55 protein-coding genes and 3 rRNA genes (1 of these 58 cut by a window edge) are annotated in these 57,671 nt (G+C 67.8%); 53 read left to right on the forward strand and 5 right to left on the reverse strand.

Going from position 1 to position 57,671, the window contains the following annotated elements; translation table 11 throughout:
- The 4 genes in view from mshC to H5398_RS17740 are tightly spaced (at most 17 nt apart) and all read left to right on the forward strand, a layout consistent with a single transcriptional unit that may run on beyond the window.
- A protein-coding gene (gene mshC / locus H5398_RS06655; RefSeq protein WP_182799564.1) for a cysteine--1-D-myo-inosityl 2-amino-2-deoxy-alpha-D-glucopyranoside ligase crosses the window boundary here: on the forward strand, positions 1–696 show its 3' portion. Its footprint begins 555 nt before the window's first position; 696 of the gene's 1,251 nt are visible here — the last part of the coding sequence; the start codon falls outside the window, past its left edge; its stop codon occupies positions 694–696.
- A 17-nt stretch (positions 697–713) separates the two neighbouring features.
- Positions 714–977: a phosphoribosyl-ATP diphosphatase gene (locus H5398_RS06660; protein ID WP_182799461.1), complete on the forward strand. Its 264-nt coding sequence runs from the start codon at positions 714–716 to the stop codon at positions 975–977.
- Between the two features lie 13 nt (positions 978–990).
- Positions 991–1,851, forward strand: coding sequence for an ATP phosphoribosyltransferase (hisG, locus tag H5398_RS06665; protein WP_182799462.1), 861 nt, complete (start codon positions 991–993; stop codon positions 1,849–1,851).
- Entirely contained in the window at positions 1,848–2,363 is a 516-nt protein-coding gene (locus H5398_RS17740) for a PH domain-containing protein (protein ID WP_182783864.1), read from the forward strand. The genes hisG and H5398_RS17740 overlap by 4 nt, the downstream gene beginning before the upstream one ends.
- 1 nt (position 2,364) lies before the next feature.
- Here the strand turns inward: H5398_RS17740 and H5398_RS06675 are convergent, their stop codons facing one another.
- Positions 2,365–2,838: a hypothetical protein gene (locus H5398_RS06675; RefSeq protein WP_182783866.1), complete on the reverse strand. Its 474-nt coding sequence runs from the start codon at positions 2,836–2,838 to the stop codon at positions 2,365–2,367.
- Between the two features lie 54 nt (positions 2,839–2,892).
- Between H5398_RS06675 and H5398_RS06680 the strand changes: the two genes are divergently transcribed.
- The 10 genes from H5398_RS06680 (at position 2,893) to H5398_RS06725 (ending at position 12,438) form a co-directional block, all read left to right on the forward strand.
- Positions 2,893–3,384 carry an SseB family protein gene (locus H5398_RS06680; RefSeq protein WP_182799463.1) on the forward strand — a complete coding sequence of 164 codons (492 nt, stop codon included), beginning with the start codon at positions 2,893–2,895 and terminating at the stop codon, positions 3,382–3,384.
- A 192-nt stretch (positions 3,385–3,576) separates the two neighbouring features.
- Positions 3,577–4,290, forward strand: a complete 714-nt coding sequence (infC, locus tag H5398_RS06685; protein ID WP_370586077.1) for a translation initiation factor IF-3 — start codon at positions 3,577–3,579, stop codon at positions 4,288–4,290.
- A gap of 33 nt (positions 4,291–4,323) precedes the next feature.
- Positions 4,324–4,530: a 50S ribosomal protein L35 gene (gene rpmI, locus H5398_RS06690; RefSeq protein ID WP_182799465.1), complete on the forward strand. Its 207-nt coding sequence runs from the start codon at positions 4,324–4,326 to the stop codon at positions 4,528–4,530.
- A 77-nt stretch (positions 4,531–4,607) separates the two neighbouring features.
- A complete protein-coding gene (gene rplT, locus H5398_RS06695) occupies positions 4,608–4,973 on the forward strand; it encodes a 50S ribosomal protein L20 (protein WP_182799466.1) in 366 nt (121 codons plus the stop codon).
- Positions 4,974–4,989: 16 nt separating this feature from the next.
- Positions 4,990–5,817 (forward strand): RNA methyltransferase, encoded by an 828-nt coding sequence (locus H5398_RS06700; RefSeq protein WP_182799565.1) that lies wholly within the window; start codon positions 4,990–4,992, stop codon positions 5,815–5,817.
- Positions 5,801–6,910, forward strand: coding sequence for a phenylalanine--tRNA ligase subunit alpha (gene pheS / locus H5398_RS06705; RefSeq protein WP_182799467.1), 1,110 nt, complete (start codon positions 5,801–5,803; stop codon positions 6,908–6,910). The genes H5398_RS06700 and pheS overlap by 17 nt, the downstream gene beginning before the upstream one ends.
- A complete protein-coding gene (gene pheT / locus H5398_RS06710) occupies positions 6,907–9,396 on the forward strand; it encodes a phenylalanine--tRNA ligase subunit beta (protein ID WP_182799468.1) in 2,490 nt (829 codons plus the stop codon). Before pheS ends, pheT begins: the two co-directional genes overlap by 4 nt.
- Before the next feature lie 41 nt (positions 9,397–9,437).
- On the forward strand, positions 9,438–10,508 hold the full coding sequence (locus H5398_RS06715; RefSeq protein WP_182799469.1) for a GNAT family N-acetyltransferase: 1,071 nt from the start codon (positions 9,438–9,440) through the stop codon (positions 10,506–10,508).
- A gap of 5 nt (positions 10,509–10,513) precedes the next feature.
- Complete coding sequence (locus H5398_RS06720; RefSeq protein ID WP_182799470.1) at positions 10,514–11,101, forward strand: TetR family transcriptional regulator; 588 nt, start codon at positions 10,514–10,516, stop codon at positions 11,099–11,101.
- On the forward strand, positions 11,098–12,438 hold the full coding sequence (locus H5398_RS06725) for an MFS transporter (RefSeq protein ID WP_182799471.1): 1,341 nt from the start codon (positions 11,098–11,100) through the stop codon (positions 12,436–12,438). Before H5398_RS06720 ends, H5398_RS06725 begins: the two co-directional genes overlap by 4 nt.
- Here the strand turns inward: H5398_RS06725 and putP are convergent.
- Both putP and H5398_RS06735 read right to left on the reverse strand, forming a co-directional pair.
- Complete coding sequence (putP, locus tag H5398_RS06730; protein ID WP_182799472.1) at positions 12,353–13,834, reverse strand: sodium/proline symporter PutP; 1,482 nt, start codon at positions 13,832–13,834, stop codon at positions 12,353–12,355. The genes H5398_RS06725 and putP overlap by 86 nt on opposite strands.
- A 67-nt stretch (positions 13,835–13,901) precedes the next feature.
- Positions 13,902–14,804 (reverse strand): hypothetical protein, encoded by a 903-nt coding sequence (locus H5398_RS06735; RefSeq protein WP_182799473.1) that lies wholly within the window; start codon positions 14,802–14,804, stop codon positions 13,902–13,904.
- An 81-nt stretch (positions 14,805–14,885) separates the two neighbouring features.
- Here H5398_RS06735 and argC point away from each other — a divergent pair, with 81 nt between their 5' ends.
- From argC to tyrS, 7 genes are read left to right on the forward strand one after another with little or no spacing between them, the layout of a single operon-like run.
- The gene (gene argC / locus H5398_RS06740) at positions 14,886–15,917 is read left to right on the forward strand and encodes an N-acetyl-gamma-glutamyl-phosphate reductase (protein WP_182799474.1); all 1,032 of its coding nucleotides are present in this window, start codon (positions 14,886–14,888) and stop codon (positions 15,915–15,917) included.
- 40 nt (positions 15,918–15,957) lie between these two features.
- Complete coding sequence (gene argJ, locus H5398_RS06745; protein ID WP_182799475.1) at positions 15,958–17,121, forward strand: bifunctional glutamate N-acetyltransferase/amino-acid acetyltransferase ArgJ; 1,164 nt, start codon at positions 15,958–15,960, stop codon at positions 17,119–17,121.
- Positions 17,122–17,179: 58 nt separating this feature from the next.
- Positions 17,180–18,085, forward strand: a complete 906-nt coding sequence (argB, locus tag H5398_RS06750; RefSeq protein ID WP_182799566.1) for an acetylglutamate kinase — start codon at positions 17,180–17,182, stop codon at positions 18,083–18,085.
- Positions 18,082–19,254, forward strand: a complete 1,173-nt coding sequence (locus H5398_RS06755) for an acetylornithine transaminase (protein WP_182799476.1) — start codon at positions 18,082–18,084, stop codon at positions 19,252–19,254. Before argB ends, H5398_RS06755 begins: the two co-directional genes overlap by 4 nt.
- Positions 19,247–19,747, forward strand: coding sequence for an arginine repressor (locus H5398_RS06760; RefSeq protein WP_182799477.1), 501 nt, complete (start codon positions 19,247–19,249; stop codon positions 19,745–19,747). The genes H5398_RS06755 and H5398_RS06760 overlap by 8 nt, the downstream gene beginning before the upstream one ends.
- The gene (argH, locus tag H5398_RS06765; protein WP_182799478.1) at positions 19,737–21,149 is read left to right on the forward strand and encodes an argininosuccinate lyase; all 1,413 of its coding nucleotides are present in this window, start codon (positions 19,737–19,739) and stop codon (positions 21,147–21,149) included. The genes H5398_RS06760 and argH overlap by 11 nt, the downstream gene beginning before the upstream one ends.
- Before the next feature lie 33 nt (positions 21,150–21,182).
- Complete coding sequence (tyrS, locus tag H5398_RS06770; RefSeq protein ID WP_182799479.1) at positions 21,183–22,436, forward strand: tyrosine--tRNA ligase; 1,254 nt, start codon at positions 21,183–21,185, stop codon at positions 22,434–22,436.
- A 1-nt stretch (position 22,437) separates the two neighbouring features.
- On the opposite strand, the gene H5398_RS06775 is transcribed toward tyrS, so the two are convergent.
- Complete coding sequence (locus tag H5398_RS06775; protein ID WP_182799480.1) at positions 22,438–23,457, reverse strand: CapA family protein; 1,020 nt, start codon at positions 23,455–23,457, stop codon at positions 22,438–22,440.
- A gap of 1,002 nt (positions 23,458–24,459) precedes the next feature.
- Between H5398_RS06775 and H5398_RS06780 the strand changes: the two genes are divergently transcribed.
- The 19 genes from H5398_RS06780 to H5398_RS06865 all read left to right on the forward strand — a co-directional run bounded on the left by H5398_RS06780 (position 24,460) and on the right by H5398_RS06865 (position 44,267).
- A 16S ribosomal RNA gene (locus H5398_RS06780) occupies positions 24,460–25,977 on the forward strand.
- A 324-nt stretch (positions 25,978–26,301) separates the two neighbouring features.
- A 23S ribosomal RNA gene (locus H5398_RS06785) occupies positions 26,302–29,392 on the forward strand.
- Positions 29,393–29,490: 98 nt separating this feature from the next.
- Positions 29,491–29,607: ribosomal RNA gene (gene rrf, locus H5398_RS06790) — 5S ribosomal RNA — on the forward strand.
- Together the 16S, 23S and 5S rRNA genes form the textbook arrangement of a ribosomal RNA operon.
- A gap of 163 nt (positions 29,608–29,770) precedes the next feature.
- Complete coding sequence (locus H5398_RS06795; protein ID WP_182799481.1) at positions 29,771–30,991, forward strand: hypothetical protein; 1,221 nt, start codon at positions 29,771–29,773, stop codon at positions 30,989–30,991.
- Positions 30,976–32,007, forward strand: a complete 1,032-nt coding sequence (locus tag H5398_RS06800; protein ID WP_182799482.1) for a tetratricopeptide repeat protein — start codon at positions 30,976–30,978, stop codon at positions 32,005–32,007. The genes H5398_RS06795 and H5398_RS06800 overlap by 16 nt, the downstream gene beginning before the upstream one ends.
- Positions 32,007–32,996 carry an HAD-IIA family hydrolase gene (locus tag H5398_RS06805; RefSeq protein ID WP_182783908.1) on the forward strand — a complete coding sequence of 330 codons (990 nt, stop codon included), beginning with the start codon at positions 32,007–32,009 and terminating at the stop codon, positions 32,994–32,996. Before H5398_RS06800 ends, H5398_RS06805 begins: the two co-directional genes overlap by 1 nt.
- On the forward strand, positions 32,993–33,208 hold the full coding sequence (locus tag H5398_RS06810; protein ID WP_182783910.1) for a hypothetical protein: 216 nt from the start codon (positions 32,993–32,995) through the stop codon (positions 33,206–33,208). The genes H5398_RS06805 and H5398_RS06810 overlap by 4 nt, the downstream gene beginning before the upstream one ends.
- Positions 33,198–33,914: a TlyA family RNA methyltransferase gene (locus H5398_RS06815; protein ID WP_182799483.1), complete on the forward strand. Its 717-nt coding sequence runs from the start codon at positions 33,198–33,200 to the stop codon at positions 33,912–33,914. The genes H5398_RS06810 and H5398_RS06815 overlap by 11 nt, the downstream gene beginning before the upstream one ends.
- A gap of 12 nt (positions 33,915–33,926) precedes the next feature.
- Complete coding sequence (locus H5398_RS06820) at positions 33,927–34,820, forward strand: NAD kinase (protein WP_182799567.1); 894 nt, start codon at positions 33,927–33,929, stop codon at positions 34,818–34,820.
- Positions 34,796–36,493: a DNA repair protein RecN gene (gene recN, locus H5398_RS06825; protein WP_255443583.1), complete on the forward strand. Its 1,698-nt coding sequence runs from the start codon at positions 34,796–34,798 to the stop codon at positions 36,491–36,493. Before H5398_RS06820 ends, recN begins: the two co-directional genes overlap by 25 nt.
- A 79-nt stretch (positions 36,494–36,572) precedes the next feature.
- Positions 36,573–38,225 carry a CTP synthase gene (locus H5398_RS06830; RefSeq protein ID WP_370586078.1) on the forward strand — a complete coding sequence of 551 codons (1,653 nt, stop codon included), beginning with the start codon at positions 36,573–36,575 and terminating at the stop codon, positions 38,223–38,225.
- Positions 38,215–38,835: an NUDIX domain-containing protein gene (locus H5398_RS17270; protein ID WP_255443584.1), complete on the forward strand. Its 621-nt coding sequence runs from the start codon at positions 38,215–38,217 to the stop codon at positions 38,833–38,835. Before H5398_RS06830 ends, H5398_RS17270 begins: the two co-directional genes overlap by 11 nt.
- Positions 38,832–39,746 (forward strand): site-specific tyrosine recombinase XerD, encoded by a 915-nt coding sequence (gene xerD / locus H5398_RS06835; RefSeq protein WP_370585787.1) that lies wholly within the window; start codon positions 38,832–38,834, stop codon positions 39,744–39,746. Before H5398_RS17270 ends, xerD begins: the two co-directional genes overlap by 4 nt.
- A 75-nt stretch (positions 39,747–39,821) precedes the next feature.
- The gene (locus tag H5398_RS06840; protein ID WP_370585788.1) at positions 39,822–40,745 is read left to right on the forward strand and encodes a ParA family protein; all 924 of its coding nucleotides are present in this window, start codon (positions 39,822–39,824) and stop codon (positions 40,743–40,745) included.
- Positions 40,742–41,089 (forward strand): hypothetical protein, encoded by a 348-nt coding sequence (locus tag H5398_RS06845; protein ID WP_182784042.1) that lies wholly within the window; start codon positions 40,742–40,744, stop codon positions 41,087–41,089. Before H5398_RS06840 ends, H5398_RS06845 begins: the two co-directional genes overlap by 4 nt.
- Complete coding sequence (locus H5398_RS06850; protein WP_370586079.1) at positions 41,086–41,913, forward strand: ScpA family protein; 828 nt, start codon at positions 41,086–41,088, stop codon at positions 41,911–41,913. The genes H5398_RS06845 and H5398_RS06850 overlap by 4 nt, the downstream gene beginning before the upstream one ends.
- Positions 41,910–42,503: an SMC-Scp complex subunit ScpB gene (gene scpB, locus H5398_RS06855; protein ID WP_182799484.1), complete on the forward strand. Its 594-nt coding sequence runs from the start codon at positions 41,910–41,912 to the stop codon at positions 42,501–42,503. Before H5398_RS06850 ends, scpB begins: the two co-directional genes overlap by 4 nt.
- Positions 42,496–43,233 (forward strand): pseudouridine synthase, encoded by a 738-nt coding sequence (locus tag H5398_RS06860; protein ID WP_182799485.1) that lies wholly within the window; start codon positions 42,496–42,498, stop codon positions 43,231–43,233. Before scpB ends, H5398_RS06860 begins: the two co-directional genes overlap by 8 nt.
- Before the next feature lie 32 nt (positions 43,234–43,265).
- Complete coding sequence (locus H5398_RS06865) at positions 43,266–44,267, forward strand: FKBP-type peptidyl-prolyl cis-trans isomerase (protein ID WP_182783920.1); 1,002 nt, start codon at positions 43,266–43,268, stop codon at positions 44,265–44,267.
- Here H5398_RS06865 and gluQRS read toward each other — a convergent pair.
- Positions 44,251–45,165: a tRNA glutamyl-Q(34) synthetase GluQRS gene (gene gluQRS, locus H5398_RS06870; RefSeq protein ID WP_182799486.1), complete on the reverse strand. Its 915-nt coding sequence runs from the start codon at positions 45,163–45,165 to the stop codon at positions 44,251–44,253. The genes H5398_RS06865 and gluQRS overlap by 17 nt on opposite strands.
- A gap of 68 nt (positions 45,166–45,233) precedes the next feature.
- Between gluQRS and H5398_RS06875 the strand changes: the two genes are divergently transcribed.
- From H5398_RS06875 to ilvC, 13 genes are all read left to right on the forward strand, one after another.
- Entirely contained in the window at positions 45,234–46,166 is a 933-nt protein-coding gene (locus H5398_RS06875; RefSeq protein WP_182783925.1) for a YafY family protein, read from the forward strand.
- The gene (locus H5398_RS17745) at positions 46,163–47,095 is read left to right on the forward strand and encodes a WYL domain-containing protein (protein ID WP_182799487.1); all 933 of its coding nucleotides are present in this window, start codon (positions 46,163–46,165) and stop codon (positions 47,093–47,095) included. The genes H5398_RS06875 and H5398_RS17745 overlap by 4 nt, the downstream gene beginning before the upstream one ends.
- Positions 47,096–47,105: 10 nt before the next feature.
- Entirely contained in the window at positions 47,106–47,291 is a 186-nt protein-coding gene (locus H5398_RS06885; RefSeq protein ID WP_182799488.1) for a hypothetical protein, read from the forward strand.
- A gap of 64 nt (positions 47,292–47,355) precedes the next feature.
- Positions 47,356–47,562 carry a twin-arginine translocase TatA/TatE family subunit gene (gene tatA / locus H5398_RS06890; RefSeq protein ID WP_255422341.1) on the forward strand — a complete coding sequence of 69 codons (207 nt, stop codon included), beginning with the start codon at positions 47,356–47,358 and terminating at the stop codon, positions 47,560–47,562.
- A gap of 2 nt (positions 47,563–47,564) precedes the next feature.
- Positions 47,565–48,437: a twin-arginine translocase subunit TatC gene (tatC, locus tag H5398_RS06895; protein ID WP_370586080.1), complete on the forward strand. Its 873-nt coding sequence runs from the start codon at positions 47,565–47,567 to the stop codon at positions 48,435–48,437.
- Positions 48,434–49,348 carry a diacylglycerol kinase family protein gene (locus H5398_RS06900; RefSeq protein WP_182799489.1) on the forward strand — a complete coding sequence of 305 codons (915 nt, stop codon included), beginning with the start codon at positions 48,434–48,436 and terminating at the stop codon, positions 49,346–49,348. Before tatC ends, H5398_RS06900 begins: the two co-directional genes overlap by 4 nt.
- Before the next feature lie 211 nt (positions 49,349–49,559).
- Positions 49,560–52,307 (forward strand): RNA helicase, encoded by a 2,748-nt coding sequence (locus H5398_RS06905; RefSeq protein ID WP_182799572.1) that lies wholly within the window; start codon positions 49,560–49,562, stop codon positions 52,305–52,307.
- A gap of 10 nt (positions 52,308–52,317) precedes the next feature.
- Positions 52,318–53,079 carry an imidazole glycerol phosphate synthase subunit HisF gene (hisF, locus tag H5398_RS06910; RefSeq protein WP_182783934.1) on the forward strand — a complete coding sequence of 254 codons (762 nt, stop codon included), beginning with the start codon at positions 52,318–52,320 and terminating at the stop codon, positions 53,077–53,079.
- Between the two features lie 15 nt (positions 53,080–53,094).
- Positions 53,095–53,493, forward strand: a complete 399-nt coding sequence (locus tag H5398_RS06915; RefSeq protein ID WP_182783936.1) for an HIT family protein — start codon at positions 53,095–53,097, stop codon at positions 53,491–53,493.
- Positions 53,494–53,609: 116 nt separating this feature from the next.
- Complete coding sequence (locus H5398_RS06920) at positions 53,610–54,101, forward strand: aromatic ring-opening dioxygenase LigA (protein WP_182783939.1); 492 nt, start codon at positions 53,610–53,612, stop codon at positions 54,099–54,101.
- Positions 54,102–54,359: 258 nt separating this feature from the next.
- Positions 54,360–56,102: an acetolactate synthase large subunit gene (locus H5398_RS06925; RefSeq protein WP_182783940.1), complete on the forward strand. Its 1,743-nt coding sequence runs from the start codon at positions 54,360–54,362 to the stop codon at positions 56,100–56,102.
- On the forward strand, positions 56,099–56,605 hold the full coding sequence (gene ilvN, locus H5398_RS06930) for an acetolactate synthase small subunit (RefSeq protein WP_182783941.1): 507 nt from the start codon (positions 56,099–56,101) through the stop codon (positions 56,603–56,605). The genes H5398_RS06925 and ilvN overlap by 4 nt, the downstream gene beginning before the upstream one ends.
- A 20-nt stretch (positions 56,606–56,625) precedes the next feature.
- The gene (gene ilvC / locus H5398_RS06935) at positions 56,626–57,654 is read left to right on the forward strand and encodes a ketol-acid reductoisomerase (RefSeq protein ID WP_182783943.1); all 1,029 of its coding nucleotides are present in this window, start codon (positions 56,626–56,628) and stop codon (positions 57,652–57,654) included.
- Positions 57,655–57,671 lie beyond the last annotated feature (17 nt).

Raw genomic sequence — 57,671 nt, forward strand, 5'->3', positions numbered from 1 at the left:
ATGGTCGAGGTCTTCCGGGACAACGGGGGAGACCCGGACCGTACCGGGAAGCGGCACCCGCTGGATTGTCTCGTCTGGCGCTTCGCACGCCCCGACGAACCCAGCTGGAGCTCATCGCTGGGGGCCGGGCGCCCCGGTTGGCACATCGAGTGCACCGCCATCGCGCTGCGCTATCTCGGCCCCGCGTTCGACGTGCAGGGCGGCGGCTCAGACCTCGTGTTCCCTCACCACGAGATGTGCGCGGCCGAATCGATCACCGCCTCGCGAGAACCGATGGCCGAGGCGTTCGTGCACTCCGGCATGGTGGGCCTCGACGGAGAGAAGATGAGCAAGTCGAAGGGCAACCTCGAGCTGGTCAGCCGGCTGCGCCACGGCGGAGCGGACCCGATGGCCATCCGCCTCGCGCTGCTCGACCACCACTACCGCACGGACTGGGACTGGACCCGCGACCAGCTGGATTCGGCAACGACCCGCCTGCAGAGGTGGCGTGGCATCCTCAACAACGCCACCGCCCTGCCGGCGCAGGAGACCATCGACGCGATGCGCACCGCCCTCCGCTCGGACCTGGACACCCCCACGGCGCTCAGCGCGGTGGACACGTGGGTGGCCGCCAGCCTCGCTGTGGAAGGCGATGACACCGACGCGGTCGGCCACATGACCACCGCCATCGACGCCCTCCTGGGCATCCGGCTGTAGGCGGTAGGCTGCGCGTCGTGAAGTCCTTCGATCAACTCTTCGACCAGCTGACCGAGACCGCCCGCACCAGGCCCGAGGGGTCGGGGACGGTGGCCCGGCTGGAGGCCGGGGTCCACGGCATCGGCAAGAAGATCGTCGAGGAGGCCGCCGAGGTATGGATGGCCGCCGAGTACGAGTCGAAGGAACAGGCCGCAGAGGAGATCAGCCAACTGCTCTACCACCTCCAGGTGCTGATGCTGGCGCTCGATCTGGACCTCGACGACATCTACCGCTATCTCTGACGAAAGCACCCACGTGAGCACAGACCGCCTCCTCCGCATCGCCGTCCCCAACAAGGGCGCCCTCGCCGAGCCGGCCGCCGCCATGTTGCGCGCTGCCGGCTACCGCCAGCGCACCGACGCCAAGGACCTCACCCTCATCGATGCGGACCACGGCGTCGAGTTCTACTACCTGCGCCCCCGCGACATTGCTGTCTACATCGGCCGCGGGCATCTCGATGTCGGCATCACCGGCCGCGACATGCTGCTGGATTCGGCGGCCGCTGCCACCGAGATGATGGCGCTGGGCTTCGGCGGTTCCCGTTTCCGGTTCGCGGCGCCCGGCGGCTCGTCGATGACTGTCGCGGACGTTCACGGCAAGCGGGTGGCCACCTCCTATCCGGGTCTCCTGCAGGTCTACCTCGACGACCTCGGCATCCACGCGGAGATGGTCAAGCTCGACGGCGCCGTGGAGTCGGCGATCCGGCTCGGGGTCGCGGACGTGGTGGCTGATGTGGTGGACACCGGCACCACGCTGAAGCGCGCCGGCCTCGAGCTCTTCGGGGACTCGATCTGCACGTCGGAGGCCGTTCTCATCCGTCGGGCCGGCGGGAAGCTGCCCCCCGGTGTGGCCGGCCTCGAGACGCGCCTCACGTCCGTGCTCGTTGCGCAGAACTACCTGATGATGGACTACAACGTGGCGCAGGAGGATCTGGCCGCCACCACCGCACTGGCGCCTGGTGTTGAGGGACCCACAGTGTCGGCGCTTGCCAAGGACGGCTGGTGCGCCGTGCGGGTGCTCGTCCCCCGTGAAGGGGCACACCTGCTCATGGATCGCCTCTACGAGGCCGGCGCTCGCGGCATCCTGCTGACCGAGCTCGCGGCGTGTCGCCTGTGACCGAGCGGCCGCTTCCGGAGCGGTTGTCCTACACCAGCCCCCCGGCGTTGATGACCGGGGTGGTGCTGTCGGTCATCCTGATGTCCTCAGCGCTGTTCGGGTGGTGGGCGCTGGGCAAGGAGATCCGGGACCGGGTCACCTGGCCGCAGGCAGGCACGCTGCTCTTCTTCGTGCTGCTCATGGTGGGCCTCATGCTGTCCATCGGCTATTCGCGCCTGTGGGCCAACGAGGATGGGGTGACCGTCCGGAACGGGCTGTTCCTGCGTCGCTACCGGATCGACGAGGTAGCAGGAGTCCGGTTGCGTCCGGGAGATGCCTGGTCGTCACTGCTGATCAAGGGCGGGCACGAGATCCGCCGCCGCCCGGTCCTGGCCATCCAGTTCCTCGAGGGCGAGGCCGCTCAGCGCAAGGTCGTGGAGCTTCGCCGTTGGCTGGTGGATCACGGGGCAACCAGCCGCGACGTGGATCCCAGTCTCCTCGACGACCTCGGCTCCCCACCGGATCCGGCCTGAGTCACATGATGCCGCGCTTGCGCAGCAGGGCCTCGATCTCAGCGTCCTCGGGGTCCACGCCCTTCTGAGCCGCGGGCTTGGACGCCTGCGCGGCCGGCTTGGCGGCCGGGGCGGGGGAGGCCACCTGCGGGCGCTTGCCCTGCGCGGCCGGCTGCTGGGGCGCCGACGGGGCAGCGGGCTTGCGTGTCCGCGGCAGGAACGCCGCGATCACGATCAACAGCACGCCGCCGACGAACAGGCCCAGGCCCCAGCTGGTCATCACAGTCCAGGGCGTGCCCATCAGCCAGTCGATGAACGCGCGGATGCCGTCAACGATCACCTGGGTCAGGCCTGTCAGGTAGAGACCGACCGGCAGGAGCGCCCAACCGAGGCCCATCACTGCGGGGCGCGCTCGGCGTGAGCGCGCCGTCACGCCCGCGGCGATGGCGAGGATCACGATGGTCAACCCGATGGTGAGGAGCAGCGACAGTTGCATGCCCACCAGTCTGGCACACGGCCCTGTTTGCGTCTTGGGCGATAGGCTCGGACCATGCCTGAGCTGAGATCCCTGGCGCAGCCCAGCGCCCGCTTTGCGGGCGACGACGGCGCGCCCGACCCCGTCGTGCGATCCGCCATCGAGCGTGCCACGGAACAGGCAGGCTACGCTCGCGCCCTCGTCGCACTGTGCTCCAGCCGGCTGTTGCTCCCGGTGATCGCGACCGGGGATGAGACCGACCATCCGGATCCGGACCGCCATGCCGAGATGGCGGCCGTGACGCTCACCGACGACTCGGGCACCTACCTGGTCGCCTTCACCGGCTACGACTCCCTGCGCGCTTGGAACAACGAGGCCCGCCCGGTGCTCTGCCTGCTCGACGAGCTGGCCGCGACGGTGATCCCCGCGGGGGCCACCCGGCTGCTGCTGGATGCGGCGGGGCCAGTCCCATTCGTGATCGAGGGCGACACGCTGGCCTCGCTGGCCGACGGAAACGCGCTTGTGGAGCTCGATAACGGAGACTTCGCCTGGGCCAGAACCGCCTGACCGGGTGCTTTTGGAGTTTCTCGGGGCCGCGGCGTAGACTGCTGCGAGTTATCCGGCGGCTTCTGCTGCCGCGCACAAGTGGAGTGGTCACTCCCACCCGAGCCGCCCTGGTGGCCGGGTCGCCCCAGGCGAACGGTCGTGGACCGTGCGTCGGCGTCGTGGCCTCCGCATGCGCGGAGGCCTTTTTCGTCGGTGCCCACACCATCTCTCACTGGAGGACCCATCAGCACTGAACCGCGGATCAATGATCGCATCCGAGTACCCGAAGTCCGGCTCGTCGGCCCCAAAGGCGAGCAGGTAGGCATCGTGCGCGTCGAGGACGCCTTGCGTCTGGCGGCGGAGAACGATCTGGATCTTGTCGAAGTGGCGCCGATGGCCCGTCCGCCCGTCGCCAAGCTGATGGACTACGGCAAGTTCAAGTTCGAGGCTGCGCAGAAGGAACGCGACGCCCGACGGAACCAGTCGAACGTGAGCACCAAGGAGATGAAGCTCCGGCTCAAGATCGATTCGCACGACTACGAGACGAAGAAGGGCCACGTCGTCCGGTTCCTCAAGGCCGGAGACAAGGTCAAGATCACCATCATGTTCCGGGGGCGCGAGCAGTCCCGCCCCGAGCTCGGAATGGATCTCCTGAAGCGGCTCGCCGCTGATGTGGCCGAATTCGGCTACGTGGAGTCTTCCGCCAAGCAGGACGGCCGCAACATGCTGATGGTGCTCGGCCCCACGAAGAAGAAGACAGAAGCCAAGGTGGAGCAGGCCGCGGACCGCGACCGTCGCATCGCCGAGCGCCTCGAGCATGCCGAGCAGGAACGCAAGATGGAGGCAGAGCTGCGCGCCCAGGCGTCTCCGTCGCCGAAGAAGCATCGCGGCCCGGCGGACAACATGGACCCAGACATCGATCTCTGACGAGATCGAATACAAGAAGAAAGCGAGCCAACTATGCCGAAGATGAAGTCGCACTCCGGCGCGAAGAAGCGGTTCAAGACGACGGGGACCGGCAAGCTGCTGCGCCGTCAGGCCAACCTCGGCCACCTCAACGAGCACAAGTCATCCACCCGCACCCGCCGCTTGGCCGGCATCGAGGTGGTCTCGGCTCCTGACGCCAAGAAGATGCGCAAGCTCCTCGGTAAGCACAAGGGTCGCTGAGCGATTCCCCGGCGCCAACGCCACCTCCCACCTAGACCATCCGTCGGCGCTGCCGACCACATCCAAGGAGATCCCCCATGGCACGCGTAAAGCGTTCTGTGAACGCGCATAAGAAGCGTCGTGAAATTCTCGAGCAGGCCTCCGGCTACCGCGGTCAGCGCTCGCGCCTGTACCGCAAGGCCAAGGAGCAGCTCCTGCACTCGGCCACCTACGCCTACCGCGACCGTCGCGCCAAGAAGGGCGACTTCCGCCGCCTGTGGATCCAGCGCATCAACGCCGCCGTCCGCGCGGAGGGCATGACCTACAACCGCTTCATCAACGGCCTGAAGACCGCTGGTGTCGAGGTGGATCGCAAGATCCTGGCCGAGCTGGCCGTCAACGACACCGCCACGTTCAACGCCCTGGTCGCGGTCGCCAAGGATCACCAGCCCGCAGCAGCCTGAGAACTCCTCAGTGACGATGGAACCGAACGTTGCCCCTGGCCTCCCCGCCTCGGTGCTGCGTTCGGTTCGTCGTTTGACGCAGCGCCGGGGCCGGGACCTGTCGGGGACCTTCCTCGTTGAGGGTCGCCAAGCGGTCCGGGAGGCGTTGGCCGCGGCGCGAGTCGTCGAGGAGGTGATCGTCGACGATCCCGCCAAGCACGCTGATCTTCTCCAGGGGATCGCGGTGCCGGTGTGGCAGGCCGACGAGCACGCCATGAGGCAGCTCAGCGACACGGTCACCCCGCAGGGCATCGTAGCGGTCTGCCGGCAGCTGAGCTTCGGCTGGGACGCCCTGGAGGGCGCTCGGCTGGTGGTGATCTGCGCGCAGGTGCGGGACCCCGGCAACGCCGGCACCGTCATCCGGTGTGCCGATGCCTTCGGCGCCGACGCCGTGATCCTCACCGCCGGAAGCGTCGAGATCTACAACCCCAAGACCGTCAGGTCCACGGTGGGCAGCCTCTTCCACATGCCCATCCTCACCGGCGTTCCCCTGTCCGAGGCCGTCGCGCGGGTCAAGGCGATGGGGTTGAAGGTCCTCGCGGCCGACGGCGACGGGGCAGCACTGGACCTCAAGGCCGCCGCCGGTGAGCTCAGCGGTCCCATCGCCTGGATCATGGGCAATGAGGCGTGGGGGCTGCCCCCGGAGGATGCCCGGCTGGCGGACGAGGTGGTCGCCGTGCCAATGTGGGGGCAAGCGGAGAGCCTCAACCTTTCCAGCGCGGCTGCGGTGTGCCTCTACGCCACCGCATCTGCGCAACGTCGAACCGGTGAAGAAGGAGGACCCGACGATGTCCGGGCCCAATGACAACTTTGATCCCAAGCAGGTCGCTGCCCTCAATCCGGATGCCATCGACTCCGCCGTGGCGGCCGCCCTGGCGGCGATCGACGCGGCCACCACCACGGCCGAGCTGAAGCAGGCCCGCCTGGACCACGCGGGCGACGCCTCGCCGCTGGCGTTGGCGAACCGTGAGATCGGCGCCCTTCCGCCTCAGGCCCGCAAGGAGGCCGGGCAACGGGTGGGGCAGGCGCGCGCTACCGTCGCGCGGGCCGTCGCGGATCGCCAGGCCGGCCTTGCGGCCTCCGAACTCGAGGAGGCGCTCGTGGCCGAACGCCTTGACATGACGCTGCCTGTGGAGATGGGCCCCCGCGGGGCTCTGCACCCCGTCACGTCCCTCATCGACGAGATGATCGACGTATTCGTGGGCATGGGCTGGGAGGTGGCCGACGGTCCCGAACTCGAGGCCGAATGGTACAACTTCGACGCACTCAACCTGGCGCCGGACCACCCCGCACGGGCCCAACAGGACACCCTGTGGGTGGACCCGCCGTCGGAGGGCAAGCTGCTGCGCACCCAGACCTCGCCTGTGCAGGTCCGGTCTCTACTCGAGCGTGGCATCCCGCTGTATGTGATCAGCCCCGGGAAGGTCTTCCGGGCCGATGAGTACGACTCCACCCACCTGCCCGTGTTCCATCAGTTGGAGGGCCTCGTGGTGGACAAGGGCATCTCGATGGCTGACCTGCGGGGGACTCTGGACCACCTGGCGCGGGCAATGTTCGGCGACGTGCAGACCCGGATGCGGCCCCACTACTTCCCGTTCACCGAGCCGAGCGCCGAGGTGGACCTGCAGTGCTTCGTCTGCCACGGTGAGTCCGTCGGCAACCCGGAGCGCCCCTGCCGCACCTGCCGGTCCGAAGGCTGGATCGAGTGGGGCGGCTGTGGCGTCGTCAACCCGCGCGTCCTCACGGCCTGCGGCATCGACGCCGACGTCTACTCGGGCTTCGCCTTCGGGATGGGCGTGGACCGCACGGTGATGTTCCGCACCGGCGCGCCGGACCTCCGCGACTTCGTCGAGGGCGACATCCGATTCAGCCGTTCAATCCTGGGAGGATCCCGATGAAGGCCCCCGTTTCCTGGCTGCGAGACCTCGTCACGCTGCCCGCCGGCGTCACCACCGCCCACCTCGCCGAACAGTTCACCGCGCTGGGTCTCACCGTCGAACACATCGAGTCCACCGAGTCGCCCGTCACCGGTCCCCTCACCGTGGGGCGCGTGCTCACGTCGGTGGATGAGCCGCAGAAGAACGGCAAGACCATCCGCTACTGCCGGGTGGATGTCGGCGCCCACAACGACGAGGCCACTGACGAGTACCCCGCGAGCCGCGGCATCGTCTGCGGAGCCCACAACTTCGCCGAAGGCGACCTGGTGGTGGTGGCGCTCCCCGGCACCGTGCTGCCCGGCGACTTCCAGATCGCCGCCCGAAAGACCTACGGACACGTCTCCGACGGCATGATCTGCTCCCAGCTCGAGCTCGGGCTGGGCGAGGATCACGACGGCATCATCGTGCTGCCCTCCGACGCAGGTGAGCCGGGCGACGACGCAGTCGCCCTCCTGTGGACCGCCGATGAGGTGCTGGACATCGACGTCACCCCGGATCTGAGCTACTGCCTGTCCCTCCGGGGCCTGGCGCGGGAGGCCTCGATCGTCAACGGGGTCTCCTTCGAGGATCCGTACCGGCAGCACCTGCCTGAGCCCACCGACGGCGGACACCGCGTCGTGTTGGAGGACCCCCGCTGCACGGCGTTCGTAGCCCTTACGATTGACGGCCTCGACCCGGCTGCCGCCACCCCGGGGTGGATGGCGGACAGGCTGAAGGGGGCGGGAGTCCGCTCGATCTCGCTGGCGGTGGACGTGACCAACTACGTGATGCTGGAGTCCGGTCAGCCCCTCCACGCCTACGACGCGCGAAAGCTCCAAGGCCCGATCCGGGTCCGTGCGGCCGCAGCAGGGGAGAAGTTGCGGACCCTGGACGGGCAGGACCGGCAGCTGGACGCAGACGACCTGCTGATCACCGACGACTCAGGCCCGATCGGGCTCGCGGGCGTCATGGGCGGCGAAGACACCGAGGTGTCCGGATCGACAACCACCATCGTGCTCGAGGCAGCGCACTTCCAGCCGGTCTCCGTGTCGCGGACCTTCCGCCGCCACGGACTTCCCTCGGAGGCGTCCAAGCGGTTCGAGCGCGGCGTCGACCCGCAGGTGCCCTACGCCGCCGCCCGGCGCGCCGCCCAACTGCTCACCACCCACGGCGGGGGCGCGATGACAGCCGAGACCGTCGTCGGGTCGGCCCCAACGCCCCACAGGGTGTCGTTGCGCTCCGGACTCATCCCCGCCGTGCTGGGGACGCGCGTGGATCAGGACGAGAGCGTCCGGCTGCTGGCGGCAAGCGGGGTGTCCGTGACTTCGCTGGGCGATTCCCTGACGCTGGAGGTGCCGAGCTGGCGCGGCGACCTCGTTGACCCCTACGACATCGTCGAGGAGGTCGGACGCCACATCGGCTACGACCGCATCGGACTCAAGCTCCCCATCCCGCCCGTGAGCCGCGGGCTGGCGCCGCGCCTGCTCCATCGGCGGGCCGTGCTGCGGGCCATCGCGGCCCTCGGGTTCACCGAGGTGCTGTCGCTGCCCTTCGCCTCGGTCGAGGAGCTCGATCAGCTGCAGATCCCGGCCGACGACCCGACCCGGCGGCTCATCCGGTTGGCCAACCCGCTGTCCGAGACCCATCCCTACCTGCGGACCTCCCTGCTGCCGGGGCTGTTCGCCGCCGTGGCGCGCAACACCTCCCGCAGCCTCACGGACCTCGCGCTGTTCGAGCAGGGCAAGGCGTTCTTCGAGGGTGGCGAGCCCGCCGCACCGCGTCCCGGTGTGGCGCACCGACCGTCCGATGAGGAGATCGCCGACATCGACGCGGCCATCCCAGCGCAGCCGCACACGGTGGCCGCGGTCGTCACCGGCAACTGGAGGCCCGCGGGATGGGCCGGCCCTGCTGTCGCGGCGGACTGGACCCACGTGGTGGCCCTCGCGGAGCACGCCGCCGCGGCCGTGGGTGCGCGGCTGTCGCGGCGCAACGTGGAGCGGGCGCCATGGCATCCGGGTCGCTGCGCTGAGCTGTCGCTCAACGGGATCGTGTTGGGCTACGCCGGCGAGGTGCACCCAGCGGTGGTCGCGGCTCTGCGGCTCCCCGAGCGAACCGCGGCTGTCGAGTTCAACCTGGACCTCCTGCTGAGCCAGGCCGTCTCGGGGGGCGCCATCGGGACTCTGTCGCCGTTCCCGCTCGCCAAGGAGGACGTGGCGCTGATCGTCGATCGCGACGTTCCTGCCGCTGAGGTCGAGTCCGCGTTGGCTGAGGGTGCAGGGGAGCTGCTGGAGTCCATCTCCCTGTTCGACGTGTACTCGGGCGATCAGGTGGGCGAGGGGCGCAAGTCGTTGGCGTTCGCGCTGCGCTTCCGATCCGACAGGACCCTGACCGACGCGGAAGCTGCAGCCGCGAGGCAGGCGGCCGTGGCGGTCGCCGTCGAACGGTTCGGGGCGGTGCAGCGCGCCTGACGCTCACGCCGGTTCCCCGGCGTCCCGAGTAGGCTGCTCAGGTGCAGATCACGCGGATGGACTACCCCTCGTTCCCTGAGGATCCAGGCTTCTGGATCTTCGAGCTCGACGAGCGTCTCTGGGGCGACGTGGTGCGCGGGCTGTTCGGCAACGAGGACCTGTCGCACTCGGCGCTGCGCCGCTGGGCCGAAGGGACCAGGCCCCAGTACAGCCTCCAGGTGCCGTTCGTTGCGTTCGAGGACGGCACGCCCGTGGGTGTCGCGTTCGTTGAGCTGCCGCAGCGTGACAACAGGCACGTGGCCTTCCTCAGCGTTGTCGTGGCGGAGGCTCACCGCGGCCGTGGCATAGGCGCGGCGCTCTATGACGCAGCGGTCGCGGAGGCGCGCTCCGCCGGCCGCGACACCCTGCAGGCCTGGACGTGGGAGCCGGCCACTCCCCGCGGCTCGCGCCGGCTCAGCGCGGCTGAGGGGGAGGGGGCCATCGACCCGGAAGGAGCACCGGCGCGATTCCTGCTGGGCAGGGGCTACCGGCTCGTGCAGGTTGAGACCATCTCAGGGATGACCCTCCCGGAGCAGGGCCTGCTGGACGCCGATGCCGCTGCGGCTCGGGCGGCCACCGCGCCCGAGTACGACCTGGTGCAGTGGTCTGGAACCACCCCGGCTGAATGGCTGGACGAGATGGCCCGCCTGATGGTGGTGATGAGCACCGACGTGCCGATGGGCGAGGCGGCTCTTGAGCCTGAGCTGATCGACGCCGCCCGGGTGCTCAGCCACGATGAGGCGCTGGCCAGGGGTGGCTGCGAGTGGCTCTATACCGCCGTCCGGCACATCCCGACGGGGCGCCTCGTCGGCTTCACCCGATTCATCTACGAGTCCGGCCGGCCGGTGGTGGACCAGTGGGAGACCCTCGTCGTTGGAGACCACCGCGGTCGCGGCCTGGGCTGGTTCGCCAAGACGCACAGTCACGCCTCGGTGCGCGCACAGTGGCCACTGGCCGGGCGGCTGATCACGGGCAACGCGTCGGAGAACGACTACATGTTGGCCATCAACCGGCGTCTGGGGTATCGCCCGATCGCCGCGTCGGGTTGGTTCGAGCACCGGATGCGGGGCTGAGGCGCGTGGCGCTGTCCCGTCGGTCCATCGTTGAGGCAGGGCTAGGCATTCTCGACGAGTACGGCCTCGGCGACCTTTCGATGCGGCGGGTTGCCGACGCACTCGGGGTCCAGGCCGGGGCGCTGTACTATCACGTTCCCAACAAGCAGTCGCTGCTCGCCGCCGTCGCCGACGAGATCCTCGCCGCCGCTGTGGCCGACGGGGCCCCGGGTCCAGGCGCCGTCGCCGAATGGCTGTCGGAGTGGGCGCGAGGGCTGCGTCGGGCGCTGCTCCAGCACCGCGATGCCGCCGAGCTGGTCTCCTCGGCGCACGCGCTCGGACTCGGCGCGGTGGATCCATGTGCCGCCGGTCAGGCGCGGTTGGAGGCCGCCCTGGCGCATGAGCCGGCCGCCACCATGGCGGCGCTCCTGCACTTCGTGCTCGGGCACGTCATGGAGGAGCAGACGCGGGCGCAGATGCATCAGTTGGGCGTGGTCAGCCACTTTGATGCCGCCGACGCGACCCGCACCTTCGAGTGGGGGCTTGCGCTCTTCATCTCAGGGGTGGACTCGTCCACGGTGCGGATCGGGGTCGGACCCGGCGCGATGCGATGAGCGCGAGTGCGCGCCTCGTCCTGCGTTCGCTGATCGGACCGGTGTACGCGCCCACGCTGGCTCAGGCCGTCGGAATGATGGCCACTCTGCCTGTGATCCCGCTCATCGCCCTGGCGTTGGGGTTCTCGGTACCGGCGGCAGCAGCGCTGACCCTCATCACCGGTGTCGTGGGTGTTCTCGGCCCCATCCCTTTGGGGGCGCTGATGACGGCGCTGGGGGAGCGGCGGGCCATGATCGTCACCGGGGTGGCGGTGACCTGCACCCAGATCGGCACGCTGGTGATGGTGGAGCATGCACGCATCACCGGCCCCACGCACTGGCACCAGGCGGGCCTTGTCGCCTCCCTCGTGGTGTCGTCACTGTCCCGGGAGGTGTGGATCATCGGGCGGCAGGCCTACCTCGGAACCGCTCTGCCACCAGAACTGCGGGCCCGGGGGATGAGCACCTTCGGAGGCATGATGCGCATCGGCCAGGTGATCGGGCCACTGCTCGGGGCAGGCATCATCGCCCTGGGTTACGAGGGTTGGGTGATCGGTCTCGACGCGGTGGCGATGGCCGCCGCCACGCTCATGGTGGCGCTCACGATGCTCCCCGGGGAGCACGCCGCGAAGCGACCCACCATGCGCCAGGCAGTGGGAAGAATCCCGGTGGCGCCCTCGCCGCAGGCGCCGGACCGGACCGCCGGCGTGACCATGGTCCTCGCCGGATTCGCCACGGTGCCGCTCACCATGTCCCGGATCTCCCGCCCGCTCATCTTCCCGCTGCTGGGCGCGATGCTCGGGCTCCGCGGTGACGAGATCTCGCTCATCTTCGCCATCGCCGCCGTGGTCGAGTTGGGGATGTTCGTTCCGGCGGGGACCCTGATGGACCGACATGGGCGGGCCGCCGTCCTGGTGCCGTGCCTCATCTTCTCCGGCGCCGGATACGTGCTTCTGGTGGTGCTCTCCGCGACAATCCCAGAGGGTTCGCGGACCGGGGCCTTCTGGGCCCTTGCAGCGTCGGCGGCCCTGGTGGCATTCGGGAACGGGTTCGGGGCCGGCATCGTGATGACGCTGGGTATCGACCTGTCGCCCGAGGCCCACCGGACCCGGCATCTGGCCAGGTGGAACACCGTCAACGGCACGGGTTGGCTGCTGGCGCCCGGCATCGTGGCACTGGTGACGGTGGCGTGGCCGATCGCGGCGGCCGGGGCCGTGATCGGGGGTCTGTGCTGGGCGGGGGCGGTGTGGGCGTGGTGGTTGATGCCTCAGATCACGCCCGGGCCAGCAGGCGGACCTGCTCGTCGAACTCGGCCTCGATCTCCGGGTTCCGACGGTAGGTCACCGACGACACAGTGAGCGCCGTGAGGAGGTTGAGCAGGAAGCCGGGCAGGATCTCGTAGACGTCGAAGATGCCGCCCTCCAACGTCCCCCAGACGCCGACGGTCACCGCGCCCACCACCATGCCCGCGAGGGCTCCCCAACTGCTGAGCCCGCGCCAGTAGAGGCTCAGCAGCACCGTCGGCCCGAAGGCGGCGCCGAAGCCGGCCCAGGCGAAGGCGACCAGGCCCAGGATGGTGTCGTTCTGCTCCCAGGCCAGCGCAGCGGCGACGATGGCCACGGCCAGCACCGCCCCCCTGCTCAACAGCACGCCGCGTGCGGCGGTCAGCCCTGCGGGGAAGAACGTCGCGTACAGGTCCTCGACGAGGGCCGACGCCGTGACCAGGAGTTGCGACGAGATGGTGGACATGATGGCGGCGAGGATCGCCGCCAGCATGAACCCGGCGATCAGGGGGTGGAACAGCAGTTGTCCCAAGGCGATGAACACCGTCTCCTGGTCCGGGAGGAGGCCCTCGTCACGCTTGAAGACAGCGATGCCCACGAGTGCGGTGCCTGCGGCGCCGAGGCAGGACAGGATCATCCAGCCCATGCCGATGCGTCGGGCGGGCACGGCCTCCTGAGGTGTGCGCAGCGCCATGAACCGCACGACGATGTGCGGCTGGCCGAAGTAGCCCAGCCCCCACGCGGCAGACGACACCACGCCCATCACGGTGGTCGTGGCCCCCCAGAGCTTGAAGGCGTCCGGGTCCAGTGTCACGACGATGTCGTACAGCGCGACCGGCCCGCCGACATAGACCACCCCTGCGAGCGGGACCGCGACCAGCGCCGCCAGCATCATGATTCCCTGGACGAGGTCGGTGTAGGACACGGCCAGGAAGCCACCCACCAGGGTGTAGAGCACCACAACCCCGGCCACCAGGACCATGCCCAGGCGGTAGTCCATGCCGAACGAGGCGTCGAAGAACTTGCCCCCGGCCACCATTCCGCTCGAGACGTAGAAGGTGAAGAACACCAGGATGATCACGCCGGCGGTGAGGCGTAGCGCTCTCGTCGAGTCCCTGAGGCGGTTGCCGAAGAAGCTGGGGATGGTGATCGCGTCGCCCGCCAGTTCGGTGTAGGCGCGCAGGCGGGGGGCGACGAACTTCCAGTTGAGCCAAGCGCCGATGCTCAGCCCGATGGCGATCCAGAACTCCACCATGCCTGAGAGGTACAGCGCCCCGGGCAGTCCCATGAGCAGCCACCCCGACATGTCGGAGGCTCCCGCGGAGAGCGCGGCCGCCACTGGGCCGAGCGCCCGTCCCGCCAGCATGTAGTCGTTGACGGTGGTCGTGCGGTAGTAGGCCCAGACTCCGATGCCGATCATGGCGGCGAAGTACACGACCATCGCGATGCCCTGGTAGGTCTCCTCAGACATGTCTTCCCTTCGAAGCGGCGAACTCATGTCAACCTATCGCGCGTTCGCGGGGGCAGGATCGGCGAACTCAGCTAACGCGACCCTTGGGCCCTGCTGCAGAGATGACCAGGCCGAGGATACCGAATGCGAGGAGCGCCCATCCCACCGTGACGGCGGGTGCGGTCCAGTCCTGCAGGGAGGACATCGTGCCCTCGACAAGGGCCGACTGGACCGCCGCCGCGAGGGTACTCCCGTCGGGGACGGAAACCCCGTCGAGCGTGCGCCGCCCGAGGATCACCGCGACCATCCCAGCGACCGCCGCCAGGGTCCAGGCAACCCAGCGCCCTCGGCGTGAGCCGACGGCGAGCCCGAGGACAGCCAGCAGGATAGCGGCCGCATAGAACCAGATCCAGTGCCTTGCCACCGCCAACCCGTCAGCGGCGTATCCGGCCTGCACCGTGTCGGGCCGGCCGAGCGCGATGCGCAGCTCCTCGGCGGGGACGTCGAGCTCCATGACGAAAGGGCGCAGGAGTTCCGGCGTCATCTCCAGCAGCCTGGCCTGACCCTCCTCGACGAATGGCGCCAGTGGCAGCCACAGAGTCGGAGCGTCGGCGCCGTCGGTGCGCATGGCGTCCAGGCCCGTCACGAAGTCCGCACGCGACAGGTCGATCGCCTCGTGCCACGCCTCCGTCACGCCTTCATCGGTCAGCGCTGCGTGTACGGCGAGCCCGATCAGGTCCTCCAGTTGTGTCCGGACTCCGGGGAGAAGGTCGACGGCGGAGGGGAGACGTGCGACCGCGGCCGCGCTCAGTTCGACGGCGATCGCGTCCATCACGCGCTGATCCGAAGCCAGGGGACCCGCTATCGCGTGCAGGGGGGCCGGGGTGCGGGCAACCCGGTCGAGCCAATGGGCCCCCAGCCCGGCCAATGCGGCGCCAACTGCGGCGAGCAGGAGCACGAGCGAGATCGTCGTGCGGACGAAGCTGGCCACCGGCGCCTCCTCAGATGTGGGGAACCCAGGGTATCCCGCCCCGGGTGGAATATGTATCGAACTCCTGGCATACTCAAGCCTATGACGTATTCAGTGGCGGTGGCGGGGTGCACGGGCTACGCGGGCGGCGAGCTGCTTCGCCTGCTGCTCCAGCACCCCGAGGTCGAGATCGGCGCACTCACCGGGAACTCGAGCGTCGGCGACAGGCTGGGGGTCCACCAGTCCCACCTGTTCGCCTTGGCCGACCGTGTGGTCGCGCCCACCACCGCGGACGAGTTGGCAGGCCACGACGTGGTCTTCCTCGCGCTTCCGCACGGCACTTCGGCCGCCATCGCAGAGCAGTTGGGCGACGACACCCTCGTGGTGGACGCCGGGGCCGATTTCAGGCTCCAGGATTCTGCTGCGTGGGAGCGGTTCTACGGGTCGGCGCATGCGGGGACGTGGCCGTACGGCCTGCCCGAGTTGCCGGGCCAGCGGGAGCGCTTGGCCGGGGCCAGGCGCATCGCGGTCCCGGGCTGTTACCCGACGGCCTGCACGCTCGCCCTTCTCCCCGCCGTGGCCAACGGCCTGATAGATCCGGGCCAGATCGTCATCGTCGCGGCCAGCGGGGCCTCCGGCGCCGGGAAGTCACTCAAGCCGAACCTCCTCGCCTCCGAGGTGATGGGCAACATGAGCCCCTATGGAGTGGGCGGGATTCACCGGCACACCCCTGAGATCGTTCAGAACCTCTCGTCTGTGACCAGCGCCGCGGTCAACGTCTCGTTCACCCCGCTGCTGGCCCCGATGCCCAGGGGAATCCTCTCCACCTGCTCCGCGCCAGTCGCCGAGGGTGTCACCTCCGAGGACGCGCAGCAGGCCTATCGGGAGTTCTACGCAGACGAACCGTTCGTGCACGTCCTGCCGCCGGGGGTGTGGCCTCAGACAGCCTCGGTCGCGGGGTCCAACGTCACGACTGTCCAGGTGACGGTCGACGAGTCGGCGGGTCGGCTGATCGCCATCTCGGCCATCGACAACCTCACCAAAGGCACCGCCGGCGGTGCGGTCCAGTCGATGAACCTGGCCCTGGGTCTTCCGGAGTCACTCGGGTTGCCCGCGGTGGGCGTCGCGCCCTGATCCAGGCAACGAATATCTCAGATAAGGAATAGACACAGTCATGAGCACACCTACCGGAGTGACCCTCCCGCAGGGATTCCTCGCCTCGGGCGTCACGGCCGGCCTCAAGGCGAGCGGCCGCCCGGACCTCGCCGTCGTCCGGAACACCGGGCCGAGCATGGCGGCGGCCGGCGTCTTCACCTCGAACCGCGTCGTCGCGGCCCCGGTGAAGTGGTCGAGGCAGGCGGTCGAGGACGGACAGTTGCAGGCCGTGGTGCTCAACTCGGGCGGCGCCAACGCGTGCACGGGAGCGGACGGTTTCGCTGATTCGGCTGCGACGGCGTCGCGGGTCGCGGGGCAGCTCGGGCTCATCACTGACAACGTCGCGGTGTGCTCCACCGGGCTGATCGGGCTCCGGCTGCCGATGGACCTCCTGCTGCCGGGGGTCGACGACGCGTGCGCACACCTGTCGGATGACGGGGGCCCCGCCGCGGCCGTCGCCATCATGACCACCGACTCGGTCCCGAAGCAGGCAGGCATTCGGGTTGGGCCGTGGTCGATCGGAGGGATGGCCAAGGGAGCGGGCATGCTCGCTCCAGGCCTCGCGACCATGCTGGTGGTGCTCACCACCGACGCCGTCCTCGACGCGGGAAGCCTCGACGCCGCCCTGCGGGAGGCCACCCGGCTGAGCTTCGATCGGGCAGATTCCGATGGCTGCATGTCCACCAACGACACGGTGCTGCTGATGGCCAGCGGCGCCTCCGGGACAGCGCCGGAGCCCACCGAGTTCCAGGCGGCGCTGACCGCGATCTGCCAGGACCTCGCCCGGCAGCTGATCGCCGACGCCGAGGGCGCGGCCCACGAGATCTCCATCGAGGTGGTCGGTGCAGCGTCCGAGAGTGACGCGGTGACGGTCGGCCGGGAGATCGCCAGGTCCAACCTGTTCAAGTGCGCCATCTTCGGCGGCGATCCCAACTGGGGGAGGGTGCTCTCTGCCATCGGCGTCACCCACGCCACGTTCGACCCGGACGCTCTGGACGTCTCCTTCAACGGCATCATGGTGTGCCGGGCGGGCCAGATCGGCGACGACCGCGGCCTGGTGGACCTGTCGGGCCGTCAGGTCCACGTCCAGGTGGACCTTCATGCCGGCCGCGACACAGCGACGATCCTCACCAACGACCTCACCTACGACTACGTCAAGGAGAACGCGGAGTACTCCACCTGACCGCGGCGCTCCGCCGCACCTCCGCCTTCACGCTCCGCAACCCGAGGGACCTCCCATGATGACCAAGACCCGTATCCAGCAGCAGCCCGAGCTCATCGCCAAGGCGGGCACCCTCATCGAGGCGCTGCCCTGGCTGGCGGAGTACGCCGGGCAGACCGTCGTGATCAAGTACGGCGGGAACGCCATGACCGACGACGCGCTCAAGCGCGCCTTCGCCGAAGACATCGTGTTCCTGCGGCGCGTTGGCGTGAAGCCGGTCGTGGTGCACGGCGGCGGACCCCAGATCTCCTCAATGCTGGCGCGCCTCGACATCGCCTCGGAGTTCCGCGGCGGGCTCCGCGTCACCACCCCCGAGGCGATGGACGTGGTACGGATGGTGCTCGTCGGGCAGGTGGGGCGCGAGTTGGTCAATCTCATCAACCAGCACGGGGCGTTCGCCGTGGGCATGTCGGGCGAGGACGGCGGACTGTTCACCGCCAAGCGTCGCGGCCTGATGATCGATGACGAGGAGATAGACCTGGGACTCGTCGGCGACGTGGAGTCGGTTGATCCGGCGGCCATCCTCGACCTGATCCAGGCTGGCCGCATCCCGGTGGTGGCCACCGTCGCCCCGGACGTCGAGGGGCAGGTGCACAACGTCAACGGCGACACGGCGGCCGCCGCTCTGGCGGTGGCGCTCGGGGCCAAGCGACTCGTGATGCTCACCAACGTCGCCGGCGTCTATGCCAACTACCCGGACGAGGAGTCGGTGATCACGCAGATCTCCACGCCCGAGGTGCGCGACATGCTGCCGCGTCTAGACGCGGGCATGATCCCCAAGATGGAGGCCTGCATCCGCGCCGTCGAGGGAGGCGTCACGTCCGCCACCGTCATCGACGGGCGGATCCCGCACTGCCTCCTCCTGGAGATATTCACCGACGAGGGCGTGGGCACCATGGTCACCAACGAGGGGGCAGCGGCATGAGCCAGGCAGATCTCCAGGCGCGGTACGGCGCTGTGATGATGAACGCGTTCGGCCCCCCGAAACGGGTGTTCGAGCGCGGTGAAGGGGTGCACCTCTACGACGCCGACGGCGCCCGCTATCTCGACCTCCTCTCCGGGCTCGCGGTCAACGGCCTCGGCCACAACCATCCAGGCGTCACCGCGGCCATCACGCGCCAGCTGGGCCACCTCGGCCACGTGTCCAACTTCTTCGCCAGCGAGCAGCAAATCCGCCTCGCCGAGCGGTTGGCTGCCTTCACGGGCGCGCCCGAGGCACGCGTGTTCTTCACCAACTCCGGAACGGAGGCCAACGAGGCGGCCTTCAAGCTGACGCGGCTCACGGGCCGCACCAAGCTGGTGGCCATGGAGGGCTCCTTCCACGGCCGCACCATGGGGGCCCTGGCGCTCACCCACAATCCCAAGTACCGCGAGCCGTTCGAACCTCTCCCCGGCGAGGTGACCTTCGTGCCCTTCGGCGACGTCGCCGCGCTGCGCGAGGCGGTCGACGGCACGACGGCGGCAGTGGTGGTGGAGACCATCCAGGGGGAGAACGGCGTGGTCCCGGCGCCGGAGGGGTTCCTGGCCGCGGCGCGCGAGATCGCCACCGCGGCGGGCGCGCTGCTGTGGATCGACGAGGTGCAGACGGGGCTCGCCCGGTGCGGTGAGTACCTGGCGCACCGCGCTGAGGGCGTGGTGGCGGACCTGGTCACGCTGGCCAAGGGGCTCGGCAACGGTTTTCCGGTGGGCGCCTGCCTCGCCACAGGTTCTGCGGCGTCCCTGCTGCACCCGGGGCAGCACGGCACCACCTTCGGCGGCAACCCGGTCGCTGCGGCCGCCGGACATGCCGTCCTCGATGCGTTGGAGGGCGGCGTCCTGGACAACGCCCGCACCACCGGGCGTTGGCTCGCCGACGCCATGCGCGGGCTGGGCCATCCCCTGATCAGCGGGGTCCGGGGGCGGGGCTTGCTCCTCGGCGTGGTCCTCACCGATGAGGTGGCGGCGCGGGTAGCAGACGACGCGCTGGACGCGGGATTCATCATCAATGCGCCGCGCCCGAACGTCCTGCGGGTGGCGCCACCGCTCATCTCCACGCCAGCAGAACTGCAGCCCTTCGTCGACGCGCTGCCGGGCCTCCTGGCGCCGCATGCCTGAAGTGACGAGGGCGGGACGGCTGGCCACGCTGCGCCAGCTGGTCAACGAGGCGCGCTACGCCTCGCAGGCGGATCTGATCGAGGCCTTGGCCGCGGAAGGCATCAGCGTGAGCCAGCCCACGCTGTCCAAGGATCTTCTGGCGCTGGGCGCCATCAGGCAGCGGGCCGATGACGGCTCCCTCGTCTACGCCGCGGGCTACGATGAAGGGCACGGGGCGACCATGGACAAGCTGGCCCGGCTGTGTGCGGAGATGCTCCAGTCGCTGCGTGCGGCCGGCAATCAGATCGTGCTGAAGGTGCCACCGGGGGCCGCGCAGTATCTCGCGGCCAGCCTCGACGCCGCCGCGATGGCGGGCGTGATGGGTACGATCGCCGGGGATGACACCATCCTCGTCATCGCCGCAGACGAGGAGGCGGCCGACGGCGTGGTGCTGCGGATCTCCGAGATGACCAAGAGCGGACGACCAGGAAGAGGGCTTCTCGATGAGCACTGAGCAGGGACGACTCTGGGGCGGTCGATTCGCGGGGGGACCCAGCGAGGCCATGTTCGCGTTGAGCAAGTCCACGCAGTTCGACTGGCGGTTGGCGCTCCACGACGTGGCCGGGTCCCGGGCCCATGCCAAGGCCCTGCACGCCGCGGGACTGCTGGACGATCAGCAGGCGGCCGCCATGGACGAGGGTCTCGCGGAGCTATCCCGTCGGGTCGAGGCGCGCGAGTTCGTGGCCGCCGAGAGCGACGAGGACGTCCACGGCGCCCTGGAGCGCGGGTTGAAGGAGATCGTCGGCGCGGAGCTTGGAGGCCGGTTGCGGGCGGGACGCTCCCGCAACGACCAGATCGCCACCCTCATCCGCAGCTATCTGCGCGAGGAGGTCCGGCTGATCGCCCAGGACGTGGATCAGGTCATCGACGCGCTTGCCGCGCAAGCCCACCGGCATCTGGGCGTGGTGATGCCCGGCCGCACACACCTCCAGTCCGCGCAGCCCATCCTGCTGAGCCACCACCTACTGGCGCATGCCTGGCCGCTCGTCCGCGACAGCGACCGCCTGCGCGACCTCGACCGCCGACTGGCGGTGAGCCCGTACGGCTCCGCGGCGCTGGCCGGCACCTCCCTGGGGCTGGACCCCGAGCTGGTCGCCCGCGAGCTCGGATTCGGCTCCTCCGTGCCCAACTCGATCGACGGCACCGCGGCGCGGGACCTCATCGCCGAGGCCGCCTATGTGCTGGCCCAGATCGGTGTGGACCTGTCCCGCCTGGCGGAGGACGTGATCCTCTGGTGCACCGCCGAGTTCGGATTCGCCAGCCTGGACGACGCCTGGTCCACGGGCAGTTCGATCATGCCGCAGAAGAAGAATCCGGATGTGGCGGAGCTCGCGCGCGGGAAGGCGGGGCGCCTGATCGGCAACCTGGCGGGGCTGCTCGCGACCCTGAAGGGGCTTCCTCTGGCGTACAACCGGGACCTCCAGGAGGACAAGGAGCCCATCTTCGACGGCGTGGACCAGCTTCACGTGCTGCTGCCCGCCGTCGCGGGCATGGTGGGGACCTTGACCTTCCATCCGGACCGGATGGCCGAGGTGGCGCCGAAGGGCTTCTCGTTGGCCACGGATGTGGCGGATCACCTGGTCCGCGCCCATGTACCGTTCGCCGTGGCCCACGAGGTAGCGGGGGAGACGGTGCGCTACTGCGAGGCGAGGGGCATCACGCTGCAGGAGCTCACCGCCGAGGACCTTCCCGCCATCTCGCCCCATCTCGACGGGTCGGTGCTGGCGGTCCTGACGGTGGAGGGATCCGTCGCCTCCAGGAATGGGCGGGGTGGCACGGCGCCGGATCGCGTGGGTGAGCAGCTCGAGGAGCTGCGCGCGGCCCAGGTGGAGCTCGCCGGGTTCCACGCAGGCTGAGCCCCGAGGAGCCCTCGGGCTATGCTGACCGGCGTGAACGCACTGCTCGACGACCTTCGCTGGCGTGGCCTGATTGCCCACTCGACGGAACCCGATGCGCTGGCGGCGCATCTGGACGACGGCCCGGTGAGGTTCTACGTGGGGTTCGATCCCACCGCGCAGAGCGTGCACACCGGCAACCTGGTCCAGCTTCTGCTGGCCCGAAGGCTTCAGGATGCGGGTCACCAGCCGTTCCTGCTGGTAGGCGGTGCTACGGGCCTCATCGGGGATCCGAAGCAGTCCGGCGAGCGTGTGATGAACTCAGCCGACGTCGTGGCGGGTTGGGTGGAGCGGATCCGGGCCCAGGTCGAGCGCTACGTCCTGTTCGAGGGGCCCAACGCCGCCACCATGGTCAACAACTTCGACTGGACCAGCCAGATGTCGGTCCTGGACTTCCTCCGCGACGTGGGCAAGCACTTCCCCGTCAACAGGATGCTCGCGCGCGACGTCGTCGCCCGGCGGCTGGAGTCCGGCATCTCGTACACGGAGTTTTCCTACGTGCTGCTGCAGTCGATGGACTACCGCGAGCTGCATAGGCGTCACGGCGTGACGCTGCAGACGGGCGGCTCGGACCAGTGGGGCAACCTGACCGCCGGGGTCGAGCTCATCCGGCGCAGCGACCAGGGGCACGTCCATGCCATGGCCACGCCTCTGCTGACGAAGGCCGATGGCACCAAGTTCGGCAAGACCGAGGCCGGCACCGTCTGGCTCGATCCGACGTTGACCTCGCCGTACGCGTTCCATCAGTTCTTCCTCAACGCAGAGGATGCCAAGGTCATCGACTACCTCAAGGTGTTCTCGTTCCGCTCACGGGAGGAGATCGAGGCTCTCGAGCGCTCCGCGGTCGAGGCTCCGTTCAAGCGGGAGGCGCAGCGCGCGCTGGCAGACGACGTGACGGACCTTGTGCACGGAGTCGACGAGCGGCAGGCCGCGGTGCACGCCGCTGGAGCGCTCTTCGGGCGGGGGCAGCTGGAAGACCTGACGCCCCAGACGCTGGAGACGGTGCTGAGTGAGGTGGGCGCCAAGAGCGTCGACGCGGACGTATCCATCGTCGACGCGCTGGCGCTGTCCGGCGTGGTCGAGTCGAAGGGCGCCGCGCGGCGCGCCATCGCCGAGGGCGGCGCCTACCTCAACAACGTGAAGGTGGAGGACCCGGAGCTCATGCTCACGCCCTCAACCCTCCTGCACGGGCGTTTCGCTGTCCTCCGACGAGGGCGCAAGACGGTGGGCGGGGTTTACCGCTCCTGAGTCACCCGCGTTCCGTCAAGCCCTCCACGCCGAGTGAGTTCACGGTGGCGCGGGTGCGCGCGGCGGAGGCCTGCATCTCGTCCTCCAGTGAGGTGCCCGCGGCCAGCTCGTCGGGGATCAGGTAGACGCGCGCGGGATTGCTGCTGCTGTGCTTGGTGATCATGGTGGGCGCATACTCGGCTGCGGTGGCGGCGAAGCCTCCTCCGCCCTGCTCGGTGAAGGTGACCTGGGCCACGTAGCCGTCGTAGGTGAGCGGCTGGGCCGGTCCACTTGAGGCGATGAGGTTTCCCGCTCCGTAGACCACCCATTTGTCGTTCACCCGATCGATGGGCTGGACGACGTGGGCGTGTTGACCGAAGAGGAAGTCCACGTAGGGCGAGGCGGTGACCTGTTCCGCATACAGGCGCTGCTGTTCGTTGATGCTGCTGGAGTACTCGTCGCCTGCGTGGATGTGCACCGCGACGAGGTCGGCGCCTGCCTCACGAGCACGCTGAGCCTGGGCGATGGCCAGGTCAGCGTCGAGCAGTTCGACCGACCACGGCTTGCCCTCGGCCTTCGGGATCCCGTTGAGGCCGTACGTCTGGCTGATGACGGCGACCTTGACGCCCGAGGCTGTGGTGTAGACGACGGGGGTGTTGGCCGCGGCCTCGGTGGCGTACGAGCCGGCGGTCATGATGCCCGCAGCCTGGTGCACGTCGATCGTGCGCACGAGGCCTTCCCATCCCGCGTCCATGGTGTGGTTCGACGCCGTGGTGCAGAGATCCCAGCCCACGGCCTTGATCGCGGGAGCGATCTCCTGGGGTGCCGCGAACAGGGGATAGTTCCGGAAGGGCCCGTCGACGGCGGCGAAGGGAACCTCCGAGTGGCAGATGGCCATGTCCGCCGCCGAGACGTAGCTCTGGAGCGATTCCAGCTGGGGGAAAAAGTCGAAACGAGGGGCGCCTGTGACCTTGGCGTCCACCTCCGCACTGTTCCAGAGGGAGTTGTGCCACAGCAGGTCGCCGCTGACGTTGATCGTCACCGTCCGAGGGGGGACGGTGGTCGACGGCGCCGCGCTCGGGGACGGGGACGCGCTCCCACTGGCCTGCGGGGTTTGTGCGTCCTGCGAGACGGTGGACTGTGTGGCTTGTGGCTCATCAGGTCCGGCGGGGGACAACCCCATGGGCGCACAGCCCGTAGCCAGCAGGATCGCCAGGACCGGCCAAGGGGAACGGAGCGTCTTCATTGCGCAAGGCTACGCCGCGCCTTGAGGCACTCCCAAAGGCTCACCAGCGTCGAGTTGCACGGCCGCTGAGGGGTGTGTAAGGTTCATCAAGCTTCGACGGTGCACCGGACGATCAGGACGGACCCGAAGCCACCACCCAAACTCACAAGGTCGGGCGAGTGTGTGTTCAACAAGAACCCGCTCAAGGCCCGGGCGGCGAGTGCGGCCCCGAAGAAGTCGATTTGATCGGCCAGAGGGACTCGGGTAGTGTTCCACAGGTTGCTCCGGCAACCGGCAACAACTCAATAGCGGTCGGCCCCAAACCAAGCGGTTTGACAGGGGTGAGCAGAGTGAGTAACGTAGGACAAGCCGCGAAAGCGGAGTTCAAGGCCAAAAGCCCTAGTCAATAGGGATTTGAAGCCACTCGCAAGCAGCTCGAAGCTGTCAGAACGATTTGACAGGCCGAACGCAAGAGAGTAAAGTTGGACGAGCCGCCTAGCGGCAAACAACTAAACTGAGGAACTCGCCAATTTGACAGGCGAAACATTCCAAAGTAAAGTTGATCGAGTTGCCCCAAGCGGAAGTCGAGAGACAGAAGCGCGGGACGCACCCGAAACTTGAGAACTCAACAGCGTGCTTAAAGTCAATGCCAAAAATGCACATTGCAGGGCTTGCCTTGCAATTGCGAACCCGTCACGTGACCTCGGTCACGTACGGATTCCTTTGAATGAATATTGATAGATCCAGCAATGGATCCTGTCAGTTTCAAACCAAAATTAGATTGACGGTTAAACAGGCCTCGGCCTGCACCGATAAATTTCAATGGAGAGTTTGATCCTGGCTCAGGACGAACGCTGGCGGCGTGCTTAACACATGCAAGTCGAACGGTAAGGCCCCTTCGGGGGTACACGAGTGGCGAACGGGTGAGTAACACGTGAGTAACCTGCCCTTGACACTGGGATAACACCTGGAAACAGGTGCTAATACCGGATATGAACTTCCTCGGCATCGGGGAGGTTGTAAAGCTCCGGCGGTCAAGGATGGACTCGCGGCCTATCAGCTTGTTGGTGAGGTAACGGCTCACCAAGGCTTCGACGGGTAGCCGGCCTGAGAGGGCGACCGGCCACATTGGGACTGAGATACGGCCCAAACTCCTACGGGAGGCAGCAGTGGGGAATATTGCACAATGGGCGAAAGCCTGATGCAGCAACGCCGCGTGCGGGATGACGGCCTTCGGGTTGTAAACCGCTTTCAGCAGGGACGAAGCGAAAGTGACGGTACCTGCAGAAGAAGCGCCGGCTAACTACGTGCCAGCAGCCGCGGTGATACGTAGGGCGCAAGCGTTGTCCGGAATTATTGGGCGTAAAGAGCTTGTAGGCGGTTTGTCACGTCGGGAGTGAAAACTCAGGGCTCAACCCTGAGCCTGCTTCCGATACGGGCAGACTTGAGGAAGGTAGGGGAGAATGGAATTCCTGGTGAAGCGGTGGAATGCGTAGATATCAGGAGGAACACCAGTGGCGAAGGCGGTTCTCTGGACCTTTCCTGACGCTGAGAAGCGAAAGCGTGGGGAGCAAACAGGCTTAGATACCCTGGTAGTCCACGCCGTAAACGGTGGGTACTAGGTGTGGGGGACTTCCACGTTCTCCGTGCCGCAGCTAACGCATTAAGTACCCCGCCTGGGGAGTACGGCCGCAAGGCTAAAACTCAAAGGAATTGACGGGGCCCCGCACAAGCGGCGGAGCATGCGGATTAATTCGATGCAACGCGAAGAACCTTACCTGGGTTTGACATATGCCGGAAACATCTAGAGATAGATGCCCCTTTATGGTCGGTTTACAGGTGGTGCATGGCTGTCGTCAGCTCGTGTCGTGAGATGTTGGGTTAAGTCCCGCAACGAGCGCAACCCTCGTCCTATGTTGCCAGCGGATAATGCCGGGGACTCATAGGAGACCGCCGGGGTCAACTCGGAGGAAGGTGGGGATGACGTCAAGTCATCATGCCCCTTATGTCCAGGGCTTCACGCATGCTACAATGGCCGGTACAAAGAGCTGCAAACCTGCAAGGGTAAGCGAATCTCAAAAAGCCGGTCTCAGTTCGGATTGGGGTCTGCAACTCGACCCCATGAAGTCGGAGTCGCTAGTAATCGCAGATCAGCAACGCTGCGGTGAATACGTTCCCGGGGCTTGTACACACCGCCCGTCAAGTCATGAAAGTCGGTAACACCCGAAGCCGGTGGCCTAACCCTTGTGGAGGGAGCCGTCGAAGGTGGGACCGGTAATTAGGACTAAGTCGTAACAAGGTAGCCGTACCGGAAGGTGCGGCTGGATCACCTCCTTTCTAAGGAGCCTCAGACTGAGCGCATAGCGTCTCAGTCCAATGTCTGATTCCGAAGCATTCGTCTTCGGTCAGGCAGGCACCGGAATCGTGGAACATTGACCATTAAGTGAAGTGGAGTCGGTCTGTCAGTACAACCTGAGCAATCAGGAGTGGAAAGTCAGTCAGTCGAAGCGACACCTGAGCACGCTGTTGGGTCCTGAAGGGTCGGTTGCGCAAGCAACCCCTTTCAACGCGGACCAGGTCGAAAGGCATCTATGATGCCGGCCAGCCTGGGCCCGCCCGTATCTTGAGAACTTCACAGTGGACGCGAGCATCTTTGTAGATTAACAAGCTACTAAGTGCGATCGGTGGATGCCTTGGCACCAAGAGCCGAAGAAGGACGTTGTAACCTGCGATAAGCCTCGGGGAGCTGGTAAACGAGCTTTGATCCGAGGATTTCCGAATAGGGAAACCTTGAAATACCGGAGTCATGTCCGGCAACCTCTGCCTGAACACATAGGGCAGTTGGAGGGAACGCGGGGAAGTGAAACATCTCAGTACCCGCAGGAAGAGAAAACAACCGTGATTCCGTGAGTAGTGGCGAGCGAAAGCGGAAGAGGCCAAACCTCAATTGTGTGATAGCTGACAGGCGTTGCAATTGGGGTGTAGTGGGGCCGTTCAGACTGTGCTGTCAAGCAGTCAGAGAGTAAAAAATGATTAACGAAGTCGAAGTGTGCTGCGAAGGCCACAGCAAAGAAGGTAACACTCCTGTAGACGTAAGTTATTCACTCTCGAGCGTAACCCCAAGTAATGCGGAACCCCTGAAATTTCGCATGAATCTGGCGGGACCATCCGCTAAGCCTAAATACTCCTTGGTGACCGATAGCGGACAAGTACCGTGAGGGAAAGGTGAAAAGTACCCCGGGAGGGGAGTGAAATAGTACCTGAAACCGATCGCATACAATCCGTCGGAGCCCGCAAGGGTGACGGCGTGCCTTTTGAAGAATGAGCCTGCGAGTTAGTGGTATGTGGCGAGGTTAACCCGTGTGGGGAAGCCGTAGCGAAAGCAAGTCCTAATAGGGCGATTCAGTCGCATGCTCTAGACCCGAAGCGGAGTGATCTATCCATGGCCAGGGTGAAGCGACGGTAAGACGTCGTGGAGGCCCGAACTCACTTGGGTTGAAAACCGAGGAGATGAGCTGTGGATAGGGGTGAAAGGCCAATCAAACTCCGTGATAGCTGGTTCTCCCCGAAATGCATTTAGGTGCAGCGTCGCATGTTTCTTACCGGAGGTAGAGCACTGAATGGTCTAGGGGGCCCAAAAGCTTACCGAAATCAGTCAAACTCCGAATGCCGGTAAGTGAGAGTGCGGCAGTGAGACTGTGGGGGATAAGCTTCATAGTCGAGAGGGAAACAGCCCAGATCATCAGCTAAGGCCCCTAAGCGATAACTAAGTGGAAAAGGATGTGGAGTTGCGGAGACAACCAGGAGGTTGGCTTGGAAGCAGCCACCCTTGAAAGAGTGCGTAATAGCTCACTGGTCAAGTGATTCTGCGCCGACAATTTAGCGGGGCTCAAGTTATCCGCCGAAGCTATGGCATTCATACGCATGACCGTAAGGTTGTATGGATGGGTAGGGGAGCGTCGTGTGCACAGTGAAGCGGCGGGGTAACCCAGCCGTGGAGAGCACACGAGTGAGAATGCAGGCATGAGTAGCGAATGACGGGTGAGAAACCCGTCCGCCGAATATCCAAGGGTTCCAGGGTCAAGCTAATCTGCCCTGGGTAAGTCGGGACCTAAGGCGAGGCCGACAGGCGTAGTCGATGGACAACGGGTTGATATTCCCGTACCGGCGAAATATCGCCAATGCTGAGGCGAGTAATGCTAAGCACGCAAGGTCAACGGAGGTCTTCGGACCGAGGTTGACTGAGTCTGCGACCCAAACTTGTATTAGGCAAGCTGCGGAGGGACGCAGGAAGGTAGCTCTTCTCGGGTTTGGATATCCCCGGGCTAAGTGCGTAGGGCGAAACGTAGGCAAATCCGCGTTTCATGTGCCTGAGACATGATGGGTCGATTACTTTGGTAATCGTAAGAGTGATCCTATGCTGCCTAGAAAAGCTTCGTGAGCGAGATATTAGCCGCCCGTACCCCAAACCGACACAGGTGGATAGGTAGAGAATACTAAGGCGATCGAGATAACCATGGTGAAGGAACTCGGCAAAATACCCCCGTAACTTCGGAATAAGGGGGACCTGAGACGTATTAGAATTTACTTCGAAAGCGTCGAGGGTCGCAGAGACCAGGCCCAAGCGACTGTTTACTAAAAACACAGGTCCGTGCTAAGTCGTAAGACGATGTATACGGACTGACTCCTGCCCGGTGCTGGAAGGTTAAGGGGAAGGGTTAGCTTCGGCGAAGCCTTGAACTTAAGCCCCAGTAAACGGCGGTGGTAACTATAACCATCCTAAGGTAGCGAAATTCCTTGTCGGGTAAGTTCCGACCTGCACGAATGGAGTAACGACTTGGGCGCTGTCTCCACCATGGACTCGGCGAAATTGCACTACGAGTAAAGATGCTCGTTACGCGCAGCAGGACGGAAAGACCCCGGGACCTTCACTATAGTTTGGTATTGGTGATCGGAGTGACTTGTGTAGGATAGGTGGGAGACTTTGAAGCTTGGACGCCAGTTCAGGTGGAGTCATCGTTGAAATACCACTCTGGTCACTTTGGTTATCTAACCTAGGTCCATTATCTGGATCAGGGACAGTGCCTGATGGGTAGTTTGACTGGGGCGGTCGCCTCCTAAAAGGTAACGGAGGCGCCCAAAGGTTCCCTCAGCCTGGTTGGCAATCAGGTTTCGAGTGTAAGTGCACAAGGGAGCTTGACTGCGAGAGAGACATCTCAAGCAGGGACGAAAGTCGGGACTAGTGATCTTCTGGTGGCACATGGAAGCGCCAGGACTCAACGGATAAAAGGTACCCCGGGGATAACAGGCTGATCTTGCCCGAGCGTCCATAGCGACGGCATGGTTTGGCACCTCGATGTCGGCTCGTCGCATCCTGGGGCTGGAGTCGGTCCCAAGGGTTGGGCTGTTCGCCCATTAAAGCGGCACGCGAGCTGGGTTTAGAACGTCGTGAGACAGTTCGGTCCCTATCCGCTGCGCGCGTAGGAGTCTTGAGAAGAGCTGTCCTTAGTACGAGAGGACCGGGACGGACTAACCTCTGGTGTGCCAGTTGTTCTACCAAGAGCACGGCTGGTTGGCTACGTTGGGAAGTGATAACCGCTGAAAGCATCTAAGCGGGAAGCACGCTTCAAGATGAGGGCTCCCACAGAATAATCTGGTAAGGCCCCCTATAGACCATGGGGTGATAGGTCGGATGTGGAAGTGCAGCAATGCACGGAGCTGACCGATACTAATAGGCCGAGGGCTTGTTCTACAAAGATGCTACGCGTCCACTGTGAGGTTCCCGAGATACGGTCGGGAACCGTCGACAACTGAAACTGTCGCGGATTACCGACACTATTTCAATAGTGTTTCGGTGGCCATAGCGAGAGGGAAACACCCGGTCCCATCCCGAACCCGGAAGTTAAGCCTCTCAGCGCCGATGGTACTGCAAGGGGGACCTTGTGGGAGACTAGGACGCCGCCGGACTTAAAAAACCCCCTGACTTCGGTCAGGGGGTTTTTTGTTTTTCCACACCCAGAGTTCGCCTGGGACTCACGGCCGACTTCTGGCGTCTCATGCTGTGAGCGATTGGGCGGAACTGGCCTTGCCTGAGAAGATGGATGTATGTCTACTGATAACTCCACACCGAGTGACGATCGCCGAGGCGCCGGCGACGGCCGACCACAGCGCGACCACGGAGGTCGCCAGGGCGGGGAGAACCGTGGGGCTCCGCGCCGGGACGACGATCGTGGTGGGTCGCGTCCGGATGGTGAGCGTCGTCAGTGGGACAACCGCGGCGGATCACGCCCCGAGGGTGAACGTCGCCAGTGGGACAACCGCAGCGACAACCGCGGCGGACCCCGTCGCGATGACAACCGTGGCGGATCACGCCCCGAGGGTGAACGTCGCCAGTGGGACAACCGCAGCGACAACCGCGGCGGACCCCGTCGCGATGACAACCGTGGCGGATCACGCCCCGAGGGTGAGCGTCGCCAGTGGGACAACCGCAGCGACAACCGTGGCGGACCCCGTCGCGATGACAACCGTGGCGGATCACGCCCCGAGGGCGAACGCCGTCAGTGGGACAACCGCAGCGACAACCGCGGCGGATCACGCCCCGAAGGTGGGCGTGAGTGGGACAACCGTGGCGGATCACGCCCCGAGGGTGAGCGGCGCCAGTGGGACAACCGCGGCGACAACCGTGGTGGGTCCCGTCCGGATGGTGAGCGGCGCCAGTGGGACAACCGCAGCGACAACCGCGGCGGACCCCGTCGCGATGACAACCGTGGCGGATCACGCCCCGAGGGCGAACGCCGTCACTGGGACAACCGCAGCGACAACCGCGGCGGATCACGCCCGGATGGTGAGCGTCGCCAGTGGGACAACCGCAGCGATAACCGTGGCGGGCCTCGTCGCGATGACAACCGTGGTGGGTTGCGTCCGGATGGTGAGCGTCGTCAGTGGGACAACCGTGGCGACAGCCGTGGTGGGTCCCGTCCGGATGGTGAGCGTCGTCAGTGGGACAACCGCAGCGACAACCGCGGCGGATCACGCCCGGATGGTGAGCGTCGCCAGTGGGACAACCGCAGCGACAACCGTGGCGGGCCTCGTCGGGATGACAACCGTGGTGGGTTGCGTCCGGATGGTGAGCGTCGTCAGTGGGACAACCGTGGCGACAGCCGTGGTGGGTCCCGTCGGGATGACAACCGTGGTGGATCACGCCCCGAGGGTGGTGACCGCCCGCAGCGGACTCAGCGTGACGGCGAAGAACGCACCTATCGCCCCGGGACAGCACCGAAGATCGACGAACCGGCGACGCCGTCGGGCTTCGTGGAGTCCGAGTTGCCCGTGGGCGTGCGCGCCGAACTGAAGGGTCTGCCCAAGGACCTGGCTGATATCGTCGGAGCCCACATCTGGGCAGCCGGTCAGCTGGTGGACGAGGATCCCGAACTCGCGTTCCGGCACGCTGAGGCCGCGAGGCGCAGAGCGGGCCGGCTCCCGATCGTCCGCGAGGCGGCCGCGGAGACCGCCTACGCTGCCGGTGAATACGCGATCGCGTTGCGTGAATTCAGGGCGATTCGTCGGATGTCCGGGGGCGATCAGCTGATCCCCGTCATCGCCGACTGTGAACGCGCCCTCGGCCGGCCGCGCGATGCCCTCGAGGTCCTGACCGAGCTCGATCCGAAGACCAAGGACATGTGGCTGAGGATGGAGTGCCTCCTGGTTGAGGCGGGCATCCGCGCCGATCTCGGCCAGCGGGCTGAGGCAATGCGACTTCTGCAGGCCGCGATCAGCCGCAAGGTCGGGCCCCCGTTCGGCCAGGCACGTCTCCGCTACGCCTACGCCAACCTTCTCGAGGAGGAGGGCGATGTGGAGGGAGCCCGGGAGTGGTTCAGCTCTGCGGCGGCCCTCGATCAGGGCGCGGAGCTGGACACCTCGGATCGAATCGCTCAGCTCGACGGTGTGGTCCTGCCAGACTTCACGCCTGACGAGGAGGATGACGACGAGTCCGAGGGTGATGTGGGCGATGAGTCTCGCGACACCGAGGTCGAGCCAGAGGATTCGGAACTCGAGGGCGACGAACCCGAGGCTGACGAGGACGACGAACCCGAGGGTGATGTGGGCGATGAGTCTCGCGACACCGAGGTCGAGCCAGAGGATTCGGAACTCGAGGGCGACGAACCCGAACTCCAGGTGGTTGAGCCGGAGCTCGACTTCGAGCCGGAGCCGCAGCTCGACCTGGAGGTCGAGCCGGAGCCCGAGCGTGACGTCGAGGCTGAGGGCGTCGATGATGAGCAGCTCAGCGAGGATGAGCCTTCGGGCGCTGATGAGGACGAGGAGCGGGCCGCCGAAGACGGCGGTGTCGCGGAGGAGGAGCAGGACTGATGCTGGCCTTGGCAGCCGCCTATGACGCGGCGCTGTTCGATCTCGACGGGGTGATCTACCTGGGCCCCTACGCCGTCGAGGGGGTTGCCGAGGCGCTCGACGAGCTCCGCTCACGTGGCACCCGCCTGGGCTTCGTCACCAACAACGCCGCACGCACCCCCGCGACGGTGGCAGAGCACCTGACGGAGCTCGGGATCCACGCGGAGGAGGCCGACGTGGTCAACTCGACGCAGGCGACGCTGCGCATGCTGGAGGCGGACCTCCCCGCCGGATCTCGCGTCCTCGCCGTCGGGACCAACGCGCTCGAGGAACAGTTGAGCGGGGCCGGGTTCACCGTCGTCGGCTCACTCGACGATGACCCGGTCGCCGTCGTGCAGGGGTACAGCCCCACGATCGCCTGGCATCGGCTCGAGGAGGCCGCCCTGGCGGTTCAGCGAGGGGCCGCCTGGTACGCCACCAATCCGGATCTCACCCGCCCGTCGGACCGCGGAATCGTTCCCGGCCTCGGGTCGCAGCTCGCCGTGGTGCGGGTCTGCGTGGACGTGGATCCCAAGATCGCCGGCAAGCCATTTCGTCCACTCCTTGACGAAACCGTCCGGCGCATCGGCGCGGACCGCCCGATCTTCGTCGGGGATCGCACCGACACGGACATTCTCGGCGCCAACACGGTGGCCATGGATTCCCTGTTCGTCTTCACCGGTGCCCACGGCAAGGCAGACCTCGCCGATGCTCGACCCGAGTACCGGCCCACCTACATCGGCTACGACGCCTCCGCCCTCCTGGAGCCTCCGCGCGAGGTGGAGATCATCGGGCAGCGGTTTGTCTGCGGCTACCAGGAGGTCGACCTCATGGACGACCACGGCTACCTCTCGACGAAGCCGGTGACCCGGGACGAGCAGCTCGATGCCCTCTGGGCCGGTCTGCAGGCCAGATGGCGCTACGGCGTCGACATCTCGGCCGTGCTGAACTCCCTCGACACACTCAGGTGAGCGTCCCCACGCCGCGCGCTGCCGCGCCGTCGGACGTGCGCCGCAGCGAGGTGGTCGTCAGCGTCATGGCCGGCCTCGAGGGCGTCGAGGAGCTGCCTGTGGAGGAGCAGACCGCGAGATTGACTGAGGCACAGGCAGTCCTCGCGGGCGTGCTCAACAACGACCCCGGCGTTGGCCAGCCGGGTATCCCCGGCGTGGGCCGTGAGGCTTGATCTAGCGCTCGTCGACCGCCGCCTCGCCCGGTCGCGGACACACGCCTCCCTCCTGATCGCCGATGGGCGTGCCACCGTCAACGGGCGCGTGGTGAGGAAACCGTCCACACCCGTCGGCCCAGCCGATGTCCTCACCGCCGACGCCGAGCCGTGGGTCTCCCGCGCGGCCCACAAGCTCATCGGAGCGCTGGACGGAGCGGGGATCTCCGTGCAGGGGCGCGTGCTCGACGCCGGCGCCTCCACGGGCGGCTTCACCCAGGTCTGCCTCGAGCGAGGTGCGTCGCTGGTCTACGCCGTCGACGTGGGTCACGGGCAGCTGGCCCCCGCGCTGCGGGCCGATCCGCGGGTGCGGGTCCACGAAGGACTCAACCTCCGCTCATTGACCCTGGACCACATCGACGGTGTGCCGGTGGACCTCGTCGTCGGCGACGTGTCGTTCATCTCCCTGCGCCTGCTGTTGCCGCAGCTCCTCTCCGTTCTGGCGCCCGATGGGGAGGCGTTACTGCTGGTGAAGCCGCAGTTCGAGGTGGGCCGGGAACTCCTGGGCAGCGGCGGACTGGTCCGCGACGACGACGCGAGGCGCCGCTGCGTCGACGATGTGGTGCTGGCAGCTAACGAGCTGGGGTGGAGCGAGCGCTGGCGTGCCCGCAGCGCCCTCCCGGGGGCGTCCGGAAACGTGGAGTACTTCGTGCATCTCACTCGGTAGGGTGGAGGGGTGATGCAACGAACTGTGGCGGTGCTCGTCCACCCGGAGCGCGATGAGGCCATCGACAAGGCGGCGCAGTTCATCTCAGACCTTCACGCCATGGGCTTCGGGTTCATCGTCTTCCCCAACGACCTCGACCGGCTCCGGGGCAGGGTGCCGAGCGCACGGATCCACCCGCTGGACGGAACCCCAGCAGAGCTGGCCGTCGTGTTCGGAGGCGACGGCACCATCCTGCGAGCGGCCGAGTGGGCGCTGCCGCTCGGCGTGCCGCTGCTCGGCGTGAATCTGGGGCACGTGGGATTCCTGGCCGAGCTGGAGCCCTCAGACATCCACGCACTCCCAGGGGTGGTTGCCCACCGGCTGTACCTGGTGGAGGAGCGGCTTGCCCTGCAGGTGGAGGTGCGCGACGCCGGGGGGGACCTCACATGGTCCTCGATGGCCGTCAACGAGGTGTCGCTGGAGAAGCTGGCCCGGGAGCGCATGCTCAACGTGCTCGTCAGCATCGACGAGCGACCACTGTCGCGGTGGGGGTGCGACGGCGTGCTTGTGGCAACGCCCACCGGATCGACCGCCTACGCGTTCTCGGCCGGCGGTCCGGTGGTGTGGCCGGACGTCCGGGCCATGCTGGTGGTACCGCTGGCCGCGCACGCACTCTTCAACCGGCCGATGGTGCTCAGCCCCTCGTCGGTGGTGAAACTCGAACTCCCTGATGACTCCCACACCCTCGGCATGCTGTGGTGCGACGGGCGACGCAGCCATGATCTGGCTCCAGGGGAGTGGGTGAGCGTGCGTTCACACCGTCACCAGGTGCGCATCGCGAGGATCGGAGAGCAGCCGTTCACCACGCGGCTCGTGAAGAAGTTCGCCCTCCCCATCGACGGATGGCGGAAGCGGAGCGATCGCTGATGCTTGCCGCGCTGCGGTTGACGGCATTCGGGGTGGTTGACGAGGCCCAGCTGGAGCTCGGCCCCGGGCTGACCGCACTCACCGGCGAAACCGGTGCAGGCAAAACCATGGTCGTGGCCGGGCTCGGGCACCTGTTGGGGGCGCGTGCCGATGCGGGCATCGTGCGCCGCGGCCGCGACCGTGCCGTCGTGGAGGGCCGGTGGGTCCTTCCCCCCTGGATGGTGGAGCGCGTCCGTGAGCTGGGCGGAGACGCGGACGACGGTGAGGTGATCACCCTCCGGCAGGTGTCGGCCACCGGGCGGTCACGGGCCGTGGTGGGGGGCGCCGGCGTCCCGGTCGCCGCGCTCGCGGACCTGATCAGCGACGCCGCCACCATCCACGGCCAGTCAGGGCAGCTACGCCTGTCCTCCCCTGACCGCCAGCGCGACCTGCTCGACGCCCATGCACGTCCCCCTCAGCTGGCGCACTACCGTCTCGCCTACGCCGAGCGCCGCGACGCCGCCTCCGAGCTGCACCTGCTCGAGAACGAGGCGATGGCCCGGGCACGCGAAGCCGACATGCTGCGCTTCGGGCTCGGGGAGATCAGGTCCGTCGACCCGCAGCCGGGCGAGGACCGTGCGCTGGCAGCGGAGCAATCGCTCCTCATGGACCTCGACGATCTGCGACGCCTCGGCAGCCTCGCCCAGCAGGACCTCAGCGGCTCCGAGACGGACTTCGACGCGCCCAGCGCCGTCGCGCTCCTCGGTGAGGCGCGCAAGGCGCTCGCGCAGCTGGCTGACCGCGACGACCGGGCCGGCGCCCTCGCGGCGCGCGCGGTGGAGCTGGGCATGCTGGCCAACGACCTGGCGGCCGAGGTGGCGGGCTACCTGGACGACCTGGTGGCCGACCCGCTGCGACTGGAGGCGGTGGGGGCGCGCCGCGCGCAGCTGGCCGGTCTGACCCGCAAGTACGGCGCCACCGTCGAGGAGGTGCTGGAGTGGGCCGACGCGGCGGAGGATCGGCTTGGACAGCTCGTCGGGAGCGACGAGCGGATCACAGAGCTGCGCACCCGCCTGACCCAGCTGGACGCGCAGCTGGCCGCCGATGCCGCCGCCATCTCCGAGGCCCGGCGACGGGCTGCGACCGAGCTGTCCACCCGGGTCCGGGACGAGCTCGCGGCGCTGGCCATGCCGCACGCCGAGCTGCGCTTCGAAGTGGGGGAGGCGCCGCTGGGACCGCACGGGGCGGACCGGATCGAGCTCCTGTTCTCAGCCAATCCGGGCTCCTCGCCCGCGCCGCTGGGCAAGGTGGCCTCTGGCGGTGAGTTGTCGCGGGTCCGCCTGGCGCTGGAGGTGGTGCTCGCCTCGGGCGCGGAGGGCCACACCTTCGTCTTCGACGAGGTGGACGCAGGGGTGGGCGGTGCCGTGGGTCTGGAGATCGGTCGGCGGCTGCAGCGGCTCGCCTTGCGGTCCCAGGTGATCGTCGTCACCCACCTGGCGCAGGTGGCGGCCTTCGCCGACGCACACTTCGTGGTCCACAAGTCCTCGGACGGTCAGGTCACCACCTCAGGGGTCAGGCGGCTCGACGAGGACGAGCGGGCCGCGGAGCTGGCCCGGATGATGGGCGGCCAGGCCTCCTCGGAGAAGGGCGTGGAGCACGCCGCGGAGCTGCTGGAGAGGGCCCGCCACCGGTAACGCCCAAGGTGTTACGTTCTCGTTTCGACCCCCGGCGCGGCTGTACTTCGGCGCCCTCAACCCCATAGGCTGAAGTTCCGTGGAGAACTCGAAGATCACCAAGCATATTTTTGTGACCGGCGGAGTGGTGTCGTCGCTCGGCAAGGGGCTCACGGCCTCCAGCCTCGGCAACCTCCTGGTCGCACGTGGGCTCCGCGTGACGATGCAGAAGCTGGATCCCTACCTCAACGTCGACCCGGGGACCATGAACCCGTTCCAGCACGGCGAGGTGTTCGTCACTGAAGACGGTGCCGAGACGGACCTGGACATCGGCCACTACGAGCGGTTCCTGGACGTCAACCTCACCGGCGATGCCAACGTGACCACCGGCAAGGTCTACTCGACGGTCATCGCGAAGGAGCGGCGCGGCGACTACCTGGGCGACACCGTGCAGGTCATCCCGCACATCACCGGCGAGATCCGCGACCGCATGATGGCCATGGAGGCCGAGGGCGTCGACGTCGTGATCCACGAAATCGGTGGCACCGTCGGCGACATCGAATCGCTGCCCTTCCTGGAGGCCGCCCGGCAGGTCCGTCACGAGATCGGCCGCGGCAACGTGTTCTTCCTGCACGTCTCCCTGGTTCCCTACATCAAGCCCTCGGGGGAGATGAAGACAAAGCCCACCCAGCACTCGGTCGCAGCGCTCCGCCAGGTGGGCATCCAGCCCGATGCCATCGTGTGCCGCTCCGAGTTGGAGATCTCGCAGCCGCTCAAGCGCAAGATCGCCCTCATGTGCGACGTCGACGAGGAGGCGGTGGTCAGCTGCCCTGATGCGCCCAGCATCTATGCCATCCCCAGGGTCATCCACGACGAGGGCCTCGACGCGTATGTGGTCCGCCGCCTTAACCTCAGCTTCCGGGATGTGAAATGGAAGCCGTGGAACAACCTTCTCGAGCGCGTCGAGCATCCCCGGCACGCGCTCACGGTGGCCCTCGTCGGGAAGTACATCGACCTGCCGGACGCGTACCTGTCGGTGTCCGAGGCGCTGCGGGCCGCCGGATTCGCCCACTGGGCCAGCGTGAAGATCCGGTGGGTCGCCTCCGATGAATGCGACTCCCCCGAGGGGGCGGCGAGCCGGCTCTCCGATGTCGACGCCATCTGCGTGCCGGGCGGATTCGGCATCCGCGGCGTGGAGGGGAAGCTGGGTGCGCTCACCTACGCCCGTGAGCACCGCATCCCCACCCTCGGCCTGTGTCTCGGGCTCCAGTGCATGGTGATCGAGGCCGCCCGTAGCCTCGCCGGCATCGGTGACGCGGCCTCCAGCGAGTTCGACCCCCACACCCACCACCCCGTGATCGCCACGATGGCCGAGCAGGTCAGCATCGTCGACGGCGGGGGAGACCTCGGCGGCACCATGCGGCTCGGCTCCTACCCGGCCGTCCTCGTCGAGGGCAGCGTGGTGGCGTCGGCGTACGGCGCGCTGCGGGTGACGGAGCGGCACCGTCACCGCTACGAGGTCAACAACGCCTACCGCGGTCAGCTGGAGGAGGCGGGGCTCGTCATCTCCGGCACCTCCCCGGACGGGCGGCTCGTCGAGTTCGTCGAGCTCCCGAAGGCGGTCCATCCCTACTACGTGGGCACGCAGGCCCACCCCGAACTGAAGTCCAGGCCCACCCGGCCACACCCCCTCTTCGTCGGGCTCATCGAGGCCGCGCTCGCGCGACGGGAGGCCGCCGCAGATGCGCAGTGACGAGCCGATGAGCTGGCCGGTCCGGTCCCGCACCGTCCTGGGCGAGGGGCGGGTGTCCGCGTTCGTCGACGAACAGGTGACCACGCCGTCGGGCGAGGTGATGGACAGGCAGTACCTCACCCACCCCGGAGCGGTGGCCGTGGTGGCATGGAGGCAGGACAGCGACGACATCGCGGTCCTGCGCCAGTACCGGCACCCGGTACGGATGGAGCTGGTGGAGATCCCCGCCGGGCTCCTCGACCTCGACGGGGAGGAGTGGGTGGTTGCGGCCCAGCGCGAGCTCGCCGAGGAGGCGGAGCTTCAGGCGTCGCGATGGGACGTCCTGGTGGACATGTGCACCACGCCGGGCGCCTGTGAGGAGTCGCTGAGGATCTTCCTCGCCCGCGACCTTGCCCCGGCGGAGCGCCCCGTCGGCTTCGTCCTGGAGGGCGAGGAGGCGCACATGACATGGGAGTGGGTGCCGCGCGCCGAGCTGGTCGCCGCGGTGATGGGGGGCCGCTGTCAGAGCCCCACGCTCGTCGCCGGCGTCTTGGCCCTCGAGGTGGCGCGCCTGACCGGATCGGTGGACCGGCTGCGGGCCCCCAGCGCCCCGTGGCCGATCCGGGAGTGAGTAGCATCACCGACGCGGTGGCCGATTACCTCAACCACGCGCGGGTGGAGCGGGGGCTGGCGGCCAACACGATCGCCGCCTATCGCCGCGACCTGACCGGCTACGCCGCCTTCCTGGCGGGGCGTGGCATCGAGGCCATCGGCGAGGTCACCCCCGTCGAGGTGAGCGCCTATGTCCGGGAGCTCAGCGCCGTGCAGGCCAGGTCGTCCGTGGCGAGGCACGTGGCCAGCATCCGCACCCTGCACCAGTTCGCGGCCGACGAGGGGATGGCGGAGACGAACCCCGCCGCCGATATCTCCCCGCCCAAGCTCGAGCAGCGCCTCCCCAAGGCACTCAGCGTCGACGAGGTGACGCGGATCCTCGACGCACCGGACCGGTCGGAGGTGGTCGGACTCCGGGACGCGGCGCTTCTGGAGCTCCTCTACGGCACGGGCGCCCGCGTCTCCGAAGTATGCGGAATGGACGTCGACGAGGCGACGGCCGCCCTCGCTGCCCCGGACGCCGGGCTGCGGCTGCGCGGCAAGGGCAGCAAGGAGCGGGCCGTCCCCCTCGGGTCCTACGCGGCTCAGGCACTTGACGCGTACCTGGTGAGGTCACGGCCGGTCCTCGCGGGTGCGGCGTCACGACACGACCCTGCGCTGCTGCTGAACCAGCAGGGGAAGCGGCTCAGCCGCCAATCGGCCTGGGCCGTCCTTCAGCGCGCGGCCGCGGCGGCCGGGATCGCAGTGGATGTCTCGCCGCACTCCCTCAGGCACTCCTTCGCCACCCACCTGCTCGACGGCGGGGCGGACCTGCGCGTGGTGCAGGAGTTGTTGGGCCACGCCTCGGTGGCGACGACCCAGATCTATACCCTGGTCACCATCGAGCACCTCCGCGAGGTACATGCCGCAGCGCATCCGCGGGCCCGCTGACGGTGCGACCCACGTCAGGGATGCAGGGCACGGCATACTAGGCTGAATCGGACACTGAGACGAGGAGGCCGACAGGTGGCTGAAGACGGGCTGTTCGAGGCGCCCACATTCAACGTCCCGGACGCGCCCGGGCCTTCAACGCTGGTGGATTCGGGGACCATGGGACCCACCGGGCGCCCCCTTCCCGTGTTTCCTGAGCCACTGCCGGTGGCGCCGGGACGCAAGCACGCCACCATCGTGTCGATGTGCAACCAGAAGGGCGGCGTGGGGAAGACCACCACCACCATCAACCTGGGCGCGGCGCTGGCGGAGCTCGGCCGTTCGGTGCTCCTGGTGGACTTCGATCCGCAGGGGTCGCTGTCGGTCGGGCTCGGCGTGAACCCCCACACCCTCAATCTGTCGATCTACAACCTGCTGCTCACCCGGGGCATCGACGCGATGGACGTGATCACCCAGACCAGCGTCGAGGGCCTCGATGTGCTCCCCAGCAACATCGACCTGTCTGCGGCCGAGGTGCAGCTCGTCAGCGAGGTGGCCCGCGAGCAGACCCTGCTGCGCGTGCTGTCCAAATTGCGCCCCCACTACGACTTCATCCTGATCGACTGCGCGCCCAGCCTGGGGCTGCTCACCATCAACGCGCTCACGGCCAGCGACTACGTGATCATGCCGCTGGAGTGTGAGTTCTTCGCGCTGCGCGGCATCGCCCTGCTCACCGACACCATCTCCAAGGTGCAGGATCGGCTGAACCCAGACCTCCAGCTGCTCGGCATCCTCGGCACGATGTACGACGCCCGCACGCTGCATGGTCGCGAGGTGCTGGAGCGCGTGGTGCAGGCGTTCGGCGACGAGGTGTTCCACACGGTCATCCGCCGCACCATCAAGTTCCCCGAGACCACCGTCGCGGGAGAGCCCATCACCACCTATGCGACGGCCTCGCCGGGAGCGGAAGCCTACCGCCAACTCGCCCGGGAGGTGCTGCTGCGATGCCAGGACCAGTGAAGCGACGCGCCTCACTGCCCGGAGCATCCGAGCTGTTCCGACCCACCCGCGAGCCAGTGCAGGCGGAGACGCAGCAGAACGCCGCTGCCGAGCCTGAGGCCCGGGACGACGGCGAGGCCACGCCCCGTGCCACTGGACGGGTCCGGCACTCGCAGAAGATCACGGTCTACTTCAGCGATGATGAACTCATCGCCCTGGAGGACGCCAACGGGCAGCTGCGCCGCGAGCACGGCATCCGGGTGGACCGGGGGCGGATCGTCAGGCTGGCGGTCTCGCGGGCCATCGCGGACCTGACTGCCAACGGCGGCGACAGCTTCCTGGTGAGCGAGCTCACACAGCAGTGAGCCGCGCCACTGCGATGGAGCGCCACGATGGGGTGGACGGCTTCGAGGTGCACCTGAGGAACTTCGAAGGGCCCTTCGACCTGCTCCTGCACCTGATCTCGCGCCGTGAGCTGGACGTCACCGAGGTGGCGCTGTCACAGGTGACCGACGAGTTCATCTCCCACGTGAAGCTGGGGGGCGCAGTGTGGGACCTGGAGAAGACCAGCGCATTCCTCGTCGTGGCCTCGACGCTGTTGGACCTCAAGGCGGCTCGGCTCCTGCCCGGCGGCGAGGTGACGGACCCGGAGGACTACGCGGCGCTCGAGGCCCGGGACCTCCTGTTCGCCCGGCTCCTGCAGTATCGGGCGTTCAAACAGATCGCGACGTGGCTGGCCGAAACCATGACGGCCGCCGACTCCATCCACTGGCGCCCGGGAGGCCTCGACGACAAGTTCCGCGGCGTGATGCCCGAGGTTGAGCTGGGCCTCAGCCCCGCCGACGTGGCACGGCTGGCCGCGGCGGCCATGGCGCCCAGGCCAGAGCCCGTGGTGGAGCTGGCCCACCTCCACGGCTCCACGGTGAGCCTGGCCGAGCAGGCCAACCTCCTCGCCGACCGGCTCCGCCGCGACGGTTCCGCCTCGTTCCGGGTGCTCGTCGGCGGCTGCGACCGACTCACCGTCGTGGTCCGCTTCCTGGCGATCCTCGAGCTGTTCCGGGCCCAGCAGGTGTCCCTGGACCAGATGTCACCGCTGGGCGAACTGACCGTCCGGTGGACAGCCGGCGATCAGGCCGCCGTCGAGGTCACCGACGACTACGGCCCACAACCCGAACTGGAGGACGCATGAGTATCGCAGCCGCGCTGGAGGCCATGTTGCTGATGGCCACCGAACCCGTGCCGGCCGACGAGCTGGCAGCCGCGCTGGAGGCGCCGTCGGCGGAGGTGCAGGGCGAGTTGGAGGCCATCGCGCGGTTCTACGAGCTGCACGGTCGCGGGATCCAGCTGCGTGCCGTCGCCGGGGGCTGGCGGTTCGCCACCAGGGAGGACCTCTCCGATGTGCTGGAGGCATGGCTGGTCTCGGATCAGCGGGCGCGCCTCACGCAGGCCGCGCTGGAGACGCTGTCGGTCATCGCCTATCTGCAGCCCGTCTCCAGGGGTCGGATCTCGGCCGTGCGGGGCGTCAACGTCGACGGCGTCGTGAAGACGCTGCTCGTGCGCGGCCTCATCCGCGAGTCGGGCGAGGACCACCTGACCGGAGCCATGACCTTCGCTACCACGCCGCTGTTCCTGCAGAAGTTGGGGCTCAACTCGCTGAAAGAACTGCCCGACTTGGCGCCGCTGCTGCCGGACGCCGTAGCCTTGGAGGCTGAGCTTGGTCAGCTGGCCGCCGTTGAGGCCGCCGGGGCCGGGCCTGAGAGCGAGGGCAGCGATGGCTGAGGAGACCGAGGGCACGCGGTTGCAGAAGGTGCTGGCGGCGGCGGGAATCGCGTCGCGCCGCGCCAGTGAGATTCTCATCGACGAGGGCCGCGTCGAAGTCAACGGCAAGGTGGTCACCGAACAGGGCCGTCGGGTCAACCCGGAAACAGACCAGATCCGCGTCGACGGCTCCCGGATCCCCCCGCCCCGCAGGCACCTCTACCTCGTCCTGAACAAGCCCAGAGGCGTGGTCTCCACGCTGGAGGACCCCGAAGGTCGCCCCACGCTGAGCGACTACCTGCCGGCCACCAAGGAACGGCTGTTCCATGTGGGCCGCCTCGACACCGACACCGAAGGGCTGATCGTCCTCACCAACGACGGCGACTTCGCGCACCGCCTGGCCCACCCGAGCTACCAGGTCCCCAAGACCTACACGGTGCAGGCCGCGGGCGTGATGGACAACAGGATCATCCGGCGCCTCGAGAAGGGCGTCATCCTCGAGGACGGCCCGGTCCGCCCGGACAAGGTCAAACTCATCTCCCGTGGCCAGGACCGCACCCTCCTGGCCATCACGTTGCACGAGGGCCGCAACCGCATCGTCCGCCGCATGATGGACACCGTCGGCCACCCGGTCGACAGGCTCTCACGCACCGAGATCGGCCCGATTAGGCTCGGCAACCTGCGCCCGGGGGAGACCCGCGACGTCACCCGCGAGGAGCTGGGGGCGCTGCTCGACCTGGTGGGGATGTGAACAGGTTTGGGGCGCTGGGTTAACATTCCGGCGTGACATTCTCCGCCCGCACGCTGCGCCGCGCCGTCCTGGCCACGGCCACGGCGTCCCTGATCGCCCTCACCGCCTGCACCAGCCCGGAGGGCACAGACTCGCCCTCGGCTTCGCCGTCGGTGGCTTCCGCAAGCGCTTCTCCGAGCGCAAGCGCCAGCCCGGCCGTGTCGGTGAGCCCGTCGGCTGATCTCAGCCTGATCGAGGTCAGCGACGGGGACGTCCCGGAGATCACCGTGCCGGCCCCGTGGGGCATCTCCTCCACCCAGTCGCAGGTACTGCGGGAGGGCGGCGCGCAGAAGCTGTCCGCCAGCTCGGTGGTCACGCTGAACTATGTGGGCGTCAACGGCACCACGGGTGAGGTCTTCGACAGCTCCTACGAGCGCGGCGAGGCCGCCACCTTCTCCCTCGAGGGGGTCGTGGCGGGCTTCCAGAAGGGACTCGAGGGACAGGCGGTGGGTTCGCGAGTGCTCATCGCGATGCCCAGCGAGGACGGCTACCCCGACGGCACCCAGGACGGCAGCATCTCCGCCGGTGATTCGATCGTCTTCGTCGTGGACATCCTCTCGGCCAACTTCGACGACGCCACCGGCGAGGCTGTCACCCCGGCCGCTGGTCTGCCCACCGTCACCATGACCGACGGCAAGCCGGAGCTGACAGTGGTGGACGGGGTCGCGGCCCCGGCTGAGCTGACCGTCGCGCCCCTGATCAAGGGTCCCGGGGCGGCCATCACCGAGGCCTCCACCATCCAGGTGCGCTACCGCGCCTGGACCTACGCGGACGGACAGCTCTGGCAGGATGCCTGGCAGCCACAGGAGGGCCCCCTGGCCAATCTGATCCCCGGCTGGACCGAGGGCCTGCTGGGTCAGACCGGCGGCTCCCGCGTCATGCTGGTGGTGCCCCCGGCCATGGCCTACCCGGACGGACTGCCGCAGGCGACGCCCACACTCGCACCCGCTCAGACGCTGGTCTACGTGATCGACATCCTCAACGTGCAGGGCTGAGCGGGCGGAGCATCCCGCCTCCCCACACAGCGGACGAGAAGAAGCGCTGGTCGCCTGGCATGGCGGCCAGCGCTTCCTGCGCCGTGCGGCAGCCGTCCAGCCCCAGCGATGTGCACAGAAGGGCCATCACGTCGGCCGGGGTGTGGTCTCCCAGGTCTGCCAACGACACCGCACCGTCGCGTTTGGCGAGACGGCGGCCCTGCTCGTTGGTCACCAACCCCACGTGCGCGTACCGTGCGGGGCGCGCACCCAGGCGTTCGGTGAGCCAGGCCTGACGTGGCGCGGACGCCAGCAGGTCCTCGCCGCGGGTGATGTGCGTGACGGCAGAGCCGATGTCGTCGACCACCGAGGCGAGGTTGTACGCGAACTGCCCGTCGTTGCGGACCAGGACGAAGTCGTCGACCAGGCCGGTGACAGATCCGGCCGTGGCGTCCTCGACGGTGTAGCTCTCCCCGCGCGAGTCCACCCGGATGGCAGGCGGGCGGGCTCTCCTGCGCTCGGCCCGCTCAGCGGCGGTGAGCCCCCTGCAGGTGCCGGGATATGGTCGATGGGCCCCGTGCGGCGCCGAGGACGCCTCCGCGATCTCGCGGCGAGTGCAGTAGCACTCGTAGGTGGGCAGCGACGCCACCGCGTCCCGGTACAGGTCCAGGCGCTCCGACTGGCGGAGCACCTCTCCGTCCCAGGTGAGCCCCAGGACACGGAGGTCGGCAAGCTGCCGGGCCTCCACGCCGTCGGCGGCCCGCACCCGCTGTGCGTCGAGGTCCTCGATCCGCATCAGCCATGACCCGCCCGCGTGACGGGCCAGCAGCCATCCAGCCAGAGCTGTGCGCAGGTTGCCGACGTGCAGGTCCGAGGTGGGGCTGGGCGCGTAGCGGTCGACGTGGGGCACGTCGTCCATGCTGCCACCCCTAGGCGGGTTGACGCCTCCGAGACCCCGGTGCAGATAGCCTGGGTGGCGGAGGTGTCATGTCGGCGAGGAAATCCGAGCGGTTGCTGAACCTGCTCATCGCGCTGCTCAGCACCCGCCGTTACCTGACCAAACGCGAGTTGCGTCACATGGTGGAGGGCTACCGCGGCGGGACGGTGGTGGGCTTCGAGCGCCAGTTCGAACGCGACAAGGAGGACCTGCGCGGATTGGGCGTGCCCATCGAGACGGGCTCGAACAACCCCGACTCCGACGAGGAGAGCGGCTACCGGATCATCCGCAGCGAGTTCGAGCTCCCCCCGCTGACGTTCACCCCGGAGGAACTGGCGTCCCTGGGGGTGGCGGGGCAGGTCTGGCAGGACTCCGTCGCCGCGGAGCACACCGCGCAGGCGTTCGAGACCCTCCAGGCCGGCGGGGCGGCCCCGGACCCGGCTCTGGTCCCCACTGTGGCGCCGCGCGTGGCGGTCCGCGACCCCAACTTCGACGAGGTCTACGAGGCGGTCCTCACCCGTACCGAGGTGAGCTTCGGGTACGGCGGGGCGCCGCGGCGGCTCCAACCCTGGAAGCTGATCCAGCGGCGCGGACAGTGGTACGTCTTCGGCTTGGACCCGGATCGGCAGGCTGACCGCTTCTTCAAGCTGGGCCGGATGACGGCCCCGGCCGGCCGCACGGGGAAACCCGGCTCCTTCGTCGTGCCCGACGACGTCGACGACAGGGCGGCCCGCCTCGAACCCACCTTTGAGGTGACCGCGGTGATCGGCCTCCGGAATGACGCCGCGCACGCCTGGCAGGCGATCGAGCCGGTCGAGTGGCCTGCCGAACTGCCGCCGGGTTTCAGCGCCCACCGGATTCGACTGAGCAGTGAGAGCGCCATCGTCGACGAGGTGGCGGCCTCCGGGACAGATGCGATCGTGCTCGCGCCCCCGGACCTGCGCCGCCAGGTCATCGAGCGGCTGAGGAGGATGGCGTCGTGAGGGCCGAGGAGCAGGTTGCGCGGATGCTGCGGATGGTGCCCTACCTGTCCGCCCACCAGGGCGTGGCCGTGGCGGAGGTGGCACGGGTCTTCGGCACGACACCCGCCCAGGTGGTCAGGGACCTGGAGGTGTTGCAGTTCTGCGGGCTGCCGGGGGGCTACTACGACGACCTGTTCGACGTCGACATCGAGGCCGCTCGGGAGGAGGGGCACGTCTACTTCCGCAACGCCGAGGTCCTCCGTCGACCACTGCGCCTCCGGCCCGTCGAGGCAGCGGGCCTGCTTGCCGCGCTGCGCCTCGTGGTGGAGGTGGCGGGGGAATCGGACGCCGCCCGTTCCGCCCTGGCCAAGCTCGAGGCCGCAGTCGGAAGGGAGGGGCAGCGGGTCCAGGTGGCCGTGGCCGCGACCGACCCGGGCCGGCGCTCCGAGTTGGCCGCCGCCATCGCGGCGCGCCGCGCGGTGCGCCTGACCTACCGCACCCCGGGGCGCACCGGGCCATCGGAGGCCGTCGTCGAACCGGCCCGGCTCCACTTCGTCGCAGGCTTCACCTACCTCGACGCGTGGAGCAGGCCCCGCGAAGCCTGGAGGTCCTTCCGGCTGGACCGCATCGAGGGTGTGGACGTGCTCGACGACAAGGCGGACGATCGAGGCGAGCCCCCGTCGGCCTGGTTCGACGACGTGGCGAGGCGGCTGACGATCACGGTGGCCCCGAGCGCCCGCTGGATCACCGAGTACTTTCCGACCACGTCGGTCCAGGAATCGGAGGACGGGATCGAGGTCACCTTCCCCGTGGCATCGACCCAATGGGCGGTCTCGCTGCTCCTGCGCCTCGGCGACCAGGTCCGATCCGTCTCGGACGACGCGATGAGCGCGGCGGCGAGGGCCACGGCCGTTGAGGCCCTTGCCCTCTACCCCGACGCGGTCGGGTAGCATCGGCCCGGTGATCTGGGTAGCGGTAGTGGGCGGAATCGCCGTGCTGGGGTTCGTCGCCGTCGCGGTGTACGCCGTGATGCTGAGGCACAAGATGGACGACGTGATGGCCGAGGTCGCAGTCGTCAGGAAGCGCGCCGAGGAGATCGGCGTCCTCATCGGGCAGCTCGATCTGCCCTCGAGATCACTGAAGTAGACTGAACACCATCACTCGCAGTGGCGCGCCGCTGCAGACAGGAGAATCATTCATGCCCGGAGGGATGGAATGGCTCATCATTCTGGCCGTTGCCCTGCTGCTGTTCGGAGGCTCGCGTCTGGCGGGCCTGGGCAAGGGAGTCGGCCGTTCGATCCGCGAGTTCAAGGAAGAGGTGAAGAGCGTCGAGGAGCCCAAGACCACCACGGATGAGGTCGTCGACGCCGAGATCGTTCAGCCCGAGATCGATCGCAAGCCCCCCGCCGAAAGCTGATCGTGTCCGCCGCACCCACTGAGCCGGCGACGAAGCCGCGTCGGCTCGCCTGGCTGCGGCCCCCGGACGGCGGCCCCGGCGGCACGATGTCGCTGACGGACCATCTGCGGGAGCTGCGCTACCGCGTGACCGTCTCCGCGCTGGCCATCACCATTGCCGCCCTCTCCTGCATCCTGTTCTACACCGAACTGATCGCCATCATCATGGCCCCGTACTACTCGGCGGTCGACGAGCTCAAGAACCTGCGGCCGGACGCGCAGACCATGATCGTCAACGACGGCGTGGTGTCACCGTTCACGCTCGCGGTCATCGCCTGTGTCGCCGGTGGCATCGTGCTGTCCAGCCCCGTGTGGCTCTACCAGGTGTGGAGCTTCGTCGCACCTGGACTGGTGTCCAAGGAGAAGAAGTACGCTCTCGGCTTCGTCGGCGCGGCCCTGCCGCTGTTCCTCAGCGGCGCGGCTCTGGGCTACTTCGTGTGGCCCAAGGGCATCACGGTGCTCCTCAGCTTCACGCCCCAGGACATGGACATCGTCAACCTGCTCGAGATGAGCAGCTTCCTTGCCATGGAGCTCAAGGTCATCCTGGTCTTCGGCCTGTCCTTCCTGCTCCCCGTCATCCTGGTGGGGCTCAACATGGCCGGCGTCGTGCGCGGCTACCAGCTGCGGCAGGCCAGGAAGTTCGTGATGTTCGGCAGCGTGGTCTTCGCCGCCATCGCGACCCCGTCAACAGACCCGTTCTCCATGCTTGCGCTGGCGGTGCCGCTGTCGGTGATGTTCCTGATCGCCGAGATGATCTGCCGTGTCTGGGACCGCAGGCGGGGCATCTCCGAGGAGACGGCCGGCGAGTTCGCAGTGGACCTGGACGACGGGAAGTGAGCCGCGAGCTCGCCAAGCGACGGCTGGTCACCGTCGTCTGCAACCAACAATCCGGCGGCGGACGCGCCGGACGGGCCCTCCCCAAGGTGGTCCGTCGCCTCCAGGAGGGCGTCACCGACGCAGAGCTGCACGTCGTCACGTCGACGTCCTACGAGCAGGCCCGGGACCTCACCAGGTCTGCCGCGCTGATCGCGCGCGAGGGTGACGTGGTGGCCGTCATGGGCGGAGACGGCATGGCCCATCTCGGCCTCAACGCCTGCGCAGACACCGACGCCACCCTGGCCGTCATCCCGGCCGGGACGGGCAACGACTTCGCGCGGGGCGCCGGTGTGCCCGGCTCGATCAAGGAATCAGTGGAGGCACTGGTGCGGGGAAAGGTGCGCGTGATGGACCTGTCCCTGCTCACCAACTCCAGCGGCTCCCGCTACGTGGGCGCCGTGGTCTCCAGCGGCTACGACGCGCGCGTCAACCGGGCCACCAACGACATCCGTCTCCGCCTGGGCCCCCTCAGCTACGGCTACATCGCGCTGCGTGAGCTGGTGCACTTCTCCCCGCTCACCTACCGGCTCGTCATCGACGGCGAGCCCCGCGAGGTCGAGGCCATGCTGGTGGCCGTGTGCAACACCGGCGTTTTCGGCGGCGGGATGCAGATCTCCCCGGACGCGGACGCGGCCGATGGGCTGCTGGATGTGACCATCATCCACAAGGCCTCACGCGGGAAGCTGCTGCGCCTGCTCCCGCTCACCTACAACGGCAGCTTCGTGAACTCACCTGTGGTGGAGCGGCTCAGGGCGCGCACCGTCGAGGTTGACGGGAACGACCTGTTCCTCATGGGCGACGGCGAGGAGATGGGCGACGTGCCCGCCAAGGTGGAATCGCATCCAGGGGTGCTGCGCCTCATCGTCGCCTGAACCGGGCCGGGAGGAAGCGCTGCTAGTGTCCTGCGTCAGGGGTTCGTTGATGAGTGCCGGTGTCCCAGCGGATGGGTCGCAAGGCCGACGAGCGAAGTAGCACTTGGTCGTTCGTCGAGCGAGGAGAACGCCGCGAGGCGCCGCTGGGGCGCCGGAAATCGCACGAACTCTTGACGCAGGACACTAGGTTTGATGGGTGAGCACTGACGCCCTGCCAGACGAGGTGCGCGAGTTCGCCGCCCTCTATCCGTTCGGCCTGGACGAGTACCAGATCGACGGCTGCCGCGAGCTTGGGCTAGGCCGCGGGGTGCTGGTCGCCGCTCCCACTGGCGCAGGTAAGACCGTGGTGGGGGAGTTCGCCGTCCACCTCGCGCTCACCAGGTCCCGCAAGTGCTTCTACACCACCCCCATCAAGGCGCTTTCCAACCAGAAGTACCACGACCTGGTTGACCGCTACGGCCCAGAACGGGTCGGGCTGCTCACTGGAGACATCTCGGTCAACTCCGAGGCGCAGATCGTGGTGATGACCACCGAGGTGCTGCGGAACATGATCTACGCGGGCTCGCCCACGCTCGGGAACCTCGGCTTCGTGGTGATGGACGAGGTCCACTACCTGGCGGACCGGTTCCGTGGGCCGGTGTGGGAGGAGGTGATCCTCGGTCTGGCGGACTCGGTGCAGATCGTGGCCCTCTCGGCCACCGTCAGCAACGTCGAAGACTTCGGCGAGTGGCTGCGCACCGTGCGGGGTGAGTTCTCCGTGGTGGTCTCCGAACGCCGCCCCGTGCCGCTCTTCCAGCACGTCCTGGTGGGACGTCGCCTCCTGGACCTGTTCGACGGGGTGGCCCCCACCGCCACGGAACTGCCCGCCGAGCGGATGGCCAGGGTCAACCGCGAGCTGCTGCAGGTGAGCAGGAACGAGGCATCCCGGGTGCGCGACGACTCGCGGCGCCCCCGCGGCCGGAGCGGGCGCGGCAAGACCGGACAGGGCCAGGGCTCCGGACAGTACGGCGGCGCCACCCATCCGCGTTTCGCGGGGCGTCCCACGAGCCGCGGCGAGGTGGCGATCGCCCTGGAGGGCGGCTCCCTGCTGCCCGCCATCTACTTCATCTTCTCCCGGGTGGGCTGCGACGCCGCGGTGCGGCAGGTCCACGACGCCGGGATCAGGCTCACCAGCCGCGGGGAGGCCGCCCTTCTCGGGAGCATCGCGGACCGTCACGTGGCGGGGCTCAGCGCCCAGGACCTGGAGGCCTTGGAGTTCGAGGCCTTCAGGGACGCGCTGCAGGCGGGTGTCGCGGCGCACCACGCGGGGCAGCTGCCCGCCTTCAAGGCGATCGTCGAGGAGGCCTTTGCGACGGGGGCACTCAAGATCGTCTTCGCGACGGAGACGCTTGCGCTGGGCATCAACATGCCCGCCCGCACCGTCGTGCTGGAGAAGCTGGTCAAGTACAACGGCGAGAGCCACGCGGATATCACCCCGGGGGAGTACACGCAGCTGACCGGCCGCGCGGGGCGTCGTGGCATCGACGTCGAGGGGCATGCGGTGGTCCTGTGGCAGGCGGGCATGGACCCCCGCGCCGTGGCCGGCCTCGCCTCGCGGCGCACCTATCCGCTGCGCTCCAGCTTCGCCCCCACCTACAACATGGCCGTCAACCTGATGGCCACGCTAGGGCGCGAGCGTGCCCGGGACCTGCTCAACCAGTCGTTCGCGCAGTTCCAGACCGACAAGTCCGTGGTGACCGCGGCACGCGTCGGGAGGCGGCGCCAGGCCGAGCTGCGAGACGCGCAGGACGCAGCCCAGTGTCACCTGGGCGACTTCATGACCTACGCGCGGCTGCGCGACCAGATCTCCAGGCTGGAGGCGGCCTCGTCGAAGGCTCGGAGCGCCGAGCACGACGAGGCGGTGGCCGACAGCATCACCACCCTGTTCGCAGGCGATCTGGTCCACGTGCCGCGGCAAGGATGGTCCGTGGTGCTGAAGGTGGGGCAGAGGGCGCATCGGGGCGCGGACCCGTGGGTGCAGGTGATCAGCGCCGATCACACCGTCCTCAAGCTGGAGCCACACGATCTCCCCGGCCCGCTGCTCCCCGTGGGCCGCGTCCGGGTGCCGCGCGACTTCTCCCTGCGGGAGCGCAAGGACAGGCGTTCGTTGCTGACCGCGATGGAAACCAAGCTGGAGCAGCTCGACCCGAGCATCCCGGACACCGCCCTCCCGAGCGACGAGGCGGTGGCCCGGGAGATCAGGCAGCTGAGGGGCGAGCTGAAGGCGCATCCGTGCCATCAATGCCCGGAGCGGGAGGAGCACGCGGTGGAGGCGGCCCGGGTGCTGCGCCTTGAGCGCGAGGCCGAGCGCACGGATGCCGAGGTGACCGGCCGCGCGAACTCGCTGGGCACCCAGTTCGACAGGGTCACGGCGGTGCTCGAGGCGCTGGGTTACCTCGACGGCGATGAGCTGACCGACGCCGGCAGGATGCTGCGACGGATCTACAACGAGCTGGACCTGGTGGCCGCCGAGTGTGTCCGCCGCGACACCTTCGCCGGCCTCACCCCACCGCAGCTCGCGGCCGTGCTCTCGACGCTGCTGTACGAATCGCGCCCCACGCGCGACGCGGCGCCGCCCCGGATGCCCGACGCGGCGTCCGAAAGGGCCCAGTCCGAGCTGCGCGCCGTGTGGCTCGAGGTGGGACGGCTGGAGCGGGTCCACCACCGGGACCGCGGGCGGGAGCCGGACATCGGGTTCGCAGAGGCGGCCTGGAGGTGGGCCAGCGGGCAGGACCTGTCCAAGGTGCTCCGGCACACCGGCCTCTCGGCGGGAGACTTCGTCCGCTGGGTGCGCCAGGTGATCGACCTGGCCGGGCAGTTGGCCACCGCCACCGGGCCCGGCGATCTCCGGCGCACCTGCCGTGAGGCGGCCGACGCCATGCGTCGCGGCGTGGTGGCGGCGGACCTGACGGAGGATTAGGTTTGCCCCCATGGCCGTAGCTCTGCGCGTGATCCCCTGCCTCGACGTCCACGACGGTCGCGTGGTCAAGGGTGTGAACTTCCGTCAGTTGCGCGACGCGGGGGACCCCGTCGAGCTGGCCGCGCGCTACTCGGCCGAGGGAGCCGACGAGCTGACCTTCCTCGACATCTCGGCCTCCTCCGATGGCCGGGCCACCACCCGCGACATGGTGGCGCGCTGCGCGGAGACCGTGTTCATCCCCCTGACGGTCGGAGGCGGGGTGCGGGAGGTGGCGGATGTGGATCTCCTGCTGCGCAGCGGGGCGGACAAGGTGGGCATCAACACCGGCGCGCTGGCGCGGCCGGGGGTCATCGACGAGATCTCGCGCACCTTCGGCAACCAGGTCCTGGTCCTGTCCGTGGACGCCCGGCGCGAGGAAGGGATGCCCTCGGGATTCGGCGTCACCACCCACGGCGGGCGTCGCTCGGCGGGCGTCGACGCCCTGGCTTGGGCGAAAGAGGCCTGCGCGCGCGGCGTGGGGGAGGTGCTCCTCAACTCGATGGACGCCGACGGCACCACCGACGGCTTCGACCTCGAGATGATCCGGGCCGTGCGGGCCGTGGTGGACGTGCCGCTGATCGCCTCAGGCGGCGCCGGGACGATCGAGCACTTCGTGCGGGCGGCCGAGGCCGGCGCCGACGCCGTGCTGGCCGCCAGCGTGTTCCACTACCAACGACTCACCGTCGATCAGGTCAAGGCCGGCCTGCGCGAGGCAGGCTTCGAGGTCCGATAGAGAAGGAGGAGAGCCATGGAGTGTCTGTTCTGCGCCATCGTCGCCGGTGACATCCCGGCCCGGATGATCTACGAGGACGACGTCGCTGTCGCGTTCCTGGACATCCAGCCCTGGCAGGAGGGCCATACCCTGGTGGTGCCCCGCCGCCACACCGCCGATGCCCTAGCCGATGACATGGTGCTCGCCGAGATCGGCCCCGCGGTGGCCCGCGTCGGCAGACTCCTCAAGGAGCGGCTCGGCGCCGACGCGTGCAACATCCTGTCCAACGCTGGGCCGGTCTCCGGTCAGGAGGTCCTCCACACGCACGTCCACGTGCTGCCTCGCTACGCGCACAATCCTGGCATCGCGGGCCTCCGGGGGCCGGTGACCTCAGACCTGGACGGGGTATGGGCCAGGGTGGGTGGGGCGCCCTAACGGATCAACGTCCCCTGGCAATACCACCCCCCGGTTAGGGTCTAGACAGGCTGGTCTACATTGATGTGTATCAAGGGACGTGGACGCGTCCCGTAAAGAAAGAGAAAGGGACCTTCATGAAGGCCACCAAGATCGCCGGGATCCTCTCCATTGTCGCCGGAATCGTCATGATCGTCGCTGGCGCCCTCACCTGGGGCACCGTCAGCTCGCAGCTGGCCGCGGAGAACATCACCGTTCCGGGTGACTCCACATTCATGGGCGGCGCCTACGCAGGCAAGCCCGTCGCCGGCCCCCTCAGCGCCTTCGCGCAGGCCGACATCATCAACCACCACGCCCTCGACGGCGCCGGCGGCAAGACCTACGCCGAGCTCGGCGCGCTGGCCCGCGAGGCCAACGAAGCCGGCGACACCGCCGCCGCTGAGGAATACACCGCGCAGCGCACCACCGCCATGAACGCCTCGTTCCTGCGCGCGTCGCTGTTCACCTCTGTGGTGTCCTACGGCATCGCGGCGCTCGTCATCGGCCTCGGCCTCCTGTTCGCCATCATCGGCTGGGCCCTGACCACCATCAAGTACCCCTCCGCGAAGTCGGCCACCGTCACCGAGTGACACCGCCCACTGGGCTCAGACGGCGGGCAGGACTCAGGTCCTGCCCGCCGTCTTACATTTCGGACCACGCGGCACCAATGCTTGACAGCCGGCCACGTCACCGGCAAGCATGTACCCATGCCCACTAGCTGGCTCGTAATTCCCTAAGCGTTTCGGCTCATCAACGAACCGAAGCGCTCCCTCGTGTGCCCGATACGGGCAGCGGGGGTTTTTTCTTGGGATGACAACAGTGCGAGCGATCAACGAAGGGAGAGGCGCATGACACAGACGGACGGTCAGGTCATGACGGGGGCGCAGGCCCTCGTCGAGTCACTGGAACGAATGGGTGTCGATGTAGCCTTCGGGATTCCCGGCGGCGCCATTCTCCCCGCCTACGATCCGCTGTTCGACTCGAAGATCCGCCACATCCTGGTGCGTCACGAGCAGGGCGCGGGCCACGCCGCTGAGGGCTACGCGATGAGCTCAGGCCGGGTCGGTGTCTGCATCGCCACCTCGGGCCCGGGCGCCACCAACCTCGTCACGCCGATCGCCAACGCCTACATGGACTCGACCCCGCTCGTTGCCATCACCGGCCAGGTCAACAGCCACTCCATTGGCACGGACGCCTTCCAGGAGGCCGACATCCGAGGCATCACGATGCCTATCACGAAGCACAGCTTCCTGATCAAGCGCGTCGAGGACATCCCGCTGGCCATCAAGGAGGCGTTCCACATCGCCGCGACGGGCCGGCCGGGTCCGGTGTTGGTGGACATCGCCAAGGACGCGATGGTGCACACCGCTCCCTTCGTGTGGCCGCTGGAGCTGGACCTCCCCGGCTACCGACCCACGGTGAAGCCGCACGCGCGGCAGGTGCGGGCGGCCGCCAAGCTGATCTCGGAGTCGAAGCGCCCCGTGCTGTACGTCGGCGGTGGCGTCGGCCTGGCCAAGGCCGCGCCGGAGTTGGCCGAGTTCGTGGCCAAGACCAGGATCCCCGTCGTCACCACGCTCATGGCACGGGGCCAGTTCCCGGACAGCCACGAGCTGAACATGGGCATGCCGGGCATGCACGGCACCGTCGCCGCCGTCGGTGCGCTGCAGAAGTCCGATCTGCTCATCGCGCTGGGCACCCGCTTCGACGACCGCGTCACGGGCAAGCTGGACAGCTTCGCCCCCCACGCCAAGGTCATCCACGCCGATGTGGACCCGGCCGAGATCGGCAAGAACAAGGCGGTGGACATCCCCATCGTGGGCGATGTCAGGGAGACGCTCAAGGAACTCAACGAGGCGATCGAGGCCTACCCGGCTCCGGAGGCCGACGCCTGGCGCCGTCAGCTGGGCCTCATGAAGGCCCGCTACCAGCCCCGCTGGGAGGAGGCGCCCGACGGGCGGCTGTCGCCCCAGGAGGTCATCAAACGCATCGGCGAGCTGAGCCCGGCGGACACCATCTACGCCTCCGGCGTGGGGCAGCACCAGATGTGGTGCGCCCACTTCCTGCCCCACGAGAAACCAGGCACCTGGATCAACTCCGGGGGAGCGGGCACTATGGGCTTCTGCGTGCCGGCCGCGATGGGCGCGAAGGTGGCCAACCCGGACACCACGGTGTGGGGCATCGACGGGGACGGCTGCTTCCAGATGACCAACCAGGAGCTGGTCACCTGCGCGCTGAACAACATCCCCATCAAGATCGCCATCATCAACAACCACGCGCTGGGCATGGTCCGCCAATGGCAGTCGCTGTTCTACGAGGGCCGGTACTCGAACACGGACCTGATGACCGAGTCGCTGCCCAACTTCCCCATGCTCGCCGAGGCGATGGGGTGCGTGGGGCTACGCGCCACCAATGAGGTGGAGATGGATGCGGTTATCCAGCAGGCGCTCGAGATCAACGACAAGCCGGTGGTTGTGGAGTTCGTCGTGCACAAGGACGCCATGGTGTGGCCGATGGTGCCCGCCGGTGTCAGCAACGACGAGATCCGCGTGGCCCGCGACATGGCCCCCGAATGGGAAGAGGAAGTGCTGTGAACAACCACACCCTGAGCATCCTGGTCGCCAACCGCCCAGGCGTGCTGACCCGGATCGCGGCGCTCTTCTCGCGCCGCGGGTTCAACATCCAGTCTCTCGCCGTGGGTCCCACGGAACGCGAGGAGGTCTCGCGGATGACGGTGGTGGCCCAGGTCGAGGACAGCGCCGCCCTCGAGCAGATCGTCAAGCAGCTCAACAAGCTCATCGAGGTGCGCAAGGTCCTCGAGCTCGGGGATTCGGCCGTGAGGCGCGAGATGATGCTGGTGAAGGTCCGTGCGGACGTGCAGAGCCGCAGCCAGGTCATCGACGTCGTGGGCCTGTTCCGGGGCAAGGCCGTGGACGTCTCGGCGGAGTCCATCACCGTCGAGGCCACCGGCAGCGACGAGAAGCTCGCCGCCCTGCTGGAGATGCTCGCGCCGCACGGCATCATCGAACTCGTCCAGTCCGGGCAGGTGGCGCTCACCCGAGGCGCCAGGAGCATGTCCGAACACAAGGCTAAGTAGAAACCGAAGAAGGAGAACCCATGGCAGAAATGTTCTACGACCAGGATGCCGACCTGTCGATCATCCAAGGTCGCCACGTCGCCGTCATCGGCTACGGCTCGCAGGGGCATGCGCACGCGCTGTCGCTGCGCGACTCGGGCGTCGATGTGCGCGTGGGCCTTCGCCCTGGCTCACCGTCGGCCGCCAAGGCCGAGGCCGAGGGCCTTCGGGTGCTCCCCGTCGCTGAGGCCGTCGAGGAGGCCGACCTCATCATGATCCTGGCCCCCGATCAGGTCCAGCGCACCGTGTACAAGGAGGAGATCGAGCCCCACCTCACCAAGGGTGACGCGCTGTTCTTCGCCCACGGCTTCAACATCCGCTTCGGCTACATCACCCCGCCTGAGGGCGTCGACGTGTGCATGGTGGCGCCCAAGGGCCCGGGGCACCTGGTGCGCCGCGAGTACACCAACGGACGCGGCGTGCCCGCGATCATCGCAGTGGAGAAGGACGAGACCGGCAATGCCTGGCCGCTGGCGCTCAGCTACGCCAAGGCGATCGGTGCGCTGCGCGCAGGCGGGATCAAGACCACCTTCACCGAGGAGACCGAGACGGACCTGTTCGGAGAGCAGGCCGTCCTGTGCGGCGGCGCGTCGGCGCTGGTCCAGGCCGGTTTCGAGACGTTGGTCGAGGCCGGCTACCAGCCAGAGGTGGCCTACTTCGAGTGCCTGCACGAGTTGAAGCTCATCGTGGACCTCATGTACGAGGGCGGCATCGCCAAGCAGCGCTGGAGCGTTTCGGACACCGCGGAGTACGGCGACTACGTCTCCGGCCCGCGAGTCATCGATGCCAGGGTGAAGGAGAACATGAAGGCGGTGCTCACCGACATCCAGACCGGCGCGTTCGCCCAGCGTTTCATCGACGATCAGGATGCGGGTGCGCCCGAGTTCAAGGAGCTGCGTGCCAAGGGTGAGGCCCACCCGATCGAGGAGACCGGCCGTCAGCTCCGTGGGCTGATGAGCTGGGTCAAGACCGACGACGCCGACTACGTCGAGGGTTCGGCTTCCCGCTGACCTGTTCCACGACCTGA

This window comes from Tessaracoccus sp. MC1679, assembly GCF_014164775.1.
Lineage (GTDB): Bacteria > Actinomycetota > Actinomycetes > Propionibacteriales > Propionibacteriaceae > Arachnia.

Excerpts from the sequence above, each read along its gene's own strand:
- H5398_RS06860 (WP_182799485.1), top strand. The coding sequence starts at position 42,496 with ATGGCTGAGGAGACCGAGGGCACGCGGTTGCAGAAGGTGCTGGCGGCG.
- H5398_RS06760 (WP_182799477.1), top strand. The coding sequence starts at position 19,247 with ATGCCTGAAGTGACGAGGGCGGGACGGCTGGCCACGCTGCGCCAGCTG.
- tatA (WP_255422341.1), top strand. The coding sequence starts at position 47,356 with ATGGAATGGCTCATCATTCTGGCCGTTGCCCTGCTGCTGTTCGGAGGC.
- H5398_RS17270 (WP_255443584.1), top strand. The coding sequence starts at position 38,215 with ATGCGCAGTGACGAGCCGATGAGCTGGCCGGTCCGGTCCCGCACCGTC.
- H5398_RS06925 (WP_182783940.1), top strand. The coding sequence starts at position 54,360 with ATGACACAGACGGACGGTCAGGTCATGACGGGGGCGCAGGCCCTCGTC.
- H5398_RS06875 (WP_182783925.1), top strand. The coding sequence starts at position 45,234 with ATGTCGGCGAGGAAATCCGAGCGGTTGCTGAACCTGCTCATCGCGCTG.
- putP (WP_182799472.1), bottom strand. The coding sequence starts at position 13,834 with ATGTCTGAGGAGACCTACCAGGGCATCGCGATGGTCGTGTACTTCGCC.
- H5398_RS06805 (WP_182783908.1), top strand. The coding sequence starts at position 32,007 with ATGCTGGCCTTGGCAGCCGCCTATGACGCGGCGCTGTTCGATCTCGAC.
- scpB (WP_182799484.1), top strand. The coding sequence starts at position 41,910 with ATGAGTATCGCAGCCGCGCTGGAGGCCATGTTGCTGATGGCCACCGAA.
- gluQRS (WP_182799486.1), bottom strand. The coding sequence starts at position 45,165 with ATGGACGACGTGCCCCACGTCGACCGCTACGCGCCCAGCCCCACCTCG.
- H5398_RS06725 (WP_182799471.1), top strand. The coding sequence starts at position 11,098 with ATGAGCGCGAGTGCGCGCCTCGTCCTGCGTTCGCTGATCGGACCGGTG.
- pheT (WP_182799468.1), top strand. The coding sequence starts at position 6,907 with ATGAAGGCCCCCGTTTCCTGGCTGCGAGACCTCGTCACGCTGCCCGCC.
- argB (WP_182799566.1), top strand. The coding sequence starts at position 17,180 with ATGACCAAGACCCGTATCCAGCAGCAGCCCGAGCTCATCGCCAAGGCG.
- argH (WP_182799478.1), top strand. The coding sequence starts at position 19,737 with ATGAGCACTGAGCAGGGACGACTCTGGGGCGGTCGATTCGCGGGGGGA.
- rplT (WP_182799466.1), top strand. The coding sequence starts at position 4,608 with ATGGCACGCGTAAAGCGTTCTGTGAACGCGCATAAGAAGCGTCGTGAA.
- H5398_RS06700 (WP_182799565.1), top strand. The coding sequence starts at position 4,990 with ATGGAACCGAACGTTGCCCCTGGCCTCCCCGCCTCGGTGCTGCGTTCG.
- H5398_RS06755 (WP_182799476.1), top strand. The coding sequence starts at position 18,082 with ATGAGCCAGGCAGATCTCCAGGCGCGGTACGGCGCTGTGATGATGAAC.
- pheS (WP_182799467.1), top strand. The coding sequence starts at position 5,801 with ATGTCCGGGCCCAATGACAACTTTGATCCCAAGCAGGTCGCTGCCCTC.
- hisF (WP_182783934.1), top strand. The coding sequence starts at position 52,318 with ATGGCCGTAGCTCTGCGCGTGATCCCCTGCCTCGACGTCCACGACGGT.
- H5398_RS06915 (WP_182783936.1), top strand. The coding sequence starts at position 53,095 with ATGGAGTGTCTGTTCTGCGCCATCGTCGCCGGTGACATCCCGGCCCGG.
- recN (WP_255443583.1), top strand. The coding sequence starts at position 34,796 with ATGGCGGAAGCGGAGCGATCGCTGATGCTTGCCGCGCTGCGGTTGACG.
- H5398_RS06675 (WP_182783866.1), bottom strand. The coding sequence starts at position 2,838 with ATGCAACTGTCGCTGCTCCTCACCATCGGGTTGACCATCGTGATCCTC.
- rpmI (WP_182799465.1), top strand. The coding sequence starts at position 4,324 with ATGCCGAAGATGAAGTCGCACTCCGGCGCGAAGAAGCGGTTCAAGACG.
- H5398_RS06680 (WP_182799463.1), top strand. The coding sequence starts at position 2,893 with ATGCCTGAGCTGAGATCCCTGGCGCAGCCCAGCGCCCGCTTTGCGGGC.
- argJ (WP_182799475.1), top strand. The coding sequence starts at position 15,958 with ATGAGCACACCTACCGGAGTGACCCTCCCGCAGGGATTCCTCGCCTCG.
- H5398_RS06920 (WP_182783939.1), top strand. The coding sequence starts at position 53,610 with ATGAAGGCCACCAAGATCGCCGGGATCCTCTCCATTGTCGCCGGAATC.
- H5398_RS06820 (WP_182799567.1), top strand. The coding sequence starts at position 33,927 with ATGCAACGAACTGTGGCGGTGCTCGTCCACCCGGAGCGCGATGAGGCC.
- ilvC (WP_182783943.1), top strand. The coding sequence starts at position 56,626 with ATGGCAGAAATGTTCTACGACCAGGATGCCGACCTGTCGATCATCCAA.
- argC (WP_182799474.1), top strand. The coding sequence starts at position 14,886 with ATGACGTATTCAGTGGCGGTGGCGGGGTGCACGGGCTACGCGGGCGGC.